We start from the raw sequence: 54,328 nt of genomic DNA, 5'->3' as shown, positions 1-54,328 counted from the left end.
AATCAAACTGCATCTGCAGTTGATGGCCAAGCAGGAGGGTTCTCTGTCTGCAATGACGCAGATGGTTGAACGCTGCTTGGCGGATTACGACGAAAATGGCTGGATCAATCCTGTCTGGAGAAATAGCAATGAACCCGTTCGATAATGAAGATGGTCAGTTCCTGGTCCTGAGCAACGATGAAGGGCAGCACTCCCTGTGGCCGGCCTTTTCCCAGGTTCCGGATGGCTGGCAAGTCTTGTTCGGTGCAGCGCCACGTCAAGACTGCGTGACCTACATTGCGCAAAGCTGGACAGACATGCGACCCGCCAGTCTACGGCAGCGACAGGGGTAGGACGTTCGCCATCGGTGCTCATGGATAAGCCAGGCGGGCTGATGATGCACTGACGCTCTTAGCCGAACCCGCCCCGAGTCTGAGCCGGGGTGGGATCTCGGGTTCCCAACGGATATCCATCTCCCGTGGCCTATAAAGTTGTAAGTTCGTGTTCAACGGCCTTCGATCACCCACAAAAATTATTGGTTTGCAGCAACAATTTTTCTTGTTGGACACCCCCCGGCCCAAGCGGCAAAGATGCCGCCACTGTCGCTCGACCTTCCAGGTCAACAATAAAAAAACCTAGCCGACTGCACGCCACTTTCATGCTGTGAGCCCTTTGCCCACATCCTGCTGTAATGGCGCCGCAGCGCGCACTAAAGGACCTCTCCGCTATGCAAACAGTTGTGAACTTATGGCCGTTGATCGGCGTACTCGTCATCGTGGTCGGCTTTGTATTGCGCTTCAATCCGCTGTTGGTGGTCACCGCCGCCGCCATCGCCACCGGGCTCGCCGCCCAATTCCCGCTGGAAAAAATACTGACTTCCATGGGGGATGGCTTCCTTCAGACCCGCGCCCTGCAATTGATTCTGTTATTACCGCTGGCGGTGATCGGCTTGTTGGAGCGCCATGGCTTGCGCCTGCATGCGCAAAACTGGATCGCCCGCTTCGAACGTGCCACGGTCGGGCGTTTGCTGATCATGTATCTGTTTGTGCGTGAATCCACGGCGGCCATGGGGCTGACCAGCCTGGGTGGCCATCCGCAAATGGTACGGCCACTCTTGGCGCCGATGGCCGAAGGCGCAGCGGAAAAACGCTTTGGCAAGCTGCCGGACAAGCTGCGCCACAAGGTACTGGCCATGTGCGCCGCCACCGACAACGTCGGGTTGTTTTTTGGTGAGGACATCTTTGTCGCCTTCGGTGCGATTGCGTTGATGCACACCTTTTTGCTGGGTTCGGGAATTGATGTGGAACCGTTGCACATTGCGGTGTGGGGCATCCCGACGGCGATCTGCGCCTTCATCATTCATGCGATCCGGCTCCATCGCTTCGATCGACGACTGACCCGCGAGATGAGCCCCGCCGGCGTCCCGGTGGAGGCCGCTCAATGATCATTTCCATTCAATACCTTTACTGGCTGGCGGGTGTCCTGTTGCTGATCACCGCGGGCATGATCCTGCTCGACCGTACCCACCCCAAGCGTTGGTCCAGCGCAGTGTTCTGGTTGTTGTTTGCTGTGCCGTTTCTGGTGGGGGAGCGCCTGCCCTCGGTGGTCATCGGCGTCGGAGTGGTGGTGATGGCGTTGATCGCGGGTCTGGGCGGCGTTGGCCGTGGCCAGCACGCCGAGCTGCATGACAAGGCTTCCCGTGCCAGTGCCGGGCGCCTGGGCCACAAGCTGTTTATCCCGGCGTTGGCCATACCGCTGACCACGGTGATCGGCTCGGTGTTGCTCAAGCACACTGAAATCGGGGGCGTACCTCTGCTGGACCCGAAGAACACGACCTTTGTCTCCCTGGGCATCGGCTGCCTGATTGCGCTTGGCCTGGCCTGCTGGCTGACCCGTGATACGCCTGTACAAGCCTTGCGTGAATCGCGCCGTCTGACCGAAGCCCTGGGCTGGGCCATGGTATTGCCGCAGATGCTGGCAATGCTCGGGTTGCTGTTCAACGAGGCCGGGGTAGGCACTGCGGTCGCCCACGTCACTACTACCTATATCAACCTGGATTACAAGTGGGTGGCGGTGATGGTTTATGTGCTGGGCATGGCCTTGTTTACCGTGATCATGGGCAATGGGTTTGCCGCGTTCCCTGTCATGACCGGCGGTGTCGGCGTGCCGGTACTGGTGGGAATTTACGGCGGCAACCCGGCGGTGATGGCCGCCATCGGTATGTTTTCCGGCTACTGCGGAACGCTGATGACGCCGATGGCGGCCAACTTCAATATCGTTCCGGCGGCGTTGCTGGAGTTGCCCGATAAAAATGCGGTGATCAAGGCGCAGATACCGACTGCATTGATGATGCTTCTGGTCAATATCGTGCTGCTTTACCTGTTGATGTGAGGCCACTATGCAAATTGTGCTGCTGACGGGCTTCGAGCCTTTTGATAACGACCGGGTGAACCCCTCGTGGGAGGCCGTGCGCCAGTTGGATGGCGTGCTGTTGAGCGAGAATGTGCAGATAGTTGCGCGTTGCTTGCCCTGCGCATTCGCCACCGCTGCCGAGAGCCTGCTCCGGTGGATCCACGAATTGCACCCGGTCATGGTCATCGCCACGGGCTTGGGCCCTGGGCGTAGCGATATTTCCATCGAGCGTATTGCGATCAACGTTAACGATGCGCGCATTCCCGACAATCTTGGGGCGCAGCCGATTGATACTCCAGTGCTGGACGGCGGCCCGGCTGCGTACTTCTCGACATTGCCGATCAAGAGCATGGTCAGGGCGGTGCGCGAGGCGGGTATTGCGGCCTCGGTTTCGCAGACAGCGGGGACGTTTGTGTGCAACCAGGTGTTTTATCGGTTGCAGCATGCACTGGCGGGGTCTGCGGCGCGCAGTGGGTTTATTCATGTACCGGGCCTGCCTGAATCGGGCGAGCCGTCGATGGCGTTATCGACGGTAGTGGAGGGGCTGCGTGTTGCGGTTTCGGCAGCCTGGCAAACCCACGTCGACATCGTGCTGGGCGGTGGTCAGGTAAGCTGACGACGGGCTTTCCCTCAGACCTCACGGCCTGGGAAAAACAACTCAAAGCACGTCACGCCATCTTCACTGCTCACGCGGTATCGCCCGTTATGCAAGTGCATGATGGTTGCCACGATCGACAGCCCCAGTCCGTTGGACTGGGATGACCGTTCGCGGGATTCATCCACCCGGTAAAACCGTTCGAACAAGCGTGGCAGATGCTCGGCGGGAATGGTCTGGCCGTGGTTGCTCACCTTCAGATGGATGCCCGCGTCATCAGGGATCGCCTGGATGCTCAGTTCCGAACCCGGCGCGCCGTACTTGATGGCGTTGGCGCACAGGTTCGCCAAGGCACGCCGCAGCAGCATCGGTTCAGCCCAGATCACCCCTTCGCCCGCGGCAACAATGGGCATGTGCACATCACCGGCCAGCCCTTCGAAGTAATCCGCGATGCGTTCCACTTCATCCGCCGCGCTCAACTCCTGACGTTGGCGCAGCGCGCTGGCGGGGTCGGTGCGGGCCAGGAACAGCATGTTGTCAAGCATCCGTGCCAGGCGCTCAAGCTCTTCTACATTGGAGGCCAGCAGTTGTTGATAGCTTTCAATACTGCGGCCTTGTTGCAGGGCCACCTGGGTTTCTCCCAGCAAGTTGTTGATCGGTGTACGCAGTTCATGCGCCATATCGGTAGACACCTGGCCCAACTGCACAAAGCCTTTGGCCAGTCTTTCGAGCATGGTGTTGAAGGCATCGATCATGGGCAGCAGTTCTTTCGGCGTGCCGTGGCTATCGAGCCGTTCGGCCAGGTTGCCCACGCCGATGCCTTGAGTGTGCCTGGCCAGGCGACGTAACGGCAGCAGGCCACGGTGCACGAGCAGGTAACCCACCACCGCTAGGATGATCGCGGCGATGCTTGCCAGGATAAACACGTTCAAGCGATAGCTGGCGAGCATGCTGGTGCGTTCGGTCATCAGGCGCCCGGTGGTGACCTGCAGGCTGCCAAGGTCTCCCGAGTCGATCGACGCAGCGACGGTGGCGAAGGGCACGCCATTCACACCGGGAAGATGGTGCACGTCGGCGAAGCCCAGCTCGCGGTCTTTTGGCGCCGGGGGCACGGCTGGTATTTCAATGTTTCCCGGGTTGACCAGCAGCAAGGGCTTCTGGCCAGGTGCTGCGATGCTCAGCACCGACTCGCTGTTGCCCAGCATATTCTGGAACAGCTCCGGCTTGGTCTTGATCAGGTCCAGGGTGTTGCTGTCGTTGAGTAGTTTGCGCAGTTGGTCGGCGCGATAGATCAGCGAAGCGTCGTCACGCTTGATCAGTTCACGTTCCAGCTCGCGGTAAAGCGCCACGCCTAACGTGGCGAGCAGGGCGAAGGCGAGCAAGGCGAAGATCAGCGCCAGGCGCAGGGTCAGAGAATAATGGCGACGGTTGTTCATGGCTGGGTATCGAAGCGGTAGCCGATGCCCCGCACGCTGTGAATCAGTTTGAGGTGGAACGGATCATCGATTTTCAAGCGCAGGCGCCGCACGGCAACGTCCACCACGTTGGTGTCACTGTCGAAGTTCATGTCCCACACCCGCGAGGCAATCATCGAGCGTGATAACACCTGGTCTTGATGAGTCGCGAACAGGTGCAGCAGGGCAAACTCTTTATTGGTCAGCGTGATGCGCGTACCGGCACGGGTGACACGGCGTTTCAGGACGTCAATTTGCAGGTCGGCGATTTGCAGCTGTTCTTCTTCGCGACTGGGGCCACGGCGGGTCAGGGTGCGCAGGCGCGCCACCAGCTCGGCGAACGAGAAGGGCTTGATCAGATAGTCATCGGCGCCCAGCTCCAGGCCCTTGATGCGGTCGGCAATGTCATCGCGGGCGGTGAGAAACAGCACCGGCGTATCGGCTTCCTTGCGCAGGCGGCGCAGCACTTCCCAACCGTCCATTTTCGGCATCATCACATCCAGCACGATCACATCGAATGGCGCTTCCAGCGCTTGATGCAGTCCATCGACACCATCACGGGCGAGGCTCACCGAGTAACCCAACTCCCGCAGTCCGTTGAGCAGGTAGTTGCCGGCCTTGGGTTCGTCTTCGACTACGAGGATATTCATGGCAAGTGCCTTGGTTCGATGTGTGGCGCAAGTGTAGCCCGATCAATTCTCACTGGCACAACCGATGCCTTGCACCTGGTAGTCGAGTACGTGTTCGCGGCCCTGATGGTCCAGGTAGTTGAGACGAGCGGGGACAATGCCGCACTGCCCGTAGGTGTCGGTGCTCGATAACACTTTGTCGATGTCCAGGTGAACGAAGAAGCCGGTTTTGTCGTGGATCACGTTTGTTGCAGGGGCAGTGTCGGCGGCGAATGCCGAACCGGTGGCGAGCAAGGTGGCAAAGCCGAGGGTAAACAGTTTCATGATGGTGTCTCTTTCCAAGGGATGGCTGCCAGGTTCCGGCAGTGAGTTCACGGTAACCAGGCACCCCGAACAGCCAACCAACAGAATCATGACAAGTTTGTAATGAAGTGCCTGAGGCCCGAAGGTTTCTAGGATCAGAGAGGTGATTTTTAGGGCGCGTAACGTTTCAGGCCGGGGGATGGGCGGCCTGCCGCTTTATTCCGAGGTTGCGATGCAATGGCGTGATCCGTAGATTGCATCGGGGTCAGCCAATGTTCGCTAATAGAAGGAAAACCAGCAGTGTCCGCTCCAGGCCCCTCCTTACTGACCCAACGCTACCGTGCCTTTCTGTTCGATATGGATGGGACCCTGCTCAATTCCATTGCCGCTGCCGAACGTGTGTGGAGCCGCTGGGCGACGCGGCATGGCTTGGAGGTCGAGGCGTTCCTCGCCACGATCCATGGTGCCAGGGCCATCGATACCATCACCCGCCAGGCGTTGCCGGGCATTGATCCGGAGGTCGAAGCGCAGTGGATCACCGAGGCTGAAATCGACGATGTCCAGGGTGTTGTGGCAATTCCCGGTGCAGTCGAGTTTCTGAACAGTCTGCCAAGCGATCGATGGGCGCTGGTGACCTCGGCACCCAAGGCCTTGGCATTGCGTCGGTTGGAGGCGGCGGGCATTGCTGCGCCCGTGGTATTGGTGACGGCCGAAGATGTCGCGCGCGGCAAACCTGACCCCGCCTGTTATGTGCTCGGCGCGCAGCGCTTGGGCGTGCCGGTACAGGACTGTCTGGTTTTCGAGGATGCTGCCGTAGGGATCCGAGCGGGGGAGGCTGCGGGAGCGGATGTGATGGTGGTCACCTCAACGCACCTCACGCCCCTGGCGACAGCGCATGCTTGCATAGCAGGGTATGAGGGATTAGAAGCCCGGTGTGATGCTGACGGCTGGTTGTCTTTGAGGCCGTTGGCAAGGTGATCTGAATACACCGAGTCGGTCATCGGCCTCGGTGGTCTTCACACAGGTCGGTTGACGCTTGTAACCGGCTGCTTCTCATTCCCTGGCGGGAGAGCACCATTTCCCTGAGTATCTCGTTGGCGAGCCGGGCAATGGCTTCAGTGCCGCGATAGTGCGCGCGCACGATTCCGGTAATCGCAAAGTGGTCGGTTTCCGGGCCGCTGAGAATGGCTGACAGGGTGCCGTCAGCATGCAGCGTGCAGGTCACCGTGTAGCTGGGCAGGCGTGCCGCCAGCGCTTGTTCGATTTGAGATTTGCTGAGGGTGTCCATCGGCTTTTAGCACCTTTCACTGTCCGCGCCAGCCCAAGCATAGGTGCTACTGTGGGTCTGTAAATACCGGCAATCTGCTAGCGTGGCAACGTCAGCGTGTGGTTTTTCGATACTCACGATGGGCCGCGCGTTGGCACAACTTGCGCAAAACAGTCTTTTGGATCGGCCTGATGCAAAACACCAGCAAGTAGCCACAGAGCAGTAACGCCAGGTCCAGCGAAGAGTGAGTGCCGGGATCGCTGACGCGGTCAATTTCGAACCTCAGGCCATATCCGGCAGCAAGGAAAACCAGGCCTATCAACAGAGTGATCATCCAGGATCTGGAAATAAGCGGCGGCGTTGCTCGATGCCTCATCGACGTGCTCCTGAATGCACACAGACAGATGGCAGGGTGATTGTCAGAAGGTTCGGCTACAAATAACGCCGCAAGTTCCAGGCTTTATGACAGTTTTATCTCACCGCGAGGGAAATGCAGGAGGCGCGCTGAACGCGTAAGCATACGCGAGCAGGCTGAATGGGTTTTCGCCAGCCGTCACTGTGAACGAAAAGGCTGGCTACTCGGGGCGCTTCAAGGCGTCTGGTTTTTGTCCGGCGCGGTGAGGCCGGCCTGGATGCGCTGATAAATCTCCTCACGATGCACGGCGACGTCTTTGGGAGCGTTGATGCCGATTCGAACTTGCTGGCCGCTGACGCCCAGGATGGTGATCGTAATGTTATCACCGATGTTTATGCTTTCACCGACTTTGCGGGTGAGTATAAGCATGGACTTCTCCTTGATTACTTTTAAGGACACATGTTCCAGACAGGGTAGGTGTCAGATGTGTGTAGCTTACTGCTAAGCGCTTCCCTGTGACTGCCTCTTTTAGGACGCATAGAGGCGACATTAATTCCCATGGCGGCATCATACAGGTCTGCGGTACATCATTCGCATTGTTTAAGCCAACGTTTATGACGGCCAGAATAGACAGTGAATGGTAAAGTTGCCTCTTTATCCTCAAAGGAGCAGGGCAGTGCGTAAAGTAGCGATGGCAATTGCGGTGTTGGCATTGACCGGTTGCGGTGAAGGCAAACCTGTCGATGCCCCCAAGGCCAAGCCTGCCGTGACCGAAAGCCAGCCACAAACCGGCGCGATTGCCGCTCAGGAATGGGATGTGTGGGTAGGCCCGCCGGATCACAAACTGCAGGCGATCACCGACCTGACCGCGTGGTTGCTGGAACACGGCTTCAGTTTTTATATTGTGAAAGTGGACGGTAAGGACGAGGTGTTTCTGGGGCCGTTCGCCAGCAAAGCTGAGGCCGAAGCCAAGCAGGCACTGCTGACTGAAAAGCTGGCCCGCGCCAAGAAGAACGACACCGAGTCGCAAGTCATCGAGCACAAGGCCGCGCAATAGTAGGCGGGCTGGGCGGGAATACCGCCCACGTTCAACTGCAGGCTTTCAAGTTCACCGGGCCCACAAATTCATTGCCGCGGCCCATCACGCAGGCAACTGTCTGATTGCGCTGGCGCTCCCAGGTCTGTACCGGATAGGTCTTGTTCCAGGCTTCGTACAGCTGGCGATCCTGTTTTGACAGGCGTAACCCGTATTGTTTGCTCATATAAAAATACGTGCGTGCGATCATTCCGCGAATCGACGGTCGTGGCATGACCTTCTTGGCCTTGAAGTCCACTTGGGTCAGGCATGAGCCGTATTGCCCGCTTTGCACTGGCAGCCAGCCGAAGCTGAAGTTGTTACGGTCGCCATTCACTTCGCCGATACTCGGCACCAGGTTGTGCAGGTCCGCCTCGGCCCGCTTGAACACATCATCGTGGCGCGTGCAGTTTTTTCTCCCTCCATTTTGCCAGCATTGGCGCTGATGCCCAATTTGCCAGGCCGGTACAATGTGTTCCCACTCAATACGCGCGGCGCGGTTGGCATTTTTGCGTGGGATGTAACCACAGGCTTTCAGGTCCACCCGGTTACCGGTGTATTTGCAGCCGCAATAAAATTCGGTGGATTGCGGAGCGTAGAGCTTCCAGGCGATTTTCTTGGCTTCGCTGAAGGTGCGAGGGGCTTGGGCGTTGGCGGTGAGGGCAAAAAACAGGCAGCACACAGCGATAAAACGGACACTCATTCAATCAATCTTCCTTCGGCACAACCCAGAAAATCTGCACGCCACCGTCATCCCGATAGGCGAGGGTGACGTTATCGTTTTCGGCGATCTCTTCCAGCAGGCGCTCCCACTCATCCACAGGCTCATCCGGCAGACGGAAGATCAACGCTGCCTTGGCTTTCTGGGCGTTGGTTGAGTTGATGATCTTTTGCACGCGTAGCGCCAGGCGTTCGTAGGCGTCTGGCGGTGTGGGTGCTGTGGAAGAAGACTTTGCCACAGAGAATTCCTTGGTTGGCTGTACGCACATACAGTATTTAACTGTGGGCGTTTTCGCAACTACTTAAAATTCAAGAAGTTCGTCTGACAGCCAGTTGAGGGCTTCAGTGTGCGACAGGAGGATTTTTGCGGGGTTTTGGAGGTAGCTGAAACGGGCACCTTACTCGGGCTGGCAAAGGTGCTGATCCTGTTGGAGGTGTCATCAGGTGGCTAGGTCATGTGCAGTAACTCAAGATTACGCTGAGGGCGATAGCAGTCAATGCGACTGAATGTTCCGAAGACGTTCAGGATCTGTCCGATTTCGAGGATTAATTGTCGAGCTTCAGGTAATGCATGGAAGGGGCCGCTTTTAGAATGCCCTGCATTCCTGTCTCGAGTACGTAGCCATGTTATTGCCGAACCCCGTTAAGGGCTGGCGCTTTTCCGGCAATCGACTACTAGCGCTGTATAGTTTTCTGTTCGTGACTTGGAGCTGCATCCTCATGGGCTGGCTCTATTACGACGTGTTCAGTAGCCTCGAAAACCTTGCCAAACAGTCGTTGATGCAGCGCCAGCAGTTCTTCGAGCAACTTGAGGGCGATCAATTGATTGAGGCCCTGAGCGCCGGTATCAAGTTCGGCGCGAGTGATGCCGATACCTACGGGGTGTTCGATGAGCAGAAAAGGCCACTGAACGGCCCGCTCCAGCAGATCCCTGCGCGACTGCCCTTGGACGGTCAGATTCATGAGTTGAACAGTTGTATCGATTCTGCCTCGCCGCACAGCCGTTGCGATGCCGTTGCGATACGGACCTTGAATGGTCATTGGCTGATCCTTGCTCAATATCAGGGGGTAATATCCGGGGTTCTCAGGATCATCTTGCGAGCGTTGGCCTGGGGGCTGTGCCTGATCCTTTTGTGCGGTGCGGGTGTTTGGTACTCGCTGCGTAGTTGCCCGTTACGCCGGATTCGAACAATTCAAACTCGCGTTGAGTTGATCGCCGCCGGCTATTTGAGCTATCGCCTGCCGCTGTCAGATCGACGCGACGAGCTGGATATGCTGGCTGCCATTTCCAATACCATGCTCGACCGCATCGAACGATTCATGAACGAAATCAAGGATGTTTGCGACAACATAGCCCATGACCTGCGTATTCCACTGACGCATATCCAGGCGCAGCTTTACCGTCTGCAACAACAAGCGGCCAAGTGTCCAGGCGAAGCTGTGCAGATCGATCAAGTGATTGCTGAAACCGATGTGTTGATGGCGCGCTTTAACGGCCTGCTACGTATTTCGGAACTTAAAGATCACCAGCGTCGTGCGGGCTTTGTTGAATTCGACCCGCGACAGTTGGTGCAGGAGCTTTATGACTTCTACTTGCCGCTTGCCGAGCAGGGGCGCCTGACGTCGCAATTGCAGGTATCGGAATCGCTACCTCCCCTGATCGGTGACCGGGCGTTGTTGTTTGAAGCGTTGGCTAACCTGATGAGTAACGCGATCAAATTCACGCCCGAGGGCGGTGAGGTCGTGCTCAGAGCGGTCACTCATGCGGGCAGCACTCGCATCGAGGTGTTGGACTCCGGCCCTGGTATCCCACCGGCGGAACGGTCGGTGGTATTCCGGCGTTTTTATCGTGCCGACATCCATCGCCAACAGAGTGGTCTGGGGTTAGGGCTTTCGATAGTTGCGGCTATTGTCACTTTGCACGGATTCAAGCTGGAGGTCGGTACTTGCGAATATGGTGGTGCCCGGCTGACGCTCGATTGTTGACAAGGTGACTCTCAATCAGACTGCCGCCATTCACCATAAAGCAAGGGGCGGCCGCCGCCAGCGCTACGGCGATGGCGATGGCCAAGATTGTTTGGCCGCCAACTCGCGTATCTTTATGAGTTTTGCTATTGCGGCCAATATGCTCAAGGCTCGGCTGCTAGCGACCTAAGATCTGTAGCGTTGGATTTGCCAAGTAGCCGCCCGTCATACATGGATACCGCTCTGCTGATCTTGCCGTCCGAGTCCAGCGTGAGTTCCATAATCCCTGTTTTCACCGGAGTTAATGCAGAACCGTGCCATTCAAAGCCGCCACCCAGGTCACTGCCCACCACATGGCGCAATTTAGACCCGGTCATATAAGGCGCCGCGGAACGAACACGCTCAAAATAACGCTCAATGGCCGCTTGCCCGCGTATTTGTGTACGGACCGCCAGATCTTCGAACACCGCATCGTAAGTAAAGAGTTCAGCGGCTACCCGTGCATCACCGCTGTTCAGCGCAGATTGTAATGTGCGTGCAACTGCAGTTATTTTTTTACTGGCGTTCTGCGTTATTGCCGACTCTTTGAAGTCAGTGGGGAATTTATCGTCTGGTTTGCGAAATTCATGGTAGCGCTTGTCGTCGTAACTGCTGCTATCCCAATAGTCCGTCCACCGGATGATTTTGCCATCTTTGAAATCTACAGCGCCCACGATTCTCAACTCACCGCCAAATAACTCCGGCGTGTCCGTGAATTCTACAATCGCGCTGCCCGCGCCATTTATGGAACCACCCAGGATCCGTGTCGGGTAGGAGAGGCCTTTACCGGAGTGAGGTATAACCTTTCTTATGGCTTCCAGGCTGTTTTGGTCCCATCCCAACGTGGCATCAGTATAGGTAAGAAGGTGCGGAGAAAAATAGGTCATGGTTGCATCAATATTCTTCTGTGTCTTGACAGAAAAAAACGACCTGAAAAGCGAAGCCGTCTCCGGCTCGGCGTGGGAAATATCGGCTACATCCGGGTAGGGGGTTACGTTCTCGGCGTGGGCTACAACAGGGAGTGAGCCTACAAGAGCCGCAAAGCCTAAAGTCATGATCGATTTCATTGAAACTCCTATGAGGAAGGGAACAATATTCTGAGATCAGGCAGTCGCCGGCATGCCCGTCAGCCCTTTGCGATGTACTCGCCTGTCTTCAGTTGCGGGGGCTTGACCGCATGGCTTGATAACGTCGTGCCGGTGTTGATTCGGCTGCAATGTTGGAAAAAGAGACGCCTTAAATATAAAAGCTGTTGCTTGCAATAATATCAAAAAGCCTTAGAGGACGCGAGCGGTTTTTGAGCCCTGTCTTAAGCCCAGCGTGCAGGCATGCCCGTCGGTTACTGATGGGCGCTTCGTGCTGGGTGCTTGGCGTGCGAGCATGAAATAGAGGAGGGGGAGGATGGAAAATATTTCATGACGGCCGACGGGTGTGCTGTTCTAGAAATAATTTCACTGCCGGTCGATGAGGCTATCACCGCGTGGATGTGCAGTTATGTTATTTATAATTTTTTCACACTTCTCCAATCGATCCCTCACCTATAATCAGGCAGTTTATATAGACATTCAGGAAGCGGCCGGGCAACAGTTATCAGTGCCTTGGGTGTCGAGGATAATCCAGTCGCTACTGCTGGGCGTGCTGGGGTAAACAGTGTGTCATTTTGTTGTAGTCGCTGTTCTACGCCTCGGCAGTCATTTAATAAATATAGGGATTGTTTAGTGAAAAAGATTTCATCTTTGCATGATGAGTGCGTGCGAAAATTATTTGCTGATGATTATCCTAATTTGCCATTTGTGCATGGGGTTATCGAGGGCTTGCTGCCTGGTGAGGTCTTTGTTGATGATGCCTTTGAACCTGGCAATTGTATGGTTGTCAGCGCGGCCTCATATGCGTTTGCGGCGGGGGTATTCAGCACGCAGCAGATACAATCCTGTCTTGACCTATTAAGGGGTAAGGCTGAAATAAAGTTCGTATTGCCTGCGTTGAGTCCGCATCAGGCCAATAGATTTGGTTTGGAACCGACGCCTCGACGTCAATATGCTTATTCCACTGCAACGTCCGTTGAGGTCAATAATACGTCGGGTTATCTAGTTCGTCCGCTGGACAGTGAAGCTTTATTTAAAGACTGTATTTGGTTTGACTTCATGAGTGGTATTTTCGGCGGCACTGAGCATTTTCTCAAGCGCGGTTATGGTTGGGTTTTGTGGGACGCTGCTGCAGGCGTCATCGCCAGCGAGGCTTACGGGATTGCTTCAAAACAGTTTGTAGAGATTGGTACCGTGACGCATCCTGCTTATCGAGGTAAGGGCCTGTCGACCATGCTTTGCAGTCTTCTCATGCGTCATCTTTCTGGACTTGGGCTCCAGCCGATCTGGTCTTGCGATGAGAGTAACCCCGCGTCGTGGAGTGTCGCTGAAAAGCTAGGGATGCATAATCAGCTTTCCTACAATTTCTACAAACGCATGTTGGCTGAACCCTAATGCCCTGCCGCCTGTGATGCGGGTGTTCGGGCTGGTGCACTCGCAGGCTGGAGGGCGGGGCATTTAAGGTCTGCTGATTCATTACTCGACGATTTTACGGATACGGTAGACGCAGCGACGACCGCCACGTAGTAAATGCTCTTCGCGTGTCACCTGCCCCCATCCCTGCATCAGCATTTGAAATTGCGACAGTTCCGACGCGCAGAATCCTTGGCATTTGGTTGCGGCAGCGCAAATAGGACAATGATCCTCGATCAATAAGAAATCATCACCATCGTTTTCAACCCGTGCCATGTAGCCCTCCGCGTCACGCGCCTCGGCCAGCCGCCGGACGCGTTCGGCCAAGGAGCTTGCCGACTCCAGTTGCGCTTGATACTCGGCTAATTGCTGCGAGCCGCGTAGTTCGATGACTTGATCTATGCCCCCCTGGCCAAACAGCAGCGTCACCGATTCGATGATTTGCACGGTGAGCTGGGCGTGCGTATCGGGAAATCGAGCATGACCGGAGTCAGTCAATTGCCACAGCTGTTTGGGTCGGCCAACGCCTGAGCGTGAGACCACGCTATCGACCAGGGCTTGTTCGACCAATTTAGCCATCTGTTGACGCACCGCTTCGGACGACACTCCTAGCACCTTTGACAAGCTCGCCGTACTGCAGGCGCCGTGCGTTTTGAGGTATCTCAAGAGGTGTTCGGATGAACGTGACGTCGAATTATCAAAGTTTTTAATTGCATAAGTCATTGTGGGCTCGATAATATTGAAACCGTTAGCTTGCTTATTAAGGCAGCTCCCGCGACAGGCTTCAAGTCTGGCGCTCTTGATAACTGAAGGAAAAACGTATGGACGCTCAGAGATCGCTGAGAGATTACCTGACGCTGCTTGCCATCGGCATCGTCTGGGGTGGGCAGTTTTTATTCAATGCACAGGCTTTGCAGGCGTTTCCACCGGTTACAGTCACCGCGGCCCGGGTGCTGTTGGGGGCAATCACCCTGAGCATTTTGACGGGGTTTATCTCGGAGCCATCGACCCCACGTACCAAGCGATCATTGTCGGTCTGGAGTTTATTTCTATGCATCGCTTTGTTTGAGGCAGTACTGCCGCTGTTTCTGATTGCCTGGGGGCAACAGCACGTGGACAGCAGCGTGACGGCAGTCATCATCGGCAGTGTGCCTATCCTTACCCTGATCCTGTCGGTGTTCATGAGTAAGCGTAAGGGGTTTACTGCGTATTCTGCGCTGAGTGTGATCTTTGGTTTTACCGGTATCGTGGTGTTGGTCAACCCCAGCGCAGACGGTGCGGGTGGAAAGTTAATGTATGAAATGGCGATTTTTCTTGGCGCATTGAGTTTTGCACTCAGTCTTAACCTACTGGAGCGAATCCCGCACAGCAGTCCGATTCGATCAGTCAGAAACATCCTGTGGACGTCCTCGGTTCCGTTAGTCATCGCTGCATTGATACTGGACAAACCATGGTTGCTGAGCTGGAACCTTGAAAGCGCACTGTCGGTGCTGGTCTTAGGCACGATTGGCTCTGGATTGGCTTATCTCATGTACGCCTCGTTGACTCAGCGTTGTGGCTCTGTCTTCACCTCATTGTCCAACTTCATTGTTCCTTTGGTTGGGGTGGCCCTAGGCGTAGCTATCCGAGATGAGGCATTTGGCTCAAAAGAGGTCATTGCGCTGGGGTTGGTTATTGCTGCATTGGCCGTCAATGAGGCTAAATCGTTATTCAGAACACGTGTTGAACGTGCCTGAGACCACTGACGGTTGAGCACATTAATCAGGCTGCGCGCGTTTGTTCTCTCTCGATACTCGAAAGAAGTGCCACCAAGCTACAGATCAAGATGGTCCAGCCCAGTTCCTGTGCCCACGCCACCACCATCATCGCGCCACCAATCATCAAGTAATACAAGAAACCAAACAGCGCTCCCGCTGTACCAAGGCGGTCCTGATACTTAACCAGCGCTGTTCCCAATACATTAGGAATCGCCATGCCGAACGCTAAGACCACCAGTAGCATCGGGGTGATGAACAGCCAGCTGCCTTGCAGTAACAACATAAGCAAGGCGCCGAAAAGCATCAGGCAGCTCGCAATTTCTACCACGCTGGAACCGCCTACACCGCGTTTGAGTAACCGTCTGTTTAACCACGCTCCGAGGCCCGACCCCAACGCCAGCAATACGCCGCTGTTGCCAAAGGATTCGGCCGTCATTCCCAAGTTATCAAACAGGAAAGGCCCCACGCTGTAGTAGCTGAACAGTGCAACGTTGAATGCCGCGACCAATGCGGCGGATCGCCATATCCCTGGATCCTGGAGCATTTGACCCAACGTGTTCAATAGTGGCGTCGGGGATAGTGCTTGCGGACGAGTTTCTGGCAGTTTCACCAGGCACCAAGCCAATAACACCAGGGAGAGCACTAACAAGCAGGTCAGCACGCCTGAATAGCCCTGAAGGTGCACCAGGCTGGCCCCAATAAACAAACCAATTGCCGGGCTTGCAGCCAGGGCGATGCTTGCAATGGAATAGACATGGGCCAGTTCGGTACCCGAGTAGCGGTCGCGCAGCAGTGTTTGAGTCACCACTGAGCCGACTGCTGCACCAAATGCCGCCACCGCTTGAGCGATGATCAGTGCCTCAAAGCTTTTAGCAAGCAATGCAAGTGCGGAGCCGAGCGTATAAAACGCCAAGCCTGCAAGCATGGCGGTGCGTCGACCCAGGCAGTCGCTGACCCGGCCCCAGACCAGGACGCCAAGGGCAAAGCCGATAAAAAACACTGAGAGTAATTGGGAGGTGGCCTGCGAGCCCACACTGAATACTTGCTCGATATCCGCCAGCGCAGGGCTGTAGAGCGTCTGGGCAATTTGAGGGAACATCATCAGTGTGATCGTCAGCGCAAGAAAGCTTCGGGAATTCATATACATGCACTCGATGGAAAAACGTAGCGCATTCTAAGTGTTGGAACTTTGGCGTATTATCTTGTTTTCGACAAATAATCATTGAAATCGGACAAAGCATGGCCCTCGTCAAACCCAATAGTGGCTTCGATGCCGACAGCTTCGGTGATGCGCCCGTCATCGGGCTTAGCATCATGCACCGCTACCATGACTCCGGCATGCACCAACATCACCGCGGGCAATTGATGTTTACCCAGCAGGGCAGCGCCCGAATCACTCTGGAGAACCTGCTGTGTTTGCTGCCACCCATGCGTGCTGTGTGGATACCCGCGGGGGTTAAGCATCGTGCTGTAATACAAGCAGCAGAATATCGCTCGGTGTATTTTAACCGTGCGCTGTCAGTCCCCCTGGGTGATGATGTGCGAGTGATCGAAGTCAGCCCATTGCTGCGCGCGGTGCTGGAAAGCATGACGCAAGCACCGAATGATGCCGATTGGAGCCAGGGTAAGTATGCCCACTTGTTGGCCTTGTGCCTGGTTGAGGTCGCCGATGCGCCGAGGCAACCGATTACTCTACCTTTGCCTCAAGACAAGCGCCTTGCGCCTTTGTTGGCACAACTTGAACGATTACCTCCAAATTTGCAGACATTGGTAACTCGCGTGGGGGCCAGCGGGAAGACCATTAGCCGTATCTTCCTGCGTGAGACGGGGATGGGGTATCAGCAATGGCGGCAGCAATGGCGACTGTTGCGCTGCCTTGAACTGCTTGCAACCGGACATAGCCTTGATTACTGCGCGTTTGAACTGGGGTTCTGTAACGACAGCGTATTGATCGCGTTCTTCAAAAGTTTGACTGGGACTACGCCGCGTAACTACTTCAAGAAAGGGTTGGGGGTATAGCTGTCTAGGTGGGTCTTTTGATTGATCTTGCTCCTGTGTCCATCCGGTGCGCGTAAAATATAGTTAATGCTCGTGCTCGCTATTTATCATTCGGTTGAATGTGTCATTTGTTTCACGAAACTTTCCTTGTGTGAGTGGTTGGTTGTTAATAATATTTAAATCAATAACTTCTGGAAGGCCTTAAGTGGTGTTTCTTTCAGGTCGTCGTATCGGTGGGCTGATGTGATAGAAGTAATCAGCCAGGCGCCCGTTCTATTAAACGTCGAGTGCCTGCATAGTGTCGGGCACAAGCACTGAGGAAAAAAATATGCTATTTACCCCTTTCTTTATAGCACTTGGCGCCGCCATGGCTGCCATGTATGGACGTGAAAAGCTCAGTGATGGCCTATTCTCTCTGCTTGTAATTGTGCTGTTGGTGCTCTTTATGCATAACGCAACCGACATGGTGAATGCGTCATTCTAAGACTGATGAGGTGCGATGATGAACAGGCATTTAAATGCCCTAGGTTTATTAGGCGTGTGTGTTGTCCTGATGGTTGCTTTTTTTTACCAATTTGCGCTCCATAGTCTGCCGTGTACATTGTGCAACTTGATTCGGGCAGGCTTGATTGCTCTGGGGCTGGGCTTCTTGTTTAACCTGAGGTTGGGCATCAAGAATAAACACTATAGCTTCGCTATTGTGGGGGCGCTGCTTGCAGGTGGTGTCTCACTTCGGCATATGCTGTTGCATATCGTACCTGGAGATCCGGGTTATGCAGAGACGGTATTCGGCATTCACATGTACACCTGGAGTGCGATCGCCTCAGTGGCAGCCATCGTGTATATCGCGGGGCTGATGTTGTTGCCAGAGAGCCGCTCCGTCGCTCGGATGCCGCTGATTAGCAAAGGTATCGCGGGATTGTTTGTAGCAGTTATCGCGGTGAACCTGGTGTCCATCGTGATTGAGGGCGGATTCAATCAGGACCTGACTGACCCCCAAGACTACTATTTGCTTCGTTAGCAAGTGGAGCTGCCGTCGCCCTCTCAATCGTGGCGCGTCTGGCGTTGATTTTTGGGGGGAGGGCGAGCGCTTTTATTGCAGGGGTTACGAGTGGGTAGAGGCAGATAAATCTGCCTCTACCGCAGTGTCTCCAGGAATCAGTATTCCCAGAACATCCGTTGCAGTTCCTTGCTGTCCTGGGTCTTGGTCAGGGCAACCATTGCCAGGATGCGGGCTTTTTGTGGGTTCAGGTCAAGGGCGGCGACCCAGTCGTATTTGTCGTCCGGCTGTTCGGCGTTGCGCAGCACCATGCCGCCGGCGTTGACGTGGGAGGAGCGAATGATCTGCACGCCTTGCTTGCGCAGTTCCACCAGCGCTGGAACGACCTTGGACGATACCGAACCATTACCGGTACCGGCGTGGATGATGGCCTTGGCGCCAGCTTGGGCCAATGCTTTGTAGGCGGTATCGCTTACGTTGCCGTAGCCGTAGGCAATTTCAACGTCAGGCAGGCTCTTGATGGTCTTGATGTCGAATTCCGAATCCATGGTGTGGCGCTTGGCTGGCAGGCGGAACCAGTAGGATTTGCCTTCCACTACCATGCCCAGCGGGCCCCATGGGCTCTTGAACGCTTCGGTTTTGATGTTGATCATTTTGCTGACGTCGCGACCCGATTGGATCTCGTCGTTCATGGTCACCAGCACGCCCTTGCCACGCGCATCTTTGCTGCCGGCCACGGCCACGGCGTTGTACAGGTTAAGCATGCCGTCCGCGGACATCGCGGTGCCTGGGCGCATGGAGCCGACCACCACGATTGGCTTGTCGGTTTTTTCCACCAGGTTCAGGAAGTAGGCGGTTTCTTCGAGGGTGTCGGTACCGTGGGTGATCACGATGCCGTCAACGTCCTTGCTGTCGGCCAGTTCGGCCACGCGGCGGCCCAGTTGCAGCAGGTTTTCGTTGTTGATGCTTTCGGAGGCGATCTGCATCACTTGTTCGCCACGCACGTTGGCGATCTGGGAGAGCTCGGGAACGCCGGCGATCAGTTGTTCGATACCGACTTTGGCTGCCTGATAGGTGGCGCTGTTGGCGGCACTGGCGCCAGCGCCGGCGATGGTACCGCCGGTGGCGAGGATCACCACGTTGGACAGTTTGGTCTTGGTTTCAACTTCTTTAGCGTGGGCGGCAACAGGGAACAGCAGCAGAAGGGCGAGGGCGCCCGGAACAAAGTTCTTCAATGCAGATTTCATTATTTTTCTCTCTGGTTTTTGATGAGTGCGGTGGCAGTTTCATCCAGAACACCCGGGCGACTCTGAACGCCTCGGGTGCTGAGAAGGAGCAGGATTTGTACCAGGCGGATTGTGCGCAGGGATATAAATTAACGTATTGATTTAAAACAACTTAATTTGAATTTTTGACGTTGCGAAAAGGGCGTTTGTCCGGCTTTCCGAACAGTGCGTGGGTATTTCGTTCGGTTGTCCGAAAAAGATGACGGAATATTCCTGGCTCCCGCATGACCTTGGTGTCACAGCCTGTCGTTTCGGCGCAGGACCTGGTGAGGCGATGTTCAAACACATCCTCAGGGAGCGTAACTGCGGCGCTGAGGACCTTGGATGAAAGACGGTTTACCCCGTTGACAAACCTCGACAAGGTTCTCATAGTTTGAATAACGCAAACGTTTGCGAGATGTTTCACGAAGCGCTTCTGGTGTGTCGTGACCGCTCGTTTCAGCCCCCCGGGTGGGGCGGCTGCCGAAGAGGGTTTCGGTGCAAGCGTTGCTCACAATAATCATAAGATCGGAGTGAACCCATGAAGCTGCCATTTGCTGGACGCCTTCTTGCTGTCGCTGTGCTCGCCGCCGCATCCGCTGCCCTGCCTCTCTCCTCTGCATTTGCCGATGATGCCGCCGCCAAACCCAAGGTCGGCCTGGTCATGAAGTCCCTCGCCAATGAATTTTTCGTCACGATGCAGGACGGTGCCAAGGACTACCAGAAAGCCCACGCCGCCGACTTCGACATGATCACCAACGGCATCAAGAACGAAACCGATACCAGCGCGCAGATCGATATCGTCAACCAGATGATCCTCGCCAAGGTTAACGCCATCGTGATTGCTCCTGCCGACTCCAAGGCGCTGGTCACCGTGCTGAAGAAGGCTTCGGACGCGGGCATCAAGGTCGTCAACATTGATAACCGCCTGGACCCTGACGTCCTGAAAAGCAAAAACCTCGACATTCCGTTCGTAGGCCCGGACAACCGCAAAGGCGCCAAGCTGGTAGGCGATTACCTGGCCAAGCACCTGACCTCGGGTGACAAAGTCGCGATCATCGAAGGCGTACCCACCACCACCAATGCCCAGCAGCGCACCGCAGGCTTCAAGGATGCGATGGACGCTGCCGGTATGAAGATCGTTTCCACCCAGTCCGGCAACTGGGAAATCGACCAGGGCCAGAAAGTGGCGTCCGCCATGTTGAGCGAACACCCAGACCTCAAGGCACTGCTGGCCGGCAATGACAACATGGCGCTGGGCGCTGTGTCTGCCGTACGTGCCGCAGGCAAGACTGGCAAAGTGCAGGTGGTCGGCTATGACAACATCGAAGCCATCAAGCCGATGCTGCAAGACGGCCGTGTACTTGCGACCGCCGACCAGGCTGCTGCCCAGCAAGCCGTGTTCGGTATCCAGAACGCGCTCAAGCTGGTCAAGGGTGAGAAAGTCGATGCCAAAGACGGCGTGATCGAAACCCCTGTCGAACTCGTCCTCAAGAAGTAATCCTGGCAGTACCCAACAGCGTCCGCTCGTCCTGAGCGGGCGCCTGGAGATTTTCCTATGTCATCTTCCGCCCCGAACGCTGTCCTCTCGGTCAGCGGTATCGGCAAAACCTATGCCCAACCGGTTCTGGCCGACATCACCCTGACGCTCAATCGCGGGGAAGTGCTGGCGCTGACCGGTGAAAACGGTGCAGGTAAAAGCACGCTGTCGAAGATTATCGGCGGCTTGGTCACGCCGACCACCGGGCACATGCAGTTCAACGGTCAGGATTACCGCCCGGCCAGCCGTACCCAGGCCGAAGAGCTGGGCGTGCGCATGGTCATGCAGGAACTCAACTTGCTGCCGACGCTGACCGTGGCCGAAAACCTGTTCCTGGATAACCTGCCCAGCCGGTGCGGCTGGATCAGCCGCAAGCAACTGCGCACGGCCGCAATCGAAGCCATGGCCCAGGTTGGCCTGGACGCCATCGACCCGGACACCCTCGTCGGCAGCCTGGGTATCGGGCATCAACAAATGGTCGAGATTGCGCGCAACCTGATCGGCGATTGCCATGTGCTGATCCTCGACGAGCCCACGGCCATGCTCACCGCGCGTGAAGTCGAGATGCTGTTCGAGCAAATCACCCGCTTGCAGGCTCGCGGCGTGGCGATCATCTACATCTCGCACAGGCTCGAGGAGCTGGCCCGTGTTGCCCAGCGCATTGCGGTACTGCGTGATGGCAAGCTGGTCTGCGTCGAGCCGATGGCCAACTACAACAGCGAGCAACTGGTCACCCTGATGGTGGGCCGTGAGTTGGGTGAGCAGATTGACCTGGGCCCGCGGACCATTGGTGGTCCCGCCCTGACCGTGAAAGGGCTGACCCGTTCGGACAAGGTTCGCGATGTGTCCTTTGAAGTGCGCGCCGGCGAAATCTATGGCATCTCCGGCTTGATCGGCGCCGGCCGCACCGAGCTGTTGCGCCTGATCTTTGGTGCCGACCTGGCCGACAGCGGCACCATTGCCCTGGGCTCGCCTGCCCAGGTAGTGAGCATTCGTTCGCCAGTGGACGCGGTGGGGCATGGGATTGCCTTGATCACCGAGGACCGCAAAGGTGAAGGTTTGCTGCTGACCCAATCCATCAGTGCCAACATCGCGCTGGGCAACATGCCCAAGATTTCCGGTGGTGGCGTGGTGAACAACCGTGACGAAACCGCCTTGGCCAAGCGTCAGGTAGATGCCATGCGCATCCGCAGCTCCAGCCCGGCGCAATTGGTCAGCGAGCTGTCGGGTGGCAACCAGCAGAAAGTCGTGATTGGTCGCTGGCTGGAGCGCGATTGTGCGGTGATGCTGTTCGACGAACCGACCCGTGGCATCGACGTTGGTGCCAAGTTCGACATCTATGCCTTGCTGGGCGAGCTGACTCGCCAGGGCAAGGCGCTGGTGGTGGTGTCCAGCGATCTGCGAGAGCTGATGCTGATCTGTGATCGGATCGGCGTGCTCTCCGCCGGACGCCTGATCGAAACCTTCGAGCGCGACAGCTGGACCCAGGACGAGCTGCTTGCCGCCGCCTTTGCCGGCTATCAAAAACGTGATGCGCTGCTCAACGACGCAGTGCTTAGGGATACCCCATGAAAACAATAACTTCCCCCGGCAAAACCGGCGGTAACTTCTACGGCCTGGGTACCTACCTGGGCCTGGCCGGTGCCTTGCTGGCGATGATTGCGCTGTTCTCGGTGCTCAGCGACCACTTCCTGTCCTATGACACCTTCAGCACCCTGGCCAACCAGATTCCGGACCTGATGGTGCTTGCGGTGGGCATGACCTTCATCCTGATCATCGGCGGTATCGACCTGTCGGTGGGCTCGGTGCTGGCGTTGGCCGCATCGGCGGTCAGCGTGGCGATTCTCGGCTGGGGCTGGAGCGTGTTGCCGGCCGCCATACTCGGCATGGGTTGCGCAGCGCTGGCCGGCACTATCACCGGCTCGATCACCGTGGCCTGGCGGATTCCGTCGTTCATCGTCTCGCTCGGTGTGCTGGAAATGGCGCGGGGCGTGGCCTATCAGATGACCGGCTCGCGCACCGCTTACATCGGTGACTCGTTTGCCTGGTTATCCAACCCGATTGCCTTTGGTATTTCTCCGTCGTTCATCATTGCGTTGCTGGTGATCATCGCGGCGCAACTGGTGTTGACCCGTACGGTATTCGGTCGCTACCTCATTGGTATCGGCACAAACGAGGAGGCTGTGCGTCTGGCGGGGATCAATCCCAAGCCCTACAAAATCCTGGTATTCAGCCTGATGGGGTTGTTGGCCGGTGTTGCGGCGTTGTTCCAGATCTCGCGCCTTGAAGCGGCAGACCCGAACGCCGGTTCCGGCCTGGAGCTGCAAGTGATCGCCGCTGTGGTGATCGGCGGTACCAGCCTGATGGGCGGGCGCGGTTCGGTCATCAGTACCTTTTTCGGGGTGTTGATTATTTCGGTGCTGGCGGCTGGCCTTGCGCAGATCGGTGCTACGGAACCCACTAAACGCATCATTACCGGTGCTGTCATTGTGATTGCCGTGGTCCTCGATACCTATCGCAGCCAGCGCGCCAGTCGGCGGGGCTGAACCATGGCAACGATCAAGGATGTGGCGGCGCTTGCGGGTATTTCCTATACCACGGTGTCCCATGTGGTGAACAAGACGCGCCCGGTCAGCGAGCCGGTACGCGTCAAAGTCGAGGCGGCGATCAAGCAGTTGGACTACGTGCCCAGCGCCGTTGCGCGCTCGCTCAAGGCCAAGACCACGGCCACCATTGGCTTGCTGGTGCCCAATAGCCTCAACCCGTACTTTGCGGAGCTGGCGCGGGGCATCGAGGATTACTGCGAGCGCAATGGCTACTGCGTGATTCTCTGCAACTCCGACGACGACGCTGAAAAACAGCGCAGTTATTTGCGCGTGTTGCTGGAGAAACGCGTCGACGGCTTGATCGTGACGTCCGTGGGCGGCGATGACAGTGGTCTTGCGGCCGGCTTGAGTGCGGTGCGCACGCCCATGGTGATTGTCGACCGGGCGCTGGATGGCATTGATGTCGATCTGGTACGCATCGATCACGAAGAGGGCGCTTATCTCGCCACCCGCCACCTGCTGGAACTGGGGCATCGGGACATCGCCTGTATCGGTGGCCCGGTGCATACCCGGGTAGCACAGATGCGTCTGGCGGGTTACCAGCGCGCGTTGCGCGAGGCGGGGGTCGAAGTGTCGGCCAGTCGTATCCTGGAAAGTGACTTCACCAGCACCGGAGGTTACGCCGCAGCCGTGCAGTTGTTGTCGGGAAACCCGCCCAGTGCGATTTTCGCCAGCAACGATATGATTGGTTTTGGCGTGCTGCGCGCCGCCGCGGAGCGCAATCTGCGTGTGCCGGGCGAGCTGTCGGTGATCGGTTTCGATGACATTCAGATGGGGCGCTATGTCTACCCCGCGCTGACGACGGTCGGGCAGTCGATCCTGCAATTGGGCGAGACGGCGGCCGAATTATTACTGCAACGAATAGCAACCCCCCAACTGCCGATCGATCAACGCATCGTGACGCCCAGCATTGTTTTGCGTGAGTCGACCGCGCCATTGGCCGATGTGTTCGCCCAATACCGCTGAACCGAATTGATGAGTACTGATGTATGCCAGCAAAAGTAGTGGTAATAGGCAGCTTGAACATGGACCTGGTCACTCGCGCCAGTCGTTTGCCACGTGCCGGTGAAACCCTGATCGGCCAGACGTTTTCCACCGTTCCCGGCGGCAAGGGCGCGAACCAGGCCGTCGCAGCGGCCCGTCTGGGGGCGGATGTCGCGATGGTCGGTTGCGTCGGCACTGACGCCTACGGCAGCCAATTGCGGGAAGCGCTGCTGGTGGAGGGGGTCGATTGCCAGGCGGTCAGTGCCGTGGAAGGCTCCAGCGGTGTGGCGTTGATCGTGGTGGATGACAGCAGCCAGAACGCCATTGTGATTGTGGCGGGCAGCAACGACCAGTTGACGCCAGCGTCTCTGAAAAGCTGCGACGCGGTGTTGCAGGCGGCAGATGTGATCATCTGTCAGCTTGAGGTGCCGATGGATACCGTTGGGCAGGCGCTCAAGCGGGGGCGTGAGCTGGGCAAGACAGTCATTCTCAACCCCGCCCCGGCAAGCGCACCGTTGCCTGCCGAGTGGTATCACTCGATCGATTACCTGATCCCCAATGAAAGTGAGGCCACCGCCCTCAGCGGTGTGACGGTCGACTCGCTCGACAGCGCCAAGGTCGCCGCGACCGCGCTGATCAAGGCGGGGGCGGGCAAGGTCATCATCACCCTTGGCGCCCAGGGAGCACTGTTTGCCGACGGCAAAGGCTTCGAACAGTGGGTGGCGCCGAAGGTCAAGGCGGTCGATACCACGGCCGCCGGCGATACCTTTGTCGGTGGCTTTGCCGCCGCGCTGGCCGCAGGCAAGAGCGAGGCCGAGGCGATCCGTTTCGGCCAGGTGGCGGCGGCGTTGTCAGTGACCCGTGCCGGTGCTCAGCCATCCATTCCTACACTGCAAGACGTACAAGGTTTTGTGCCCTCATGAAAAAGACACCTTTGCTGAATATCGCCCTGTCGCGGGTCATCGCATCGCTGGGCCATGGTGACATCCTGGTTATCGGTGATGCGGGTCTGCCGGTGCCTCCCGGCGTGGAGCTGATCGACCTGGCGCTGACCCAGGGTATTCCGGATTTCATCAGCACCTTGCGCATCGTGCTGAGCGAAATGCAGGTTGAAAGCCACGTGCTGGCGGAGGAAATCCTGCTTAAACAACCGCCTGCACTGGGCGAGCTTGATACGCTCGCAGAGCAGGCGGCGCTGGGTGAAAGGCGCCTGCTCAGCCATGACCAATTCAAGCAACTGAGCCGCAATGCCCGTGCGGTCGTGCGCACGGGCGAGTGCCAACCTTATTGCAATATCGCGCTGGTGTCCGGCGTAACGTTCTAGCGTCCCCCCTTATGACAAGGAGTGTTTTATGCATACCCTGAAAAACCTGTTCCGGAGTGTTCTGCTTTTGTCCGCGCTCACTGCTGCAAGCGCCCAAGCGGCGGAAAAAATCGACCTGATCATCGACACCGACCCTGGGGCCGATGATGTGGTGGCGTTGCTGTTTGCCATGGCCTCGCCGGAGGAGTTGAAGATTCGTGCGCTGACCACCGTCGCCGGTAATGTGCGCCTGGACAAGACCTCTCGCAATGCGCGCCTGGCACGTGAGTGGGCCGGGCGCGAAGATATTCCGGTGTACGCAGGTGCGCCAAAACCGCTGCTGCGCACACCGATCTACGCAGAGAATATTCATGGCAAGGAAGGGATTTCCGGCGTCACCGTGCACGAGCCCAAGAAGGGCCTGGCCGAAGGCAATGCCGTCGACTACCTGATCAAGACCCTGAGCAGCGCCGCGCCGCACAGCATCACCATCGCCATGCTTGGCCCACAGACCAACCTGGCGCTGGCGTTGACCCAGGCGCCGGAAATCACCCAGGGCATCAAGGAAGTCGTTGTGATGGGCGGCGCGCATTTCAATGGCGGTAATATTACGCCCGTGGCCGAGTTCAACCTGTTCGCCGATCCGGTCGCGGCTGAGATTGTGCTCAAAAGTGGTGTGAAGCTGACTTACCTGCCGCTGGACGTGACTCATAAGGTCCTCACCAGCGACGCCCGTCTTAAAAAGATTGCCGACCTGAATAACAACGCGAGCCAGGTGGTCGGCGCCATTCTGAATGAGTATGTCAAAGGCGATATGGAGCACTACGGGATTCCGGGTGGTCCGGTCCATGATGCTACCGTGGTGGCGTACCTGCTCAAGCCTTCGCTGTTCAGCGGCCGCGAGGCCAATATGGTCGTAGACAGTCGTGAGGGCCCCACCTTCGGCCAGACCATCGTCGACTGGTACGACGGCCTCAAGCAGCCGAAGAATGTGTTCTGGGTCGAGAACGGCGACGCCCAGGGCTTTTTCGATCTGCTGACCGAGCGCCTGGCGCGTCTGAAGTAGGGTGCTTGACCCGGTCGACGTTCGTCGTCCGGTCCTTAATCGCGCGTTTGCGCCCCCATGTAGTCGGCCGGGTATTTCTCGAATACCTGGCCGATGAACGCTTGTGCCGCCTGTGTGCCCAGTTCCTTGACCAGCAGGTCGATACCAATGATCGCCAGTTCTTCAGCGCTTCCAGGGCTGTAGGAGCTTTGGCCTTGGGGCCATTTGGCTTTGATATCGGCTTGGAGCGTTACGGTGGTCATGGAAATCTCACGGGCTGAAAATACGAGGTAATGCACTGGAAAGCGGTTCCAGCGGGCGCAGTTAAGCATTTTGCGGGGCATTTGGCACTGCTACTTAGGCATGAGGGAGGGGGCTGTGCGACACTGGCGCCCTGTTTAACGGCCGGGAAACTGCGCGTGCAAATCGATTTGAACAAGCCCGATAACCTTACGCTGGAGGCTGTGCGCCAACTGCTTGGCAGCGCCAGTGACGATGAACATACCCAATTGCGGGTCAGCAAGGCGGGCATCGCCTACATTTCGTCAGGGGTGGTCGGAGGGGCTGAGGTTGATGGCCTGCTGTTTCGCCTGGAGACCTGGGCCAAAGGGTCCGGCTATGTCGGCATCGTGGCGGCCAGCGATGAAGTCTGGGTCATGCAGATTTTCAACGCGCTCAAACAGAACTGGCCAAAACCAGCGTCTGACTACATCGACATCTACTGAATACGTTCATATCTAGTCACGATTGACCGGGCGCCTGCCGGCCGTGAGTCAGGCAGACTTGCGCGCAGGCGGTTAACGTCTTGAAACCAATCGCCTTGACTGCTGTCGCACGATCTCTGTCCATTTTTTATCATAGGAGGCTTCATGCCTTGGAAGCTCGCATCATTCGGTACTTTGTTGGCAGCACTCGCGTTGGCGGGTTGCAGCACCCCGGGTGCCTCTGAGCCAGGCAAAGATGCCACCGTGACCGATGCCGGTCATAGCCGCTGTGAGTCGAAGGCCGCCGAGTTCGCGATCGGCCAGAAAGCCTCGCCGCAACTGCTGGAGCAGGCGCGTACGCGTGCCGGCGCGCAGAACGCACGTATCCTCAAGCCCAACGATATGATCACGCTGGAGTATCGCTCCGACCGCTTGAACCTGAACACCGACGACAACCTGGTGATCACGCGGGTCAATTGCGGCTGATAGCGCCTCTTTTGTAGCGCCCATAAAAAACCCCGTCACATGGACGGGGTTTTTTTAGCTCAGCGGGGAATTACTCGCCGCGAACTTGTGCAGCTTGCATACCCTTTTGGCCTTTCTCAGCCACGAAGGAAACGGTTTGGCCTTCTTTCAGGCTTTTGAAACCGTCGCTTTCGATAGCTTTGAAGTGTACGAACAGGTCGTCACCGCCACCTTGAGGAGTGATGAAGCCGAAGCCTTTTTCATCGTTGAACCATTTAACGGTGCCGGTTTGGCGATTAGACATGGTGTATCTCCAAGAAACATATATTTTCAGTAGTACTGTGCTGCTCAGGCCAACTGGGCACACCGAGCTATCATAGTCGAAATGTTCGACTTGGGAGCCCCCCCAAGGCACTGTTTGCTCATCAATAGCGCTGCATTGCGGGTTTGGATCGGCTGAAAGCCCCGATCTACGGGGCTTTGGCTCGAAATATCAACTGATAAAAAAAGCCGTAAAAGCTGCGTATTTTGTGAGAAATGGCAGTTTTTGGGCTGTTTTGCTCAGCGCAAAGCAGTGGTGTCAGTGGAAAATCTTACTTTTTCTTCACGACTTTGCAGGACGAAATTGCCGCGACGGCTTTGTTTTTAAGCTCCGGGCTGGCGTTCTGGTTGGTCATGAGTTCCTTGATTTCGGCGGTGCTCAATTCTGCGTTGATCTTGTCAGCGCCGCATTCGCAGTGAGTCTTTGCGGTTTTGGCATCCACGTTCTGGCTGGCTGCCGCGCTGCAGTCATTAATAAAGCTGTCCCGTGCGCCCGCTGGCCAGTTCGAGGGGGCTGCTGCCTGCGCACCGAGCGAAAGGAGGGTCAGGGAGGCAGCGAGGGCGAGGCTGGAGGTAAAACGCATCATGAAATGCTCCTGGGGTTTGAGGACGAACGGCAATTCTCAGTGGGTTTGAGGGGTAGCGTACAGCTCAAGTTCACTTTCGCGACCATAAAGCCTGGAATTTGCTATTGCATGAAGAGGTGCCAGCACGATGACCGTTCATCTGTGCTAGCATCCGCCTCCTGGCTATTCCAAGGCGCGTCATTTGCCGCCTCGCCATGTCTTTTTAGCTCACTCCAGTCACTCTGGTTCGATTATCGGTTGGCCGAAAGGCTCCTGCCGCTGTAAGGCAGGCGTTCATCACTGAACGGCCTGGTGTTGGATCTTGTACTGGCTCATCCCAACCCACGTGACCTTTGGTAGGGGTCACCACTAGGAGAGGAGGCGCCATGCCAACTATTACTCTTCCCGACGGCAGTCAACGTTCATTCGATCATTCGGTTTCCGTAGCCGAGGTCGCCGCATCCATTGGTGCGGGCCTTGCCAAGGCCACCGTGGCCGGCAAGGTCGACGGCAAGCTGGTTGACGCCAGCGACCTGATCACCCGCGATGCCAGCCTGCAGATCATCACGCCCAAGGATCAAGAGGGGCTGGAGATCATTCGCCACTCTTGCGCGCACTTGATTGGCCATGCGGTCAAGCAACTGTATCCGACTGCGAAGATGGTCATCGGCCCGGTCATCGACGAAGGCTTCTATTACGATATCGCCTACGAGCGTCCTTTTACTCCGGACGACCTCGCGGCCATCGAGCAGCGCATGCATGCGCTGATTGAAAAAGATTACGACGTGATCAAAAAGGTCACGCCGCGCGCCGAAGTGATCGACGTGTTCACTGCCCGTGGCGAAGACTACAAGCTGCGCCTGGTCGAAGACATGCCGGACGAGCAGGCCATGGGCCTGTACTACCACGAAGAATACGTCGACATGTGCCGTGGTCCGCATGTGCCGAACACGCGCTTCCTGAAGTCGTTCAAGCTGACCAAGTTGTCCGGCGCCTACTGGCGTGGTGATGCGAAGAACGAGCAGCTGCAGCGGATCTACGGCACTGCGTGGGCTGACAAGAAGCAGCTGGCAGCCTACATCCAGCGCATCGAAGAAGCCGAAAAACGCGATCACCGCAAGATCGGCAAGCGCCTGAACCTGTTCCACCTCCAGGAAGAAGCGCCGGGCATGGTGTTCTGGCACCCGAACGGCTGGACTCTGTATCAGGTGCTTGAACAGTACATGCGCAAGGTCCAGCGCGAAAACGGCTACCTGGAGATCAAGACGCCTCAGGTGGTTGACCGCAGCCTGTGGGAGAAATCCGGGCACTGGGCCAACTATGCCGACAACATGTTCACCACCCAGTCGGAAAACCGCGACTACGCCATCAAGCCGATGAACTGCCCTTGCCACGTGCAGGTGTTCAACCAGGGCCTGAAGAGCTACCGCGAGCTGCCGATGCGCCTGGCGGAGTTTGGTGCCTGCCACCGTAACGAGCCCTCGGGTGCGCTGCACGGCATCATGCGTGTGCGCGGCTTCACTCAGGATGACGCGCATATCTTCTGCACCGAAGAGCAGATGCAGGCCGAATCCGCCGCGTTCATCAAGTTGACCATGGATGTTTATCGCGATTTCGGCTTTACCGAAGTCGAGATGAAACTGTCCACTCGTCCGGAAAAACGAGTCGGTTCCGACGAGCTGTGGGATCGCGCAGAGTCGGCACTGGCCGCAGCGCTCGACAGTGCGGGGCTTGCGTACGATCTGCAGCCGGGTGAGGGCGCGTTCTACGGTCCGAAGATCGAGTTCTCGCTGAAAGATTGCCTTGGTCGCGTCTGGCAGTGTGGTACCCTGCAGCTCGATTTTAACCTGCCGATCCGTCTGGGCGCCGAATACGTCTCCGAAGACAACAGCCGTAAACACCCGGTTATGTTGCACCGAGCGATCCTCGGTTCGTTCGAACGGTTCGTCGGGATCCTGATCGAGCACTACGAGGGTGCGTTCCCGGCGTGGCTTGCTCCGACCCAGGCAGTGATCATGAATATCACTGATAAACAGGCAGATTTTGCCGCTGAAGTTGAAAAAACTCTCAACGAAAGCGGGTTTCGTGCCAAGTCCGACTTGAGAAATGAAAAGATCGGCTTTAAAATCCGCGAGCATACCTTGCTCAAGGTTCCCTATCTTTTGGTTATTGGAGACAGGGAAGTCGAGATGCAGACTGTCGCTGTGCGTACTCGTGAAGGTGCTGACCTGGGCTCGATGCCCGTCGCCCAGTTCGCTGAGTTCCTCGCGCAAGCGGTTTCCCGGCGTGGTCGCCCAGATTCGGAGTAATTATTATTAAGCGTGAAATGAGACAAGATAAACGAGCTGCACCGAAAGCCCCGATCAACGAGAATATCTCGGCACGCGAGGTTCGGTTAATTGGCGCTGACGGCGAGCAGATTGGCATCGTCTCGATTGATGAAGCGCTTCGTATCGCTGAAGAGTCCAAATTGGACCTGGTGGAAATCTCCGCCGACGCAGTCCCGCCTGTTTGCCGGGTGATGGACTACGGCAAGTCGATCTTCGAAAAGAAGAAGCAGATTGCTGCGGCGAAGAAGAACCAGAAGCAGATTCAAGTAAAAGAAATCAAGTTTCGTCCAGGGACGGAGGAAGGGGATTACCAGGTAAAACTGCGCAACCTGGTACGTTTCCTGAGTGATGGGGACAGGGCCAAGGTATCCTTGCGATTCCGCGGCCGTGAGATGGCCCACCAGGAGCTGGGGATGGAACTCCTCAAGCGGGTTGAACAAGACCTGCTCGAGTACGGTTCGGTCGAACAGCATCCTAAGATGGAAGGACGCCAGCTGATCATGGTCATCGCCCCGAAAAAGAAGAAGTAATCTACAGGGCACGGCAGGCCTTCTGATTATGTTTATCAACTGAATGCGGAGTATCCGAACATGCCAAAGATGAAGACTAAAAGTGGTGCTGCTAAGCGGTTTCTGAAAACTGCTAACGGTATCAAGCACAAGCACGCTTTCAAGAGCCACATCCTGACCAAAATGTCGACCAAGCGTAAGCGTCAACTGCGCGGTAGCAGCTTGCTGCATCCGTCTGACGTGGCAAAAGTCGAGCGCATGCTGCGCCTTCGTTAATTTTTGGATCAAGAATAGAGGAAGTAACTCATGGCTCGTGTAAAGCGTGGCGTCATTGCCCGTAAGCGTCACAAAAAAATTCTGAAACTTGCTAAAGGCTACTACGGCGCGCGTTCACGCGTATTCCGTGTTGCCAAGCAAGCGGTAATCAAGGCAGGCCAATACGCCTACCGTGACCGTCGTCAGAAAAAACGTCAGTTCCGCGCTCTGTGGATCGCTCGTATCAATGCTGGTGCTCGTGTTAACGGTCTGTCCTACAGCCGTTTCATCGCTGGCCTGAAAAAAGCGTCCATCGAAATCGACCGTAAGGTTCTGGCTGAACTGGCCGTGAACGAAAAAGCGGTGTTTGCTGCGATTGTCGAGAAAGCTAAAGCCACCTTGGCTTAAGTACCCCCGACAGTCACCCTGGGCTGCTCCTGCAGCCCAAGGTGGTAAACGTCTTAAATAGGGGAAGAGCCTTCAAGCTCTTCCCCTATTTTGTATCTGGAGTCTGTACATGGAAAACCTGGACGCGCTCGTCGCTCAAGCTCTTGAGGCTGTGCAAAGCGCTGAAGATATCAATGCCCTGGAGCAAATCCGGGTTCACTACCTTGGCAAAAAGGGTGAATTGACTCAGGTGATGAAGACCCTGGGAAATTTGCCGGCTGAAGAGCGCCCACAAGTCGGAGCGCTGATCAACGTCGCCAAGGAGCGTGTCACAGAGGTTCTCAATGCGCGCAAGGCGTCGCTCGAAGAGGCTGACCTTGCAGCCAAGCTCGCGGCCGAGTCCATTGACGTAACCTTGCCTGGCCGTGGCCAGGCCTCGGGCGGTCTGCATCCGATCACCCGGACTCTGGAACGTATCGAACAGTTCTTCACCCATATCGGCTACGGCATTGCCGAAGGTCCTGAGGTCGAAGACGACTATCACAACTTCGAGGCGCTCAACATCCCAGGCCATCACCCGGCCCGGTCGATGCACGACACCTTCTATTTCAACGCGAACATGCTGTTGCGCACCCATACCTCGCCGGTACAGGTCCGCACCATGGAAGCGAACAAACCGCCGATCCGCATCGTCTGCCCAGGCCGTGTGTACCGTAGCGACTCGGATATCACCCACTCGCCGATGTTCCACCAGGTCGAAGGCCTGCTGGTCGATCGCGACATCAATTTCGCCGACCTCAAAGGCACTATCGAAGAGTTCCTGCGGGTGTTCTTCGAGAAAGAGCTGGCGGTGCGCTTCCGTCCTTCGTTCTTCCCGTTCACAGAGCCATCCGCCGAAGTTGATATGGAATGCGTGATGTGCAGTGGTAAAGGCTGCCGCGTCTGCAAGCAGACCGGCTGGCTGGAAGTGATGGGCTGCGGCATGGTGCACCCTAACGTGCTGCGTATGTCCGGGATCGACCCGGAAGAGTTCTCGGGCTTTGCCTTCGGCATGGGCGTTGAGCGTCTGGCCATGCTGCGTTACGGCGTGAACGACTTGCGTCTGTTCTTCGACAACGACTTGCGGTTCCTCGCGCAATTTCGCTAGTCGTAACGAATCTTTAGGAGAGCAGGATGAAATTCAGTGAACAATGGCTGCGTGGCTGGGTAAGCCCGCAGGTAGATCGCGACGAGCTGGTTGCCCGTCTGTCGATGGCCGGCCTTGAGGTCGATAGTGTGACGCCGGCCGCCGGTGTTTTCAGCGGCGTGGTGGTGGGCGAGGTGTTGAGCACCGAGCAGCATCCCGACGCCGATAAATTGCGTGTGTGCCAGGTCAGCAATGGCGCCGAAACCTTCCAGGTCGTGTGCGGGGCACCGAATGTGCGCCCGGGCCTGAAGATTCCGTTCGCGATGATCGGTGCTCAATTGCCAGGCGACTTCAAGATCAAGAAGGCCAAGCTGCGCGGTGTCGAGTCCAACGGCATGCTGTGCTCCCAGGCTGAACTGCAGGTGGGCGAGGGCAATGATGGCCTGATGGAACTGCCGGCTGATGCGCCGGTGGGCCAGGACATCCGCGTTTACCTGGAGCTGGAAGATGCCAGCATCGAGGTCGACCTGACTCCGAACCGTGGCGACTGCCTGTCCCTGGCGGGCCTGGCGCGTGAAGTCGGCGCGTTGTACAACGCACCCGTCACGCGCCCGGTTGTAACCCCGGTAGCGGCAGTGCACGACGAAGTGCGTTCCATTGAAGTGCTGGCGCCAAACGCTTGCCCACGTTACCTGGGGCGCGTGGTCCGTAACGTCGACCTGTCCAAGCCAACCCCGTTGTGGATGGTTGAGCGTCTGCGCCGTGCCGACGTGCGCAGTATTGATGCTGCCGTCGACATCACCAACTACGTGATGCTGGAGTTGGGCCAGCCGCTGCACGCCTTCGATCTCGCCGAAATCAACGGTGGTATCCGCGTACGCATGGCTGAGGAAGGCGAAAAGCTGGTTCTGCTCGACGGCCAGGAAGTTGCCCTGCGCGCCGATACCCTGGTCATCGCTGACCATTCCCGCGCCCTGGCGATTGCCGGCGTGATGGGGGGCGAGCACAGCGGCGTATCTGCGACCACTCGCGATGTTTTCCTGGAAAGCGCGTTCTTCGATCAGATTGCTATCGCTGGCAAGGCGCGTTCCTACGGCCTGCACACCGACGCTTCGCATCGCTACGAGCGTGGCGTGGACTGGAAGCTGGCCCGTGAAGCCATGGAGCGTGCTACTGGCCTGCTGCTGGAAATCACCGGTGGCGAAGCCGGTCCGATCACTGAAACCGTCAGTGAGCAGCACCTGCCGTCCGTTGCGCCGATCACCCTGCGTGCCAAAAGCGTTGAACAGATGCTTGGCCTGGTCATTGACCCCGCTGAAATCGAGCAACTGTTGTCGGCCCTCGGCCTGGGCATTTCCTCTAGTGGGGAAGGCCAGTGGCGCGTTGAAGTGCCGAGCCATCGCTTCGATATCAGCCTGGAAGTTGACCTGATCGAAGAACTGGCCCGCCTGTACGGTTACAACCGCTTGCCGGTTCGTTATCCGCAAGCACGCCTGGCGCCACAACCCAAGGCCGAGGCGCGTGCGCACCTGCCTGAGCTGCGTCGTCTGCTGGTCGCCCGTGGCTATCAGGAGGCGGTGACCTACAGCTTCATCGATCCGAAACAGTTCGAACTGTTCAACCCAGGTGTTGAACCGCTGCTGCTGGCAAACCCGATCTCCAACGACATGGCGGCCATGCGTTCGTCGCTGTGGCCGGGTCTGGTGAAAGCACTTTCGCACAACCTGAACCGTCAGCAAGATCGCGTGCGCATGTTTGAAAGCGGCTTGCGGTTTGTGGGGCAACTGGACGGGCTGAAGCAAGAGCCGATGCTGGCCGGTGTCGTCTGCGGTAGTCGCTTGCCGGAAGGCTGGGCGCAAGGCCGCGATGCCGTGGACTTCTTCGACGTTAAAGCTGATGTGGAAGCGGTATTGGGCTTCGCCGGTGCACTGGACGACTTTACGTTCGTGCCAGGCAGCCACCCGGCGTTGCACCCAGGCCAGACCGCGCGCATCGAGCGAGAAGGGCGCCTGGTGGGCTTCCTGGGTGCCATTCACCCCGAGCTGTCGAAAACCCTGGGCCTTGATCGTCCGGTCTTCGTGTTCGAGCTGGTCCTGGCTGAAGTGGCTTCGGGCAAAATGCCTAAATTCAGCGAGTTGTCGCGCTTCCCTGAAGTGCGTCGCGACCTGGCCCTGATCGCTGACCGTGAAGTCGCCGCCACTGCCGTTCTGGATGTAATCCGTGAAAATGCAGGGGAATGGCTGACAGACCTCAGGCTATTTGACGTCTATCAGGGTAAAGGTATTGATCCGCATAGAAAAAGCCTTGCAGTTGGCTTGACCTGGCAGCATCCATCGCGCACTCTTAATGACGATGAGGTGAATACCACGACACAAAATATCCTCACCTCGCTCGAACAAAGGTTGAACGCCACGTTAAGGAAGTGACGTATGGGGGCTTTGACGAAAGCTGAGATGGCGGAACGTCTGTACGAAGAGCTGGGTCTGAACAAGCGCGAGGCCAAGGAATTGGTCGAGCTGTTTTTTGAAGAAATCAGGCACGCTCTGGAAGACAATGAGCAGGTCAAGCTGTCCGGTTTCGGCAATTTTGACCTGCGGGACAAACGCCAGCGGCCTGGCCGCAATCCAAAAACGGGAGAAGAAATCCCGATCACGGCTCGCCGTGTGGTCACCTTTCGTCCAGGGCAGAAGTTGAAGGCCCGAGTTGAGGCTTATGCTGGAACCAAGTCATAACGACGAGCTACCCGTCATCCCTGGCAAACGCTACTTCACCATTGGTGAAGTCAGCGAGCTCTGTGCGGTAAAACCGCACGTGTTGCGCTATTGGGAGCAGGAGTTTCCTCAACTCAACCCCGTCAAACGCACCGGGAACCGTCGGTATTATCAGCGCCAGGACGTGCTGATGATCCGACAGATCCGTGCCTTGCTGTACGACCAGGGGTTCACCATCAGCGGCGCGCGTCAGCGTATGTCCGGTGATGAAGCCAAAGACGACACCACCCAATACAAGCAACTGATCCGCCAGATGATCTCCGAACTCGAAGATGTGCTGGTAGTTTTGAAGAAGTAATTCCGGCTTTTAAAATACTTCCACATTTCAAAAGCTTGCGGTATATTCCTCATCGCTTCGTTGCGAAGCGAACCCAGTAACACGCCTAGTCGGGGCGTAGCGCAGTCCGGTAGCGCACTAGCATGGGGTGCTAGGGGTCGAGTGTTCGAATCACTCCGTCCCGACCATATTTTTCAATGACTTAGCCCAACTCTAGCGAGTTGGGCTTTTTCATGCGTGGGGAATTTGCGGGGGGCATCTGCGTCCCTCCTCAAAATGCTCAGCGCCGGCCCACGTGAAGCCGTCGCTCACACCCGTTTACCTCCATAATCAGCTGCAGCAGCTGGACCAGTTGATCTTTAACGACTTGATCTTCGGTTGATGGATCGTGATCGGCACTTTGACGCGATCTCCCTCGTGTAGAAGGGCAGCCACAGTCTGATTAAAGAGAGGGCACCGCCGGCTTCCGATCCTCGCTGATAGGCCACAACTTATACGATCGGACACGTACTAATTGCCCTATGGCAGGGCGCGTTTACTACCTTGGTCATCCCCCGCTCTGGGGAAAGATGCATCCGCCATTACGAACCAATGCCTTCACTTCCTCGCTCACCTGCATCGGGTCTTGACTTAATCGAGCAACAAAATCCTTGCGTCGTCGCACGTACGACTTCGAATCATGCTTCGCGCTCCAAAGCACAATGCTGATCACAATGGGGATGAGGTCCAGGCCTTTCTCGGTCAGGGTGTAAAAGTCTTTACGTCTGTCGTCGGGACTGGGCGCTTTCGAGAGAACGCCTTGCTCTTCCAGAAAGGCGAGTCGGGAAGCAAGGACGTTGGTCGCAATTCCCTCTTCCGATTTCAGGAAGTCTCCATACGTCTTCTTTCCAACAAAAATGATGTCGCGAATGATCAAGAGCGACCACCGGTCGCCGAAAATCTCCACGCCGTAGTTCACTGCGCAATGCGACCGGAGGTCTTCTTTAAGAGTTGTCTTCATGTCTGAATCTTAGCATCACTTGCATGGAACAAGTAAATTTCTCTATATCACTTGTTTTTTGCAAGCAAAGTGATCAGCATGGATCCCACGTTGAGTGATTCGCTGGATTGCACCAGCAGCCTTGGACGCAATAGCGCCTTCCCGTCCCCCATCACCCACGAGGAGCTCTCATATGCATGTTTTTGTTACCGGAGGCACCGGTCATTCCGGTCCGTACATCATCACCGACCTTATCGCCGCCGGGCATGAAGTCACTGCCCTGGCTCGGTCCGACACGGCTGCAGCGGAGGCTGCTGCGCTTGGCGCCAAGGTACATCGCGGCAATCTTGAGGATCTCGACGGGCTCAAGGACGCGGCCGCGGCCGCGGACGGCGTCATTCACCTCGCGCATCGGCAGGATCTGATTCCAACTGGAGGGATCAACGCTGTTGCGGCCGCAGAGCTGGAGATCATGCTCGCCTATGGCGAAGCATTGGCCGGAAGCGGAAAACCGTTGGTCGTGTCTGGAAGCGTCGGCTCGCCCGGATGGGAAGGCTTGGGCCGGCCGGCCACCGAGGAGGATCCGCCGCTGCCTGGCGGCGCCCCGTACAAGAACACTCTGCGTGTTCGGAACATCGTGGAAACCACGGTGATCAGTCTCGCCGAAAAGGGCATACGGTCTTCTATCGTGCGGATCCCTGAGATCATGCACAGCTCCACCGATAACGCGGGCTTCCTTCCGCTGTTGATCGGGCTGGCCAAGGAAAAGGGTGTCGTCGGCTACCCGGGAGAGGGGGCCAACCGTTGGGGGGCCGTGCATGCCCGTGATCTTGCCAGTGTGTTTCGCCTGGCGCTGGAAAAAGGTGCGGCGGGCAGAAGCTGGCATGCAATCGCCGACCTGGCTATCCCGTATCGCCAGATCGCTGAAGCTATAGCCAGCCGGTTGAATCTGCCGGCCGTGTCTATCCCCTCTGACGTGCTGATGTTACCCGGATACTTCGGATTCCTTGCGAATCTGGTCACGCTGGATACCCCGACATCGAACGCTATCACCCGGCGGGTGCTTGGTTGGGAACCGACCCAACCCGGACTCTTCGCCGACCTTGATAGCGGTCATTACTTTCCGGCCGCCTGATGAGGTGACGGTGTAACCCGTCCACAGGCAATGAAAAACGCCCCGATTTCAAACGGAGACTGCAATGAGCACGATCAGCATCATCGGTTCGGGAGGCATGGCAGCGGCTGTTGGCGGCCGTATCGCCAGGGCCGGACACACCGTCGAGATTGTCAGCCGCGACTCCGCCAAGGCGCAGGCGCTTGTCGACAAGCTCGCATCTGGAGCGATCACAGGGGCTTACGGTGCCACTCCGACGGGCAGCATCGTTATTCTCGCCGTACCGTACACCAGTGCGGTTGCCGTGCTGGCCGATTTTGGGCAAGCGCTCGATGGTAAGGTGATCATCGATATCACCAACCCGGTCGCTCCCGATCTCTTGGGCCTCGTTACTCCCCACGGCAGTTCCGGTGCGCAGGAGATCGCCAAGGGGGCTCCGGCCAGCGCGCATGTCGTCAAGGCGTTCAATACCCTTTTCGGCCATGTACTGGTGAAGGATGAGCGCCTCGACGCATTCATCGCGGCGGACGATGCGGATGCCAAGGCGCGCGTCTCGACCTTCCTCGAGAGTCTAGGGCTGCGTCCGTTGGATGTTGGCGGCCTGCAGATGGCCCAGACGCTCGAGTGGCTCGGCCTGATGATGATCGGCTTGGCTAAAAACGGCGCCGGCACCTGGGACATCGCCATGAATGTCGATATCGGCTGAATCGCTGGCACCACACCCTCATCAGCAGGCCATAAGGTTTTGATTGTCGAGGTGCCGTTTAAACGCGTCGAGCGCAGTCCCCATCAGTGGCCCCATCACCGGATCGGTGATGATGCCCTCGGCGCTCAACTGGCTGGACAGCAGGTTAACGGTAATTGACGCTTCCTCGACGATGCGGGCTGACATCGTATCCAAGACCAGCCGCAATGCGGCTTGCGCGTGGCTGGCCCTGGGGGAAGCGTTGAAAAGTGCGACGGGCTTGCCTGGGAACTCTTCACTGCTGACGAGCCAATCGAGCATGTTTTTGAAGGCGCCGGGAATACCCCTGGCGTACTCGGGGCATGAAAACAAAAGCCCATCCGCCTGCCCGATAATTGAGCGTAGCGCCATGATGGTCTCGGGGGGATCTTCGAGCAGGTCCGGGTTGAAGTGTGGCAATTCTCCGATGCCTTCGTAATGCGTGATCAATATCCCTTCGGGGCAGAGACGCTCCGCTGCTCGTAACAAAATTGAGTTGGAAGAGGCCTGACGCAGACTTCCCGAGACAGCAAGCAAACGCACCATTTCAACACCGTTTGTGGTTTAGGAGTCGCTGGAGTTTGGCACGAGAGCTTGGTCGGGTCAGGCGTAAACTTGCCATTCGCGGTAGGCGTCGCAGCCGCTGCCCTCCCGGGAGATGAACGCTGGGCCCTTTATTTGGTTTATTTAATTAACTAGTTGTCGGTTTTAGATGTCGGAAACAGCCTCGTCAATGTTAAGTCAGCCTGATTTTTAATGATCTGATGTCGCCTATTATTGCAAGATTTACGAGGTTTTGAGGAGGGGGGTCGGAGTCAAGGCGAGTCAGTCGGTTTGCTCTTCGGTAGAAAACAATTAATTGACATAACTAATTTGGAAGGCTAATTTCGCCTCAACAAAAACGGTAGACGCGCCAAAAAAACCGAGGCGCCGCACGCCGGTATCGATCCGGATCGGCAACTGGCGAATGTTCGCCGCTAGCTTGCCGTTTGCCTGACTGTTGAAGGAGCTGAAATGAACATCGCCGATCTGGTCGCTATCGATGTGCACACCCATGCCGAGTTCTCCTGTCATGAACCGGATGATGACTATCGCATCGAGTTCGAAGACGCCAAACGGAAATACTTCAAATCGGGTTCACCACCCTCCATCGACGAAACCATTGCTTATTACCGTGAGCGCAAGCTCGGCCTGGTGATGTTCACCGTCGACTGGGAATTCGAGATCGGGCGCAGGCGGGTGCCCAACGAAGAGGTGGCTCGCGCCGCTCAGGACAACGCTGACATGATGATGGCGTTCGCCAGTGTGGATCCCCATAAAGGAAAAATGGGGGTTCGGGAAATGCGCCGTCTGATCGAGGATTTCGGTATCAAAGGGTTCAAGTTTCATCCGACCTGCCAGGGTTTTTTCCCGAATGATCGCATGGCCTATCAACTGTACGAGGTCATTGCGGAGTCTGGCTTGCCGGCCATTTTCCACAGTGGCCATTCAGGTGTCGGCAGTGGCATGCCGGGGGGAGGAGGGTTGCGCTTGAAGTACTCCAACCCTATGCACCTGGACGATGTCGCAGCGGACTTCCCCGAGATGAAAATCATCCTGGCGCACCCCTCATGGCCTTGGCAGGATGAGGCACTGTCGGTGTGCCTGCACAAACCGAATGTCTACATCGACCTGTCGGGTTGGTCGCCCAAGTACTTCCCACCTCAGTTGGTGCAGTACGCCAATACCTTGCTGAAACATAAGATGTTGTTTGGTTCTGACTATCCGTTGATTACCCCGGATCGCTGGATGAAGGATTTCACCCAGGCCGGTTTTAAAGAGGAAGTCCATGCTTTGATTCTGAAAGAGAATGCGATCAAGGTGCTCGGCCTTGGGTGACGGAATTTTTTCAGCAAAGCCATCTCATCCACGAATGCCGCCATCGACAGCGTTTTTGACTTCAATGGCTTTAGGCAGCAGGCGGTTCCGGCAGACAAATCCCCATGTCAGGTCCTTTCAAAACGATTGGCAGGGCGCGCCAAACCGAGGTTTTCACGCAGGGTAGCGCCGGTGTATTCGGTGCGGAAAAGGCCACGCCGTTGCAGTTCGGGCACCACCCACCGGGCGAAATCTTCAAGCCCGCCCGGCAGGTGCGGTACCAGGATATTGAAACCATCGGCCGCGTTGTTTTCGAACCAGCGCTGCAGCTCATCGGCGATCTGCACAGGTGTGCCAATCACGCTGTAATGCCCGCGGCCACCGGCAATGCGCCGGCCCAGTTGCGCCAGGGTCAGGTGCTCGCGACTGGCCAGCTCGCTGAGCAGTTGCTGACGGCTGCGCTGGCCGCTGTCGGTCAAGGGCAGTTCGGGTAGTGGCCCGTCGAGGGGGTAGCCCGACAGGTCAAAATTGCCCAGCATGCGCCCCAGTAATGCCACGCCGACTTGCGGCTCGACCAGCGCCTGGAATGCCTCGAATTTCGCCTGCGCCTGGGCTTCGGTCTGCCCGACCACGACAAACATGCCCGGCATGATTTTCAGCGAATCCTGCGCGCGCCCGTAGCTTTCCAGGCGCCCTTTGAGGTCGGCGTAAAATGCCTGGGCCTGTTCCAGTGACGTCTGCGCGGTAAACACCACCTCGGCGGTTTGCGCCGCCAACTCACGACCGGTTTCTGACGAGCCCGCCTGCACAATCACGGGCTGGCCCTGTGGCGAGCGCGCCACATTCAGTGGGCCTTTGACGCGAAAGTGCTCGCCGACGTGATCCAGCACATGCCGCTTCGCCGGGTCGTAGTAGGTGCCGCTGGCCTTGTCGCGCACGAAGGCATCGTCTTCCCAACTGTCCCACAGCCCGGTCACCACCTGATGGAATTCCCGCGCACGACTGTAACGCTCAGCATGGCCCAGATGTTCGTCGCGGCCGAAATTCTGCGCCTCGGCGGCAGCGTCAGACGTCACCAGGTTCCAGCCCGCCCGCCCATTGGACAAGTGATCCAACGAGGCGAATTTACGCGCCACATGGTAGGGCTCGTTGTACGTGGTGGTCGCTGTCGCGATCAGGCCGATGTGGTCGGTCACGGCACTCAGCGCCGACAGCAAGGTCAGCGGCTCAAAATGGTCCGAACGCGCCATGTGACTGGCAATCTCGCCCGTGGCCGCTGCAATGCTGTCAGCCACGAACAAGGCATCGAATTTTGCCGCTTCGGCCACGCGTGCCAAATGTTTGTATTGGGCGAAATCCAGCCCGGCATTGGCCGGTACATCCGGGTGACGCCAGGCGGCGACGTGGTGACCGGTGGCCATGAGAAAGGCGCCGAGCTTCAGTTGACGGCTCATGCTCAGAAGTCCTTGCGCAGTTGCACGCCGAAGTAACGTTCATCGTCACGGGGCACGGCGCGGTAGATGTAGTTGCCACCGCTGGCCAGCAGCGGCGAGTAGGACTTGTCGGCAAGGTTCTTGGCGAGGAGGGCCACGCGCCAGCCATGGCTGTAGTCGGCCAGGGCGACGCTGGCATTCCAGATCCCGTAGGCGCCTTGTCGGGTGTCGACGTTCTGGCTGATGTCGTACTGCACTTCGCTCTGCCAGCTGTAGTCGGTACCCAGTTCGATATCCAGGCCGTTGTCCAACGGGATGCTGTAGTCGGCGCGTATGTAGCTTTTCCAGTCCGGGCTGAAGGGTAATGGCTTGCCATTGACGTTGCAGGTTGCCGCTGCGCCGGCCGGGCAGGCGAATTCATCGATGCGCGCACGGGTATACGCCAGGGCGCCGGAGAGTTTGAGCTGTTGGGTGGCCTGCAAGGCGTAATCCAGCTCGACACCTTCAGTGCTGACGCTGCCGGCGTTGATCAAGCGTGTCACGACCTGGCCGGCAACCGTGTCAAAGAAGTTGGCCTGATAGTTGTCGTAGTCGCTGTGAAACACCGCCAGGTTGGTCGTCAGGCGGTTGTTCCAGGCCGTGGCCTTGACCCCGGCTTCCCAGGTGTTGGAGGTTTCTGGCTTGAGCGCGCTGGTGTCACGCGGTTGCATATTGAAAAACACGTTGTAAGCCGGGCCTTTGTAGCCACGCGAGTAAGTCAGGTAACTGGTGAGGTTGTCGCTGATGTCGTACTGCACGCCCAGACGGCCGGACCATCCATCCTCGTTCACCGAGCCCGAACTGGACGTGGCGGGTTGAATCCCGCTGACCGTGGTGGCCGAGGTGGAGACACGGCGGTGAGCATATTTCAGCTCGTCATGGGTGTAGCGCAGTCCGGCGATGCCGCGAAAGCGCGAGGTGAAGTTCAGCGTGGTCTCGCCGAATACTGCACTGCTGTCGCTGGTGGTGCTGTAGTCGGCGACGCCACGGTCGGTGCGCGAGGGAGTCGTCAGCGTACGCTGATAGGTTTCTTCATCCTTGCCGTGCATGTAGAACAGGCCACCGACGTATTCAAGAAACTCACCTTTGGGTGAGGCCAGGCGCAGTTCCTGTGAGTATTGATCGAACGCCAGCTCGCCTTTGTCGGCGGTGCCGGGGAACGTGGCAGTCACCGTGCCCAGGCGGTCACCGTCCTGGTATTGAGTGTTATCCCAGCCGCGCCACGCGGTGATCGAGGTCAGGGTGTAGTCGCCAAGGTTCCAGTCCAATTGGGCCGAAAGCCCCTTGTTGGTGTCTTCCACATGGCTGCGGGTGTCGGTGTTGATGTTGCGGTTGTCGCCGGAAGCGCGCACCGGCGCCAGCGCGTTGGCGAACGCCGGGGTCAGGGACTTGCTCACCACGCCGTTTGGCGCGTCGTCGTGGGACTGCATGTAGTCGGCGATCAGGGTCAATTTCACGTCGTCGTTGGGGGTAAATTCCAACTTGCCGCGGATGCCCTTGTGGTTGTAACCGTTTACTTCTTGCCCGTTATGCTTGTTGTCGACATTACCGTCGTAGCTGCCGAACAAGGTGCTGATCGACCCCTTGAGCACATCCGGCACCAGGCTGCCGCCGATGCCGAAACGGGTGCGGCTTTCGTTGCCGCTGTACCAGGACTGGTCGATATAGCCGTGGGGTTCGGCGCTGGGCGCTTTACTGGTGATGTTCAGCACACCGGCCGACGCGTTTTTACCGAACAGTGTGCCTTGCGGGCCGCGCAGCACTTCGACGCGCTCCAGGTCCAGCAAGTCCAGGGTGGCCTGGCCGGGGCGGGCGTAGACCACGCCGTCGATCACCGTAGCCACCGTCGGCTCGACACCGGGGGAGGTGGAGATGGTGCCCACGCCGCGCACGAATAGCGAGGTGTCCTTGTTCGAGGCGCCGGTGCGGAAGTTCAGCGACGGTACCTGCTGGGCGATACTGGCCACACCGTTGCGGTTGTCACGCTCCAGTTGTTCGCCATCCAGCACGGAGACGGCCACTGGGACTTTCTGCAGCGATTCTTCACGGCGAGTGGCAGTGACGGTCACGGCGTTGAGCGTCGATTCCTGCTCGTCGGCCGCAAATGCGCCCGGCAAGGGCAGCATGGTGAGGCCGGCGAGAAACAGCAGTTGAGAGTGTCTTGGAAAGTTGTACATGCTTTGCCCGCTCAAAAAATGCCCTGGACCGTTACCGTTCTACGACGGTAACGCCTGTGAAATCGTCTTTGGCATTCGCTCGAGCGAGTAGCAGACATTACGCTTTGTTAGCGCTAACATCGGCATTATTGTTGGGCGCGTTTTAGAACGTCAAATATTTAAAAATTAGCCCTATATTCTTTTTGGTTTTTATCAGGATGGCCTTGTGAGCGAAGAGAAACCGCGTAAACGTCGTGGCGCAGGGCGCGTTACCCTCAACACCGTCGCCCGACAGGCAGGCGTGTCGGCGATCACCGTGTCACGCTATTTCAACCAGCCGGAGCAAGTCTCGGTGGAGCGCCGCGAACGCATTGCCGAGGTGGTGGCTGAGTTGGGTTACGTGCCCAACCTGGTTGCTGGCGGGCTGGCGTCGGCTCGAGGGCGCATCGTGGCGATGGTGATCCCGAATATTTCCGGGCCGATCTTCGCCAATACTCTACAGGGGGTCAGCGACACCCTCGCTCAGCATGGTTATCAGCTCTTGTTGGCGTCGAGTTACTTCAGTGCCGAGCAGGAGGAACGGGCAGTGCGCGCATTCCTCGGTTGGTCGCCGGCGGCGCTGGTGCTGACGAGCCGTTTTCACAGTGCCGGCACCGAAAAGATGATCGCCGACGTCGATATTCCAGTGGTGGAAACCTGGGATTACGTGCCCGAGCGCGAACCGTTACAGATCGGCTTCTCCCATTACGAAGTGGGCGTCACCGCTGCGCGTTACCTGCACGGCCAGGGCTACCGCCGCATCGCTTTTGTACAGAACAGCGCCACCGGTGACTTCAGTGCGATGGAGCGAGGTGAAGGTTTTGCCGCGACGCTGATCGAGCTGGGTGTGCAGCCCAGAGTCTTTACCCCCGATGCCGGCAGCGCTCCGTTCGAAGCCGGCAAGCAGGCAATGGACGCGCTCATGCGCCACGCCACGCCGCCTGATGCAATCTTCTTTGCCAATGACAACCTGGCCGCCGGTGGATTGCTCGCCGGTCAGCGCGCCGGTGTGAACATCCCCCAGGACTGCGCGGTCCTGGGTTTCGGCGATTATCCGTTCGCCGAAATGCTGTTGCCCAGCCTGAGTACGATCAAGCCGCCCGCATTGGAGATAGGTGTTCTGGCCGCGACCCGCGTGCTGGAAAGTCTCGGCGTACTGCCGGTTGAACATGAGGTGCAACGATTGAGTCGGTTGGAGTGCCACTTGATCGAACGCGAAAGCACACGGGTGTCACCAGGACTCAGATCATCCATAAAACATTCTTAATATGAATAAAGATTTTTATAAATAATAAAATTAGAGAATATTAGCTTATACCAAAACAGCATTATATTTTTGAAATCCATTCCGTTATGTTTGGACTCAACAGCCTACCCCTGACCCCGGATGGTGCCCAGCGTGATTCAGATTCCGCGCACCATGCCAGGGTGATCAACCCCTGAGCCCGCCGCGAATCGTTGGAAGGGAGCTCAACCCATGTTGCTGATTCAACCCCCTCGCCACACCTAGCCCAAACCGCCGAAACACCTTCTGACACCGCGCCGTCACCACGACGGCGTGTCTGCCCGACTTCGCGATTTGGAAATGCTGGAGTGGATATGAAACAAGTCTTGCAACCCACCGCCGCGCTGGCACTGGCCATGCTGGCCAACGCTGCACAAGCCCAGGACGACAGTACCCTGACCACGGTGGTCGTCACCGGCAACCGTGGCGCCGAGCAGCGTACGGTCACCAGCAGCCCGGTGCCTATCGATGTGGTCAGCGCCAAGCAGTTGCAGAGCACCGGCAAGCCCGGCCTGATGGAAGCCTTGAGCGCGGTCATCCCGTCGCTCACCTTGCCGGAAAAAACCGGCTGGGACGCCAGCGGCATTGCCCGTGCGCCCAACCTACGTGGCCTGAGCGCCGCCGAGGTGCTGGTGCTGGTCAATGGCAAGCGCCGCCACACCAGCGCCACGCTGAACATCAACGGTATCAACACGGGGGCGGCACCGGCCGATCTGGACCTGATCCCCATCAGCGCCATCGACCATGTGGAAGTGCTGCGCGACGGCGCCGCCGCCCAGTACGGATCCGATGCCATTGCCGGCGTGATCAACGTGATTCTCAAGGCCGACACCGGCGGCACCTCGGTCACCAACATCGGCCAGGGTTACGACGGCAAGAAGCAGACCGTGCAGCAAAGCCTCAACAAAGGCTTCGAGATCGGTGACGGCGGTATCCTGCAACTGGCGCTGGATGCGCGCAGCCAGAATGACGACAACAAAGCCAGCGCCAACGGCTACACCTATGAGCAGGCGTATGGCCTGGCGGGCAAGGCTACTTATGGCGGCTACGGCACGCCCAAGACCAACCTGCTGACCCTGGGCTACAACGCCGAGCTGCCGATTGATGACAGCCTCAGCCTGTACTCCTTCACCACCTATTCGCGGCGCAAGGCCGAGCAGGGCCAGAACTTTCGCCTGCCGACCATCACCAACACCATCACTACCGGGCCCAATGGTTACCCGGCCGGTTACACGCCTACCTGGTACATCGACGAGGACGATTTCCAGGCGGCCGTCGGCGGCAAAGGCAGCGTCGGTGAGTGGAACTGGGACTTGTCCACCACCTACGGGCGCAACGAAGCGGAGCAGGGCACCACGCATAACCAGAACCCATCCCTGGGTGAAGCCACGCCGAACAGTTTTACCTCCGGCACCTGGATCTCCACCGAGCTGACCACCAACCTGGACTTCAAGCGCGGTTTCGATATCGGCCTGCAAAAGCCGCTCGATCTGTCCTACGGCTTCGAGCATCGACGCGACACGTATGAGGTGCAGGCCGGTGACTACGCCTCCTATGCCAACGGCGGCTACTGCGTGGCGCCGGGTAATTGCGCCTCGTCGGGGGCCCAGGTCACCAACGGCATTTCGCCGGCTGAAGAAAGCAGCGCCTCGCGCAACAGCCTGGCCAGTTACGTCGATGTGGGGTTCAACCCGCTGCCGGACTGGTACGTCGGCACGGCCTTTCGTTATGAGCATTACAACGAAGGCGTGGGCGCCACCCGCAGCGGCAAGTTGACCACCCGCTACGATTTCACGCCGCAACTGGCCGTGCGGGCCACGGTCAGTAATGGTTTTCGTGCACCGTCCCTGGCCAACAGCCTGTTCAGTGCGCGTTCCACCACGTACGGGGTGGTTGATGGTGTGTATCAATCGATCAACTACGGTGTATTGCCGGTGGGCTCGGCGGCGGCCAAAGCCCTCGGTGCGCAGGATCTCAAGCCCGAGCGCTCGACCAACTTCAGTCTCGGTTTCACCTTCACACCCTCCGACCGCCTGAACTTCACCGCCGATGCCTACGTGATCAACTTGCGCGACCGCATCACCCTCACCGGCACCTTGCTCGGCCCCGAAGTCACCCAGGTGTTGCAGAACAACGGCATCAATTCCACGTCCGGCGGCCAGTACTTCATCAACGGTGCCGACACCCGTACCAAGGGGCTCGACCTGGTGGGCAACTACAACCAGGACCTCGGCCAATTCGGTGCGTTGAAATGGACGGCGGCGTTCAACTGGAACCAGACCCGGATCCTCAATTACCAGGCATCCACCACCATTCTGGGCACCGCCTACGATCTGATGGATCGACAGGCCCGCAACCTGATCACCGGTGTGCAACCCAATACCAAGCTGATCCTGGGCGGCGACTGGAGCATCGACCGTTTCAACCTCAACCTGGCGTTGACCCGCTACGGGTCGTACAAGGAGGTCAACTCCTCGGCCAATCGTGACCTCGACCGAGTCTACAACGCCCGCTGGATCACCGACCTCGACCTTGGCTACAACCTCACCAAAGCCCTGAACATCGCCGTCGGTGCCAAGAACCTGTTCGATCTCTACCCCAAGAAACAAGGCGTGCCGAGCAGCACCATGCTCGCCAGCTACGGCACCTATTCGCCCTACGGTTTTACCGGCGGGTACTACTACACCCGTTTGACCTACGCCTTCTAACGCCTGCACGAGCGAGGAACAGAACATGCCGATCGTCGCCAAATCCTATGACCTGATTGATCAGGCCGGCCCGGTTCGCCAGGCCCGCGTCACCCCGCCGATCAAGGCCCTGCAGGTGGTGCCCGCCCGGCATCCCTGGCGCTGGGCCGGGTCGATATTCGCCGCATTGGTGCTACTCGCCATTGTGCATTCCCTGGCCACCAACCCGCGTTGGGAGTGGGGCGTGTTCGGCCAGTGGTTCTTCTCGCCGTCGGTGCTGCGCGGCTTGGGCCAGACCTTGCTGCTGACGCTGCTCAGTACTGTGTTCAGTGTCATCCTCGGCACCGCGCTGGCGTTGGCGCGGCTGTCGGGGTCGCCGCTGCTGGCGGCGTTGGCCTGGGGCTACATCTGGTTCTTCCGCTCGATACCGGCACTGCTGGTGCTGATCATCCTCTACAACTTCGCCTATCTGTATGACCACATCGTGCTCGGTGTGCCGTTCACCGAGGTGGTGTTCGCCGAGTGGTCGACGGTGGATGTGCTCAGCCAATTCACCGTAGCGGTACTGGGCTTGAGCCTGATGCAGGCGGCCTATGCGGCGGAGATCATTCGCGGCGGCCTGATCGGTGTCGACGCCGGCCAGCATGAGGCAGCGGCAGCCCTGGGCCTGCCCGCCTCGCGGCGCATCTTTCGCATCATCCTGCCCCAGGCGCTGCGCTCGATCCTGCCGTCGGGTTTCAACGAAATCATCGGCCTGGTCAAGGGCACTTCCATCGTTTACGTGCTGGCCTTGCCCGAGCTGTTCTACACCGTGCAGGTCATCTACAACCGCACCCAGGCGGTCATCCCGCTGCTGATCGTGGCGACCGTGTGGTACCTGATCATCACTACCGTGCTCACCAGCGCCCAGTACTACGTCGAGCGCCACTTCGCCCGTGGCACCGCCCGCGTATTGCCGCCCACGCCGCTGCAACGCGTGCGCGGCTGGTTCAAGGAGAAAACCCATGGCTGAGGCACGCGCCGGGCGCATTCAGATCCAAGGCGTGGGCAAGCGCTTTGGCCACCAGCAGGTCTTGCGGGATATCGACCTGACCATCGACCCGGGCAAAGTCACGGTGATCCTCGGGCCCTCCGGCTCGGGCAAATCCACGTTGCTGCGCACCATCAACCATCTGGAGAAGATCGACAGCGGGCATATCACCATCGATGGTGAATACGTCGGCTATCGACGCCAGGGCGACCTGCTGTTTGAGCTCAAGGAGCGCGAGATTCTCAAGCGTCGTATCGACGTCGGTTTCGTGTTCCAGAACTTCAACCTGTTCCCGCACCTCACCGCCTGGGAAAACATCGCCGAAGCGCCTCTGGCCCATAAGCGCTGGAGCAAGACCGAGGCGCGGGCCAAGGCGGCCGCGATGCTGGCCAAGGTCGGCCTGGCGGACAAGGCCGATGCCTACCCACGCCAGCTCTCCGGCGGCCAGCAACAGCGGGTCGCCATTGCGCGAGCCTTGGCGCTGGACCCCAAGGTGCTGCTGTTCGATGAGCCGACTTCGGCACTCGACCCGGAACTGGTGGGCGAAGTGCTCGACGTGATCAAGGGCCTGACCCAACTGGGCGTGACCCTGGTGATCGTCACCCACGAGATCGGTTTTGCCCGCGAAGTGGCCGACCACGTGGTGTTTCTCTGCGACGGTCAACTGATCGAAGAAGGCCCGCCCGAACAGATCTTCCGCCAACCCCGACATCCCCGCACCGTGGCCTTTCTCGGCAAAGTGCTTTAGTTCAAGGAGTGACTGCCCATGCTCATCCACACCGCCCGCCTGGCCTTGCTCACGCTCGCCGTCGGCACCGCGCACAGCGCGTACGCCGTGCAACAGGTCGACCTCAGCCCCGACCGCGTGCGCATCCATGCACCGCGCAATGAAGCCGCCATCGCGCAGATCCCGCCGGGCTTCAAGTTCGCCCAGCCGGGCAAGTTCACGGTGGCCGTGTCCGGCGTGGCCGGGCCACCCCTGGCGCTGCTGGCCAATGATGACAAGACCACCATCGGCAGCGAAGCCGACACCGCGCAGTTGGTCGCTGACAGCTTGGGCCTGCAGCTCAACGTGGTGCAGACCAGTTGGGAAGACTGGCCCCTGGGCGTCAGCTCGGGCAAATACGACGCGGTGATCAGCAATGTCACCGTGACCGAGGCGCGCAAGAAGCGTTTTGACTTCGCCACGTATCGCCAGGATGTGCTCGGTTTTTATGTGAAGAGCACCAGCCAGATCAGCCAGATCAAGCAAGCCTCGGACATTGCCGGGCTGAAGATCATTGTCGGCTCCGGTACCAACCAGGAGAAAGTCCTGCTGGCCTGGAACGAGGCCAATGAAAAGGCCGGCATCAAGCCTGCGTTGTTGCAGTACTTCGACGACCAGGCCGCCGCCCAGTTGGCGGTGCAGTCGGGGCGCAGCGATGCGTTGTTCGGGCCCAATTCGGTGTATGCCTATTCGGCGGCGATCACCGGCGGCATCAAGCGTGTCGGCACCGTGAATGGCGGCTGGCCGCTGCAGGCGGATATCGCCGTGACCACCCGCAAGGACAACGGTCTGGTCAAGCCGATCCACACTGCGTTGGAGGGCGCCATTGCCGGTGGTCAATACGAACAGGTGCTGCAACGTTGGGGCCTGGATGTGGAGCGTGTCGACCAGTCGCGGATCAACCCACCGGGCTTGCCGGACTAGGAGCAACGACATGGGACTGACACGACGTGAAGCACTCTCGACGATTGCTGCAATAGGCGGCGAGCACGCCGTCAAGGATGCCCTGGCGGTATTGGGCCTGGGGCCTTCCTCGCACCGCCGGCCGCAACCTCTGAAACTCAACGCAGGCTTGGGGCAGGGCACCCGCGTGCTGGTGCTCGGCGCCGGTATCGCCGGGCTGGTCAGCGCCCTGGAACTGAGCCGCGCCGGGTTCAGCGTGCAAGTGCTGGAGGCTCGCGAGCGAGTCGGCGGGCGCACCTGGACAATCCGTAACGGCGACCGCGTGGACTACCTGGACGGCCGTACGCAAACCGCCGCCTTTGACCAAGGCCACTACTTCAATGCGGGGCCGGCGCGGATTCCCAGCCAGCATCGCACGATACTCGACTATTGCAGCGAGCTGGGGGTGCCGCTGGAAGTGCTGGTCAACAGCAGCCATGGCGCCCAGGTGCGACCGGACCTGCAACAGCCGGCGTTCACGGTGGGCCAGGCGATCAACGACACGCGTGGACACCTGTCCGGTTTGCTGGCCAAGGCGGTGCAACGCGATGCCCTCGATGATGTCTTGAGCGGCGAAGAACGCACCCGGTTGCTGGTGTTCTTGCAGGTGTATGGCGACTTGTCCCAAGAGCTGGCGTTCGAAGGCACGCTTCGTTCAGGCCACCTGGACTCACCGGCCCATCCCGGTGCCTTGCCCGCCAGCCGCCGCCCGCTGGCGCTGGATCGGCTGCTGCACCCCGAACTCTGGGGCGCGTTGTTGCACACCGAGTTTCCGGAATTCTCGGCCACCATGTTCCAGCCCGTGGGCGGCATGGACCGCATCACCGAGGCGTTCTACCAGCGCGTGCGTGGGCAGGTGCAGCTGGGCGCCCAGGTGCGGCAGATCCGCCAGCTTGAAGACGGTGTGGCGGTGACCTACCACGACTCGCGCAGCGGGCGCGAACAGGTGGTGCGGGCTGATTATCTGGTCTCGACCTTGCCGCTGCCGCTCCTGGCCAGGCTCGACACCGACTTCAGCGACCCGATCAAGGCCGCCTTGCGTAGCACGCGCAGCGATCAGGCGACCAAGGTGGCGTGGCAATCCCCGCGCTTCTGGGAGACCGACTACCGCACCTATGGCGGCCTCTCGTGGATCGAACACCCGGCGCGCCTGCTGTGGTATCCGAGCAACGACCTCAACACCCGCGAAGGTGTGCTGGTGGCCGGTTACGTGACCGGGGAGGGCGCCGACGTGTTTGGCGCACAGCCGTTGGCCCAGCAGTACGCCACCTCCAGGGACGCCGTGGAGTGGCTGCATCCGGGTTACTCCAGGCACTTGCGCCACCCGCTGGCGGTGTCGTGGGAGCAGGTCCCCTACAGCGAAGGCCCCTGGCTGCAACGCGAACACTTTCCGGCCGACGCCAGCGCCTTGCTGGAGCAACCCCACGGCCGTGTGTATTTCGCCGGTGACGGCCTGGTGCAGAGCGGCGTGGGTATCTGGCAGGAATCGGCGGCCAACTCGGCGCGGCATGTGGTCGGGCAACTGGCTGAACGGGTGACTCATCAACGACAGATGGCGGCAGTGGCCGCTTCATAAGGAGCAACACCATGAGCGACAGCATTCAACGCACCGGTCTCGGTGATTTCCCGATCTCGCAGACCGTCACCGTGCCCGCATCGGCGAGCCTGGTGTTTGTCAGCGGTACCTTGCCGGACCTGGTCGATCCTAACGTCCCGGCCGCCTACGGCAACACCGAAATACAGACGGTCTCGGTGTTCAACAAAATCCGCAGGATCTTGCGCCAGCAAGACCTCGACCTGGGCGATATCGTGCAACTGCGCGTCTTTCTGGTGGGCGCCGAGGAAACCGCCTGCCAGCTGGATTTCGCCGGGCTGCAGCGCGGCTACACGCAATTTTTCGGCACGCCGGAGCAACCCAACAAACCGACGCGCACCGCGTTGCAAGTGGTGGCCTTGCCGTTGCCCGGTGCGCTGGTGGAAGTGGAGGCGATTGCCGCTCGGACGGCATGATTCCATTCGCTGTTCACGGCTCTGTGCAGGGCCGTGACGCATCAGACCTTGTCTGTTGCGCCCTGGTTTTTGTTGAACCCGCCATGCTTGCGATACCAGGCCACGGTGTCGGAAAGGGTCTGCTCCAGCCCTCGAAAACTCAGGCCCAGCTCTTGTTCACTCTTGCGCGGGTTGAAGCCGGTGCGGTGCTCCTCTCTTACCAATAGGCGCACCGTCGCCATGCTCAGCAAAACCGGCTTGCCGGTCAGGCGCGCATACACTTCCTGCACCGCCGCCAAAAGGTAGAGCACGGGCAGTGGCAGTTGCCGGGCAGGGGTTTTGACCTCGGCGATCCGGCCCAGGGCAGGCACCAACTGGCGCATGGTCAGGTTCCGACCGGCCGCGAGGTAGCGCTCGCCTCGTCGCCCGTTTTGCGCCGCGGCAATCAGAGCCCAGGCCACATCACGCGCATCGACCACGGAGAAGGTGCCGGGGATCAGCCCGGGCAACTTGCCGTTGACGACATCCTTGACCAATTGTCCCGAGGACGTCGGGCCGATATCACCCGGGCCCCACATCCAGCCCGGCAGCACCATGCAGGCAAACATCTGGGGATGCGTTTCAAGAAAGGTCAAAACCACACGGTCGGCGAGGATCTTGCTGCGGTAGTAGTCGTCCGCATCGGCTTCGGCGCGCAGGCATGTCTCATCGATAGCGCAGCCTGGGGCGCCGTCGAGCACGGCAATCGACGAGGTATGCACAAACCGGCGGACCCCCGCGCGGTAGGC

Annotated in this window: 61 protein-coding genes and 1 tRNA gene (2 of these 62 running past the window's edge); 41 read left to right on the top strand and 21 right to left on the bottom strand. The window is 58.3% G+C overall.

Translation table 11 applies throughout. The annotated features are described in order from the left end of the window. From DK870_RS18010 to pcp, 5 genes are all read left to right on the top strand, one after another. Nucleotides 1–145 carry the end of a 4-hydroxyphenylacetate 3-hydroxylase N-terminal domain-containing protein gene (locus DK870_RS18010; RefSeq protein WP_161549305.1) on the top strand. The gene continues 1,397 nt to the left of window position 1, outside the view, so the window shows 145 of its 1,542 coding nt (coding positions 1,398–1,542); its start codon lies off the left edge, out of view; the stop codon is at nt 143–145. Then, the gene (locus DK870_RS18005) at nt 129–332 is read left to right on the top strand and encodes an MbtH family protein (protein ID WP_279613788.1); all 204 of its coding nucleotides are present in this window, start codon (nt 129–131) and stop codon (nt 330–332) included. Before DK870_RS18010 ends, DK870_RS18005 begins: the two co-directional genes overlap by 17 nt. Before the next feature lie 374 nt (nt 333–706). After that, complete coding sequence (locus DK870_RS18000; RefSeq protein WP_090369815.1) at nt 707–1,423, top strand: DUF969 domain-containing protein; 717 nt, start codon at nt 707–709, stop codon at nt 1,421–1,423. Further along, nucleotides 1,420–2,370 (top strand): DUF979 domain-containing protein, encoded by a 951-nt coding sequence (locus DK870_RS17995; protein ID WP_161549304.1) that lies wholly within the window; start codon nt 1,420–1,422, stop codon nt 2,368–2,370. Before DK870_RS18000 ends, DK870_RS17995 begins: the two co-directional genes overlap by 4 nt. Nucleotides 2,371–2,377: 7 nt before the next feature. Beyond that, a complete protein-coding gene (pcp, locus tag DK870_RS17990) occupies nt 2,378–3,007 on the top strand; it encodes a pyroglutamyl-peptidase I (protein WP_161549303.1) in 630 nt (209 codons plus the stop codon). Between the two features lie 14 nt (nt 3,008–3,021). Here pcp and DK870_RS17985 read toward each other — a convergent pair whose 3' ends face one another. Genes DK870_RS17985 through DK870_RS17975 form a run of 3 tightly spaced genes read right to left on the bottom strand, consistent with a single transcriptional unit; the run spans nt 3,022 to nt 5,393 of the window. Further along, nucleotides 3,022–4,422, bottom strand: a complete 1,401-nt coding sequence (locus DK870_RS17985; RefSeq protein WP_161549302.1) for a heavy metal sensor histidine kinase — start codon at nt 4,420–4,422, stop codon at nt 3,022–3,024. Beyond that, nucleotides 4,419–5,090 carry a heavy metal response regulator transcription factor gene (locus DK870_RS17980; protein WP_161549301.1) on the bottom strand — a complete coding sequence of 224 codons (672 nt, stop codon included), beginning with the start codon at nt 5,088–5,090 and terminating at the stop codon, nt 4,419–4,421. The genes DK870_RS17985 and DK870_RS17980 overlap by 4 nt, the downstream gene beginning before the upstream one ends. Before the next feature lie 42 nt (nt 5,091–5,132). Then, the gene (locus DK870_RS17975; protein WP_104994315.1) at nt 5,133–5,393 is read right to left on the bottom strand and encodes a DUF2790 domain-containing protein; all 261 of its coding nucleotides are present in this window, start codon (nt 5,391–5,393) and stop codon (nt 5,133–5,135) included. 279 nt (nt 5,394–5,672) lie between these two features. Here DK870_RS17975 and DK870_RS17970 point away from each other — a divergent pair, with 279 nt between their 5' ends. After that, on the top strand, nt 5,673–6,350 hold the full coding sequence (locus DK870_RS17970; RefSeq protein ID WP_060755769.1) for an HAD family hydrolase: 678 nt from the start codon (nt 5,673–5,675) through the stop codon (nt 6,348–6,350). A gap of 19 nt (nt 6,351–6,369) precedes the next feature. On the opposite strand, the gene DK870_RS17965 is transcribed toward DK870_RS17970, so the two are convergent. The 3 genes from DK870_RS17965 to csrA all read right to left on the bottom strand — a co-directional run bounded on the left by DK870_RS17965 (nt 6,370) and on the right by csrA (nt 7,423). Beyond that, complete coding sequence (locus DK870_RS17965) at nt 6,370–6,660, bottom strand: hypothetical protein (RefSeq protein WP_090369826.1); 291 nt, start codon at nt 6,658–6,660, stop codon at nt 6,370–6,372. Between the two features lie 91 nt (nt 6,661–6,751). Continuing rightward, entirely contained in the window at nt 6,752–7,015 is a 264-nt protein-coding gene (locus DK870_RS29705) for a hypothetical protein (RefSeq protein ID WP_244385437.1), read from the bottom strand. Between the two features lie 213 nt (nt 7,016–7,228). Continuing rightward, nucleotides 7,229–7,423 carry a carbon storage regulator CsrA gene (gene csrA / locus DK870_RS17960; protein ID WP_060755766.1) on the bottom strand — a complete coding sequence of 65 codons (195 nt, stop codon included), beginning with the start codon at nt 7,421–7,423 and terminating at the stop codon, nt 7,229–7,231. Between the two features lie 262 nt (nt 7,424–7,685). On the opposite strand from csrA, the gene DK870_RS17955 reads away from it, so the two are divergent. Continuing rightward, nucleotides 7,686–8,051: an SPOR domain-containing protein gene (locus tag DK870_RS17955; protein WP_060755765.1), complete on the top strand. Its 366-nt coding sequence runs from the start codon at nt 7,686–7,688 to the stop codon at nt 8,049–8,051. A gap of 31 nt (nt 8,052–8,082) precedes the next feature. On the opposite strand, the gene DK870_RS17950 is transcribed toward DK870_RS17955, so the two are convergent. Further along, complete coding sequence (locus DK870_RS17950; RefSeq protein ID WP_090369832.1) at nt 8,083–8,772, bottom strand: endonuclease; 690 nt, start codon at nt 8,770–8,772, stop codon at nt 8,083–8,085. A gap of 4 nt (nt 8,773–8,776) precedes the next feature. Next, the gene (locus DK870_RS17945) at nt 8,777–9,028 is read right to left on the bottom strand and encodes a DUF1654 domain-containing protein (protein WP_178126879.1); all 252 of its coding nucleotides are present in this window, start codon (nt 9,026–9,028) and stop codon (nt 8,777–8,779) included. A 385-nt stretch (nt 9,029–9,413) separates the two neighbouring features. Here DK870_RS17945 and DK870_RS17940 point away from each other — a divergent pair, with 385 nt between their 5' ends. Then, complete coding sequence (locus DK870_RS17940; RefSeq protein ID WP_161549299.1) at nt 9,414–10,775, top strand: HAMP domain-containing sensor histidine kinase; 1,362 nt, start codon at nt 9,414–9,416, stop codon at nt 10,773–10,775. 143 nt (nt 10,776–10,918) lie between these two features. On the opposite strand, the gene DK870_RS17935 is transcribed toward DK870_RS17940, so the two are convergent. Next, complete coding sequence (locus DK870_RS17935) at nt 10,919–11,860, bottom strand: nuclear transport factor 2 family protein (RefSeq protein ID WP_161549298.1); 942 nt, start codon at nt 11,858–11,860, stop codon at nt 10,919–10,921. 651 nt (nt 11,861–12,511) lie between these two features. Between DK870_RS17935 and DK870_RS17930 the strand changes: the two genes are divergently transcribed. Next, on the top strand, nt 12,512–13,273 hold the full coding sequence (locus DK870_RS17930) for a GNAT family N-acetyltransferase (RefSeq protein ID WP_161549297.1): 762 nt from the start codon (nt 12,512–12,514) through the stop codon (nt 13,271–13,273). An 81-nt stretch (nt 13,274–13,354) separates the two neighbouring features. Here the strand turns inward: DK870_RS17930 and DK870_RS17925 are convergent, their stop codons facing one another. After that, the gene (locus DK870_RS17925; RefSeq protein ID WP_161549296.1) at nt 13,355–14,014 is read right to left on the bottom strand and encodes a metalloregulator ArsR/SmtB family transcription factor; all 660 of its coding nucleotides are present in this window, start codon (nt 14,012–14,014) and stop codon (nt 13,355–13,357) included. Between the two features lie 98 nt (nt 14,015–14,112). On the opposite strand from DK870_RS17925, the gene DK870_RS17920 reads away from it, so the two are divergent. Continuing rightward, nucleotides 14,113–15,027, top strand: a complete 915-nt coding sequence (locus DK870_RS17920; protein ID WP_161549295.1) for a DMT family transporter — start codon at nt 14,113–14,115, stop codon at nt 15,025–15,027. Between the two features lie 25 nt (nt 15,028–15,052). Here DK870_RS17920 and DK870_RS17915 read toward each other — a convergent pair whose 3' ends face one another. Further along, nucleotides 15,053–16,189 (bottom strand): MFS transporter, encoded by a 1,137-nt coding sequence (locus tag DK870_RS17915; protein ID WP_161549294.1) that lies wholly within the window; start codon nt 16,187–16,189, stop codon nt 15,053–15,055. A gap of 98 nt (nt 16,190–16,287) precedes the next feature. On the opposite strand from DK870_RS17915, the gene DK870_RS17910 reads away from it, so the two are divergent. From DK870_RS17910 to DK870_RS17900, 3 genes are all read left to right on the top strand, one after another. After that, nucleotides 16,288–17,067: a helix-turn-helix domain-containing protein gene (locus DK870_RS17910; RefSeq protein WP_161549293.1), complete on the top strand. Its 780-nt coding sequence runs from the start codon at nt 16,288–16,290 to the stop codon at nt 17,065–17,067. Nucleotides 17,068–17,374: 307 nt separating this feature from the next. Continuing rightward, the gene (locus DK870_RS17905; protein ID WP_161549292.1) at nt 17,375–17,530 is read left to right on the top strand and encodes a hypothetical protein; all 156 of its coding nucleotides are present in this window, start codon (nt 17,375–17,377) and stop codon (nt 17,528–17,530) included. 15 nt (nt 17,531–17,545) lie between these two features. Next, the gene (locus DK870_RS17900; RefSeq protein ID WP_161549291.1) at nt 17,546–18,067 is read left to right on the top strand and encodes a disulfide bond formation protein B; all 522 of its coding nucleotides are present in this window, start codon (nt 17,546–17,548) and stop codon (nt 18,065–18,067) included. Between the two features lie 137 nt (nt 18,068–18,204). Here the strand turns inward: DK870_RS17900 and DK870_RS17895 are convergent, their stop codons facing one another. Further along, nucleotides 18,205–19,293 (bottom strand): asparaginase, encoded by a 1,089-nt coding sequence (locus DK870_RS17895; RefSeq protein WP_090369838.1) that lies wholly within the window; start codon nt 19,291–19,293, stop codon nt 18,205–18,207. A gap of 559 nt (nt 19,294–19,852) precedes the next feature. Here DK870_RS17895 and DK870_RS17890 point away from each other — a divergent pair. The 7 genes from DK870_RS17890 to DK870_RS17860 are packed head-to-tail and all read left to right on the top strand — an operon-like array spanning nt 19,853 to nt 26,810. After that, a complete protein-coding gene (locus DK870_RS17890; protein ID WP_060756911.1) occupies nt 19,853–20,812 on the top strand; it encodes a sugar ABC transporter substrate-binding protein in 960 nt (319 codons plus the stop codon). Between the two features lie 57 nt (nt 20,813–20,869). Next, complete coding sequence (locus tag DK870_RS17885; RefSeq protein WP_060756910.1) at nt 20,870–22,423, top strand: sugar ABC transporter ATP-binding protein; 1,554 nt, start codon at nt 20,870–20,872, stop codon at nt 22,421–22,423. After that, nucleotides 22,420–23,397, top strand: coding sequence for an ABC transporter permease (locus DK870_RS17880; protein ID WP_060756909.1), 978 nt, complete (start codon nt 22,420–22,422; stop codon nt 23,395–23,397). Before DK870_RS17885 ends, DK870_RS17880 begins: the two co-directional genes overlap by 4 nt. A 3-nt stretch (nt 23,398–23,400) precedes the next feature. Then, nucleotides 23,401–24,423, top strand: coding sequence for a LacI family DNA-binding transcriptional regulator (locus tag DK870_RS17875; protein WP_060756908.1), 1,023 nt, complete (start codon nt 23,401–23,403; stop codon nt 24,421–24,423). Between the two features lie 23 nt (nt 24,424–24,446). Beyond that, nucleotides 24,447–25,364, top strand: a complete 918-nt coding sequence (gene rbsK, locus DK870_RS17870; RefSeq protein ID WP_161549290.1) for a ribokinase — start codon at nt 24,447–24,449, stop codon at nt 25,362–25,364. Beyond that, a complete protein-coding gene (rbsD, locus tag DK870_RS17865) occupies nt 25,361–25,765 on the top strand; it encodes a D-ribose pyranase (RefSeq protein ID WP_104994309.1) in 405 nt (134 codons plus the stop codon). Before rbsK ends, rbsD begins: the two co-directional genes overlap by 4 nt. Before the next feature lie 28 nt (nt 25,766–25,793). Beyond that, nucleotides 25,794–26,810 (top strand): nucleoside hydrolase, encoded by a 1,017-nt coding sequence (locus DK870_RS17860; RefSeq protein WP_161549289.1) that lies wholly within the window; start codon nt 25,794–25,796, stop codon nt 26,808–26,810. Between the two features lie 35 nt (nt 26,811–26,845). Here the strand turns inward: DK870_RS17860 and DK870_RS17855 are convergent, their stop codons facing one another. After that, nucleotides 26,846–27,052, bottom strand: coding sequence for a hypothetical protein (locus tag DK870_RS17855; protein ID WP_060756904.1), 207 nt, complete (start codon nt 27,050–27,052; stop codon nt 26,846–26,848). 156 nt (nt 27,053–27,208) lie between these two features. Between DK870_RS17855 and DK870_RS17850 the strand changes: the two genes are divergently transcribed. Continuing rightward, nucleotides 27,209–27,514 carry a hypothetical protein gene (locus tag DK870_RS17850; RefSeq protein WP_060756903.1) on the top strand — a complete coding sequence of 102 codons (306 nt, stop codon included), beginning with the start codon at nt 27,209–27,211 and terminating at the stop codon, nt 27,512–27,514. Between the two features lie 144 nt (nt 27,515–27,658). After that, nucleotides 27,659–27,979: an I78 family peptidase inhibitor gene (locus tag DK870_RS17845; RefSeq protein WP_090369850.1), complete on the top strand. Its 321-nt coding sequence runs from the start codon at nt 27,659–27,661 to the stop codon at nt 27,977–27,979. A gap of 70 nt (nt 27,980–28,049) precedes the next feature. Here DK870_RS17845 and DK870_RS17840 read toward each other — a convergent pair whose 3' ends face one another. Next, nucleotides 28,050–28,262, bottom strand: coding sequence for a cold-shock protein (locus tag DK870_RS17840; RefSeq protein WP_003234260.1), 213 nt, complete (start codon nt 28,260–28,262; stop codon nt 28,050–28,052). Nucleotides 28,263–28,551: 289 nt separating this feature from the next. Next, complete coding sequence (locus DK870_RS17835) at nt 28,552–28,866, bottom strand: hypothetical protein (RefSeq protein ID WP_081087091.1); 315 nt, start codon at nt 28,864–28,866, stop codon at nt 28,552–28,554. Between the two features lie 365 nt (nt 28,867–29,231). Between DK870_RS17835 and thrS the strand changes: the two genes are divergently transcribed. The 9 genes from thrS to DK870_RS17790 all read left to right on the top strand — a co-directional run bounded on the left by thrS (nt 29,232) and on the right by DK870_RS17790 (nt 36,688). Continuing rightward, the gene (gene thrS / locus DK870_RS17830; RefSeq protein ID WP_060756900.1) at nt 29,232–31,154 is read left to right on the top strand and encodes a threonine--tRNA ligase; all 1,923 of its coding nucleotides are present in this window, start codon (nt 29,232–29,234) and stop codon (nt 31,152–31,154) included. Beyond that, nucleotides 31,154–31,705, top strand: a complete 552-nt coding sequence (gene infC, locus DK870_RS17825) for a translation initiation factor IF-3 (protein ID WP_174554058.1) — start codon at nt 31,154–31,156, stop codon at nt 31,703–31,705. The genes thrS and infC overlap by 1 nt, the downstream gene beginning before the upstream one ends. 60 nt (nt 31,706–31,765) lie before the next feature. Continuing rightward, nucleotides 31,766–31,960, top strand: coding sequence for a 50S ribosomal protein L35 (gene rpmI / locus DK870_RS17820; protein ID WP_002553160.1), 195 nt, complete (start codon nt 31,766–31,768; stop codon nt 31,958–31,960). 30 nt (nt 31,961–31,990) lie between these two features. Beyond that, nucleotides 31,991–32,347, top strand: coding sequence for a 50S ribosomal protein L20 (gene rplT / locus DK870_RS17815; RefSeq protein WP_003174975.1), 357 nt, complete (start codon nt 31,991–31,993; stop codon nt 32,345–32,347). 109 nt (nt 32,348–32,456) lie between these two features. Further along, a complete protein-coding gene (pheS, locus tag DK870_RS17810) occupies nt 32,457–33,473 on the top strand; it encodes a phenylalanine--tRNA ligase subunit alpha (protein WP_034099107.1) in 1,017 nt (338 codons plus the stop codon). A gap of 26 nt (nt 33,474–33,499) precedes the next feature. Continuing rightward, the gene (gene pheT / locus DK870_RS17805; RefSeq protein ID WP_161549288.1) at nt 33,500–35,878 is read left to right on the top strand and encodes a phenylalanine--tRNA ligase subunit beta; all 2,379 of its coding nucleotides are present in this window, start codon (nt 33,500–33,502) and stop codon (nt 35,876–35,878) included. A 3-nt stretch (nt 35,879–35,881) separates the two neighbouring features. Next, complete coding sequence (gene ihfA / locus DK870_RS17800; protein ID WP_002553164.1) at nt 35,882–36,184, top strand: integration host factor subunit alpha; 303 nt, start codon at nt 35,882–35,884, stop codon at nt 36,182–36,184. Next, on the top strand, nt 36,165–36,521 hold the full coding sequence (locus DK870_RS17795) for a MerR family transcriptional regulator (protein ID WP_003174972.1): 357 nt from the start codon (nt 36,165–36,167) through the stop codon (nt 36,519–36,521). The genes ihfA and DK870_RS17795 overlap by 20 nt, the downstream gene beginning before the upstream one ends. A gap of 90 nt (nt 36,522–36,611) precedes the next feature. Beyond that, nucleotides 36,612–36,688: transfer RNA gene (locus tag DK870_RS17790), tRNA-Pro, on the top strand. 359 nt (nt 36,689–37,047) lie between these two features. Here DK870_RS17790 and DK870_RS17785 read toward each other — a convergent pair. Continuing rightward, entirely contained in the window at nt 37,048–37,500 is a 453-nt protein-coding gene (locus DK870_RS17785) for a helix-turn-helix domain-containing protein (RefSeq protein WP_161549287.1), read from the bottom strand. A 172-nt stretch (nt 37,501–37,672) separates the two neighbouring features. On the opposite strand from DK870_RS17785, the gene DK870_RS17780 reads away from it, so the two are divergent. Both DK870_RS17780 and DK870_RS17775 read left to right on the top strand, forming a co-directional pair. Next, nucleotides 37,673–38,614, top strand: coding sequence for an SDR family oxidoreductase (locus tag DK870_RS17780; RefSeq protein ID WP_161549286.1), 942 nt, complete (start codon nt 37,673–37,675; stop codon nt 38,612–38,614). Between the two features lie 64 nt (nt 38,615–38,678). Beyond that, the gene (locus DK870_RS17775) at nt 38,679–39,299 is read left to right on the top strand and encodes an NADPH-dependent F420 reductase (protein ID WP_161549285.1); all 621 of its coding nucleotides are present in this window, start codon (nt 38,679–38,681) and stop codon (nt 39,297–39,299) included. Nucleotides 39,300–39,320: 21 nt separating this feature from the next. Here DK870_RS17775 and DK870_RS17770 read toward each other — a convergent pair whose 3' ends face one another. Together DK870_RS17770 and DK870_RS17765 are read right to left on the bottom strand one after the other, a co-directional pair. Beyond that, complete coding sequence (locus DK870_RS17770) at nt 39,321–39,863, bottom strand: NADPH-dependent FMN reductase (RefSeq protein WP_161549284.1); 543 nt, start codon at nt 39,861–39,863, stop codon at nt 39,321–39,323. A 309-nt stretch (nt 39,864–40,172) separates the two neighbouring features. Then, nucleotides 40,173–40,373: a hypothetical protein gene (locus DK870_RS17765; protein ID WP_161549283.1), complete on the bottom strand. Its 201-nt coding sequence runs from the start codon at nt 40,371–40,373 to the stop codon at nt 40,173–40,175. On the opposite strand from DK870_RS17765, the gene DK870_RS17760 reads away from it, so the two are divergent. Beyond that, on the top strand, nt 40,332–41,195 hold the full coding sequence (locus DK870_RS17760; protein WP_161549282.1) for an amidohydrolase family protein: 864 nt from the start codon (nt 40,332–40,334) through the stop codon (nt 41,193–41,195). The genes DK870_RS17765 and DK870_RS17760 overlap by 42 nt on opposite strands. 107 nt (nt 41,196–41,302) lie before the next feature. Here the strand turns inward: DK870_RS17760 and DK870_RS17755 are convergent, their stop codons facing one another. Both DK870_RS17755 and DK870_RS17750 read right to left on the bottom strand, forming a co-directional pair. After that, complete coding sequence (locus DK870_RS17755; RefSeq protein WP_161549281.1) at nt 41,303–42,628, bottom strand: LLM class flavin-dependent oxidoreductase; 1,326 nt, start codon at nt 42,626–42,628, stop codon at nt 41,303–41,305. A 2-nt stretch (nt 42,629–42,630) separates the two neighbouring features. Further along, the gene (locus DK870_RS17750; RefSeq protein WP_161549280.1) at nt 42,631–44,823 is read right to left on the bottom strand and encodes a TonB-dependent receptor; all 2,193 of its coding nucleotides are present in this window, start codon (nt 44,821–44,823) and stop codon (nt 42,631–42,633) included. A 205-nt stretch (nt 44,824–45,028) separates the two neighbouring features. Between DK870_RS17750 and DK870_RS17745 the strand changes: the two genes are divergently transcribed. The 7 genes from DK870_RS17745 (at nt 45,029) to DK870_RS17715 (ending at nt 53,561) form a co-directional block, all read left to right on the top strand. Beyond that, nucleotides 45,029–46,108, top strand: coding sequence for a LacI family DNA-binding transcriptional regulator (locus DK870_RS17745; RefSeq protein ID WP_161549279.1), 1,080 nt, complete (start codon nt 45,029–45,031; stop codon nt 46,106–46,108). A gap of 332 nt (nt 46,109–46,440) precedes the next feature. Beyond that, nucleotides 46,441–48,834, top strand: a complete 2,394-nt coding sequence (locus DK870_RS17740; protein ID WP_161549278.1) for a TonB-dependent siderophore receptor — start codon at nt 46,441–46,443, stop codon at nt 48,832–48,834. A 25-nt stretch (nt 48,835–48,859) separates the two neighbouring features. Beyond that, nucleotides 48,860–49,825, top strand: coding sequence for an amino acid ABC transporter permease (locus DK870_RS17735; RefSeq protein ID WP_090369874.1), 966 nt, complete (start codon nt 48,860–48,862; stop codon nt 49,823–49,825). Continuing rightward, on the top strand, nt 49,818–50,591 hold the full coding sequence (locus DK870_RS17730) for an amino acid ABC transporter ATP-binding protein (RefSeq protein ID WP_161549277.1): 774 nt from the start codon (nt 49,818–49,820) through the stop codon (nt 50,589–50,591). Before DK870_RS17735 ends, DK870_RS17730 begins: the two co-directional genes overlap by 8 nt. Nucleotides 50,592–50,609: 18 nt before the next feature. Further along, nucleotides 50,610–51,533 carry an ABC transporter substrate-binding protein gene (locus tag DK870_RS17725; protein WP_060756884.1) on the top strand — a complete coding sequence of 308 codons (924 nt, stop codon included), beginning with the start codon at nt 50,610–50,612 and terminating at the stop codon, nt 51,531–51,533. A gap of 10 nt (nt 51,534–51,543) precedes the next feature. Further along, nucleotides 51,544–53,127 (top strand): FAD-dependent oxidoreductase, encoded by a 1,584-nt coding sequence (locus DK870_RS17720; protein ID WP_161549276.1) that lies wholly within the window; start codon nt 51,544–51,546, stop codon nt 53,125–53,127. Between the two features lie 11 nt (nt 53,128–53,138). Continuing rightward, a complete protein-coding gene (locus tag DK870_RS17715; RefSeq protein WP_161549275.1) occupies nt 53,139–53,561 on the top strand; it encodes a RidA family protein in 423 nt (140 codons plus the stop codon). A gap of 41 nt (nt 53,562–53,602) precedes the next feature. On the opposite strand, the gene DK870_RS17710 is transcribed toward DK870_RS17715, so the two are convergent. Further along, nucleotides 53,603–54,328, bottom strand: the 3' portion of a protein-coding gene (locus DK870_RS17710; protein WP_161549308.1) for an SDR family oxidoreductase. Its footprint extends 315 nt past the window's final position; the window shows 726 of its 1,041 coding nt (coding positions 316–1,041); its start codon lies beyond the right edge, outside the window; the stop codon is at nt 53,603–53,605.

Source organism: Pseudomonas sp. Q1 (assembly GCF_009935975.1).
Lineage (GTDB): Bacteria > Pseudomonadota > Gammaproteobacteria > Pseudomonadales > Pseudomonadaceae > Aquipseudomonas > Aquipseudomonas palleroniana.
This window is presented reverse-complemented; position numbering and strand designations above follow the sequence as displayed.

What these genes read in the sequence shown, in the direction of transcription:
- DK870_RS18005 (WP_279613788.1), top strand. Translation starts at nt 129, where the DNA reads ATGAACCCGTTCGATAATGAAGATGGTCAGTTCCTGGTCCTGAGCAAC.
- DK870_RS18000 (WP_090369815.1), top strand. Translation starts at nt 707, where the DNA reads ATGCAAACAGTTGTGAACTTATGGCCGTTGATCGGCGTACTCGTCATC.
- DK870_RS17995 (WP_161549304.1), top strand. Translation starts at nt 1,420, where the DNA reads ATGATCATTTCCATTCAATACCTTTACTGGCTGGCGGGTGTCCTGTTG.
- pcp (WP_161549303.1), top strand. Translation starts at nt 2,378, where the DNA reads ATGCAAATTGTGCTGCTGACGGGCTTCGAGCCTTTTGATAACGACCGG.
- DK870_RS17985 (WP_161549302.1), bottom strand. Translation starts at nt 4,422, where the DNA reads ATGAACAACCGTCGCCATTATTCTCTGACCCTGCGCCTGGCGCTGATC.
- DK870_RS17980 (WP_161549301.1), bottom strand. Translation starts at nt 5,090, where the DNA reads ATGAATATCCTCGTAGTCGAAGACGAACCCAAGGCCGGCAACTACCTG.
- DK870_RS17975 (WP_104994315.1), bottom strand. Translation starts at nt 5,393, where the DNA reads ATGAAACTGTTTACCCTCGGCTTTGCCACCTTGCTCGCCACCGGTTCG.
- DK870_RS17965 (WP_090369826.1), bottom strand. Translation starts at nt 6,660, where the DNA reads ATGGACACCCTCAGCAAATCTCAAATCGAACAAGCGCTGGCGGCACGC.
- DK870_RS29705 (WP_244385437.1), bottom strand. Translation starts at nt 7,015, where the DNA reads ATGAGGCATCGAGCAACGCCGCCGCTTATTTCCAGATCCTGGATGATC.
- csrA (WP_060755766.1), bottom strand. Translation starts at nt 7,423, where the DNA reads ATGCTTATACTCACCCGCAAAGTCGGTGAAAGCATAAACATCGGTGAT.
- DK870_RS17955 (WP_060755765.1), top strand. Translation starts at nt 7,686, where the DNA reads ATGGCAATTGCGGTGTTGGCATTGACCGGTTGCGGTGAAGGCAAACCT.
- DK870_RS17950 (WP_090369832.1), bottom strand. Translation starts at nt 8,772, where the DNA reads ATGAGTGTCCGTTTTATCGCTGTGTGCTGCCTGTTTTTTGCCCTCACC.
- DK870_RS17940 (WP_161549299.1), top strand. Translation starts at nt 9,414, where the DNA reads ATGTTATTGCCGAACCCCGTTAAGGGCTGGCGCTTTTCCGGCAATCGA.
- DK870_RS17935 (WP_161549298.1), bottom strand. Translation starts at nt 11,860, where the DNA reads ATGAAATCGATCATGACTTTAGGCTTTGCGGCTCTTGTAGGCTCACTC.
- DK870_RS17925 (WP_161549296.1), bottom strand. Translation starts at nt 14,014, where the DNA reads ATGACTTATGCAATTAAAAACTTTGATAATTCGACGTCACGTTCATCC.
- DK870_RS17920 (WP_161549295.1), top strand. Translation starts at nt 14,113, where the DNA reads ATGGACGCTCAGAGATCGCTGAGAGATTACCTGACGCTGCTTGCCATC.
- DK870_RS17915 (WP_161549294.1), bottom strand. Translation starts at nt 16,189, where the DNA reads ATGAATTCCCGAAGCTTTCTTGCGCTGACGATCACACTGATGATGTTC.
- DK870_RS17910 (WP_161549293.1), top strand. Translation starts at nt 16,288, where the DNA reads ATGGCCCTCGTCAAACCCAATAGTGGCTTCGATGCCGACAGCTTCGGT.
- DK870_RS17905 (WP_161549292.1), top strand. Translation starts at nt 17,375, where the DNA reads ATGCTATTTACCCCTTTCTTTATAGCACTTGGCGCCGCCATGGCTGCC.
- DK870_RS17900 (WP_161549291.1), top strand. Translation starts at nt 17,546, where the DNA reads ATGATGAACAGGCATTTAAATGCCCTAGGTTTATTAGGCGTGTGTGTT.
- DK870_RS17895 (WP_090369838.1), bottom strand. Translation starts at nt 19,293, where the DNA reads ATGAAATCTGCATTGAAGAACTTTGTTCCGGGCGCCCTCGCCCTTCTG.
- DK870_RS17890 (WP_060756911.1), top strand. Translation starts at nt 19,853, where the DNA reads ATGAAGCTGCCATTTGCTGGACGCCTTCTTGCTGTCGCTGTGCTCGCC.
- DK870_RS17885 (WP_060756910.1), top strand. Translation starts at nt 20,870, where the DNA reads ATGTCATCTTCCGCCCCGAACGCTGTCCTCTCGGTCAGCGGTATCGGC.
- DK870_RS17880 (WP_060756909.1), top strand. Translation starts at nt 22,420, where the DNA reads ATGAAAACAATAACTTCCCCCGGCAAAACCGGCGGTAACTTCTACGGC.
- DK870_RS17875 (WP_060756908.1), top strand. Translation starts at nt 23,401, where the DNA reads ATGGCAACGATCAAGGATGTGGCGGCGCTTGCGGGTATTTCCTATACC.
- rbsK (WP_161549290.1), top strand. Translation starts at nt 24,447, where the DNA reads ATGCCAGCAAAAGTAGTGGTAATAGGCAGCTTGAACATGGACCTGGTC.
- rbsD (WP_104994309.1), top strand. Translation starts at nt 25,361, where the DNA reads ATGAAAAAGACACCTTTGCTGAATATCGCCCTGTCGCGGGTCATCGCA.
- DK870_RS17860 (WP_161549289.1), top strand. Translation starts at nt 25,794, where the DNA reads ATGCATACCCTGAAAAACCTGTTCCGGAGTGTTCTGCTTTTGTCCGCG.
- DK870_RS17855 (WP_060756904.1), bottom strand. Translation starts at nt 27,052, where the DNA reads ATGACCACCGTAACGCTCCAAGCCGATATCAAAGCCAAATGGCCCCAA.
- DK870_RS17845 (WP_090369850.1), top strand. Translation starts at nt 27,659, where the DNA reads ATGCCTTGGAAGCTCGCATCATTCGGTACTTTGTTGGCAGCACTCGCG.
- DK870_RS17840 (WP_003234260.1), bottom strand. Translation starts at nt 28,262, where the DNA reads ATGTCTAATCGCCAAACCGGCACCGTTAAATGGTTCAACGATGAAAAA.
- DK870_RS17835 (WP_081087091.1), bottom strand. Translation starts at nt 28,866, where the DNA reads ATGATGCGTTTTACCTCCAGCCTCGCCCTCGCTGCCTCCCTGACCCTC.
- thrS (WP_060756900.1), top strand. Translation starts at nt 29,232, where the DNA reads ATGCCAACTATTACTCTTCCCGACGGCAGTCAACGTTCATTCGATCAT.
- rpmI (WP_002553160.1), top strand. Translation starts at nt 31,766, where the DNA reads ATGCCAAAGATGAAGACTAAAAGTGGTGCTGCTAAGCGGTTTCTGAAA.
- rplT (WP_003174975.1), top strand. Translation starts at nt 31,991, where the DNA reads ATGGCTCGTGTAAAGCGTGGCGTCATTGCCCGTAAGCGTCACAAAAAA.
- pheS (WP_034099107.1), top strand. Translation starts at nt 32,457, where the DNA reads ATGGAAAACCTGGACGCGCTCGTCGCTCAAGCTCTTGAGGCTGTGCAA.
- pheT (WP_161549288.1), top strand. Translation starts at nt 33,500, where the DNA reads ATGAAATTCAGTGAACAATGGCTGCGTGGCTGGGTAAGCCCGCAGGTA.
- ihfA (WP_002553164.1), top strand. Translation starts at nt 35,882, where the DNA reads ATGGGGGCTTTGACGAAAGCTGAGATGGCGGAACGTCTGTACGAAGAG.
- DK870_RS17795 (WP_003174972.1), top strand. Translation starts at nt 36,165, where the DNA reads ATGCTGGAACCAAGTCATAACGACGAGCTACCCGTCATCCCTGGCAAA.
- DK870_RS17785 (WP_161549287.1), bottom strand. Translation starts at nt 37,500, where the DNA reads ATGAAGACAACTCTTAAAGAAGACCTCCGGTCGCATTGCGCAGTGAAC.
- DK870_RS17780 (WP_161549286.1), top strand. Translation starts at nt 37,673, where the DNA reads ATGCATGTTTTTGTTACCGGAGGCACCGGTCATTCCGGTCCGTACATC.
- DK870_RS17775 (WP_161549285.1), top strand. Translation starts at nt 38,679, where the DNA reads ATGAGCACGATCAGCATCATCGGTTCGGGAGGCATGGCAGCGGCTGTT.
- DK870_RS17770 (WP_161549284.1), bottom strand. Translation starts at nt 39,863, where the DNA reads ATGGTGCGTTTGCTTGCTGTCTCGGGAAGTCTGCGTCAGGCCTCTTCC.
- DK870_RS17760 (WP_161549282.1), top strand. Translation starts at nt 40,332, where the DNA reads ATGAACATCGCCGATCTGGTCGCTATCGATGTGCACACCCATGCCGAG.
- DK870_RS17765 (WP_161549283.1), bottom strand. Translation starts at nt 40,373, where the DNA reads ATGGGTGTGCACATCGATAGCGACCAGATCGGCGATGTTCATTTCAGC.
- DK870_RS17755 (WP_161549281.1), bottom strand. Translation starts at nt 42,628, where the DNA reads ATGAGCCGTCAACTGAAGCTCGGCGCCTTTCTCATGGCCACCGGTCAC.
- DK870_RS17750 (WP_161549280.1), bottom strand. Translation starts at nt 44,823, where the DNA reads ATGTACAACTTTCCAAGACACTCTCAACTGCTGTTTCTCGCCGGCCTC.
- DK870_RS17740 (WP_161549278.1), top strand. Translation starts at nt 46,441, where the DNA reads ATGAAACAAGTCTTGCAACCCACCGCCGCGCTGGCACTGGCCATGCTG.
- DK870_RS17735 (WP_090369874.1), top strand. Translation starts at nt 48,860, where the DNA reads ATGCCGATCGTCGCCAAATCCTATGACCTGATTGATCAGGCCGGCCCG.
- DK870_RS17730 (WP_161549277.1), top strand. Translation starts at nt 49,818, where the DNA reads ATGGCTGAGGCACGCGCCGGGCGCATTCAGATCCAAGGCGTGGGCAAG.
- DK870_RS17725 (WP_060756884.1), top strand. Translation starts at nt 50,610, where the DNA reads ATGCTCATCCACACCGCCCGCCTGGCCTTGCTCACGCTCGCCGTCGGC.
- DK870_RS17720 (WP_161549276.1), top strand. Translation starts at nt 51,544, where the DNA reads ATGGGACTGACACGACGTGAAGCACTCTCGACGATTGCTGCAATAGGC.
- DK870_RS17715 (WP_161549275.1), top strand. Translation starts at nt 53,139, where the DNA reads ATGAGCGACAGCATTCAACGCACCGGTCTCGGTGATTTCCCGATCTCG.